General features: G+C 37.1%; 45 protein-coding genes. 31 read left to right on the top strand and 14 right to left on the bottom strand.

The annotated features are described in order from the left end of the window. The 6 genes from H4J50_RS06080 to H4J50_RS06055 form a co-directional block, all read left to right on the top strand. A partial coding sequence (locus H4J50_RS06080; protein WP_182255132.1) for a hypothetical protein occupies window positions 1-335 on the top strand: 335 nt, incomplete at its 5' end. 212 nt (window positions 336-547) lie between these two features. Next, complete coding sequence (locus H4J50_RS06075; protein ID WP_182255130.1) at window positions 548-1,891, top strand: hypothetical protein; 1,344 nt, start codon at window positions 548-550, stop codon at window positions 1,889-1,891. A 48-nt stretch (window positions 1,892-1,939) separates the two neighbouring features. Further along, complete coding sequence (locus tag H4J50_RS06070; RefSeq protein WP_182255128.1) at window positions 1,940-2,875, top strand: hypothetical protein; 936 nt, start codon at window positions 1,940-1,942, stop codon at window positions 2,873-2,875. An 89-nt stretch (window positions 2,876-2,964) separates the two neighbouring features. Continuing rightward, window positions 2,965-5,181 (top strand): McrB family protein, encoded by a 2,217-nt coding sequence (locus H4J50_RS06065; RefSeq protein WP_182255126.1) that lies wholly within the window; start codon window positions 2,965-2,967, stop codon window positions 5,179-5,181. Further along, on the top strand, window positions 5,165-6,457 hold the full coding sequence (locus H4J50_RS06060; RefSeq protein WP_182255124.1) for an McrC family protein: 1,293 nt from the start codon (window positions 5,165-5,167) through the stop codon (window positions 6,455-6,457). Before H4J50_RS06065 ends, H4J50_RS06060 begins: the two co-directional genes overlap by 17 nt. 105 nt (window positions 6,458-6,562) lie before the next feature. Continuing rightward, window positions 6,563-7,078, top strand: a complete 516-nt coding sequence (locus H4J50_RS06055) for a DUF6988 family protein (protein WP_182255122.1) — start codon at window positions 6,563-6,565, stop codon at window positions 7,076-7,078. A 22-nt stretch (window positions 7,079-7,100) separates the two neighbouring features. Here H4J50_RS06055 and H4J50_RS06050 read toward each other — a convergent pair whose 3' ends face one another. Further along, window positions 7,101-7,307 (bottom strand): hypothetical protein, encoded by a 207-nt coding sequence (locus tag H4J50_RS06050; RefSeq protein ID WP_182255120.1) that lies wholly within the window; start codon window positions 7,305-7,307, stop codon window positions 7,101-7,103. A 68-nt stretch (window positions 7,308-7,375) separates the two neighbouring features. Between H4J50_RS06050 and fic the strand changes: the two genes are divergently transcribed. The 14 genes from fic to H4J50_RS05980 all read left to right on the top strand — a co-directional run bounded on the left by fic (window position 7,376) and on the right by H4J50_RS05980 (window position 25,190). Next, the gene (fic, locus tag H4J50_RS06045; RefSeq protein ID WP_182255118.1) at window positions 7,376-8,482 is read left to right on the top strand and encodes a protein adenylyltransferase Fic; all 1,107 of its coding nucleotides are present in this window, start codon (window positions 7,376-7,378) and stop codon (window positions 8,480-8,482) included. Between the two features lie 31 nt (window positions 8,483-8,513). Beyond that, window positions 8,514-10,904, top strand: a complete 2,391-nt coding sequence (locus tag H4J50_RS06040; protein WP_182255116.1) for a class I SAM-dependent DNA methyltransferase — start codon at window positions 8,514-8,516, stop codon at window positions 10,902-10,904. After that, entirely contained in the window at window positions 10,904-12,292 is a 1,389-nt protein-coding gene (locus H4J50_RS06035; RefSeq protein WP_182255114.1) for a restriction endonuclease subunit S, read from the top strand. The genes H4J50_RS06040 and H4J50_RS06035 overlap by 1 nt, the downstream gene beginning before the upstream one ends. Next, window positions 12,285-13,118, top strand: coding sequence for a hypothetical protein (locus H4J50_RS06030; protein ID WP_182255112.1), 834 nt, complete (start codon window positions 12,285-12,287; stop codon window positions 13,116-13,118). The genes H4J50_RS06035 and H4J50_RS06030 overlap by 8 nt, the downstream gene beginning before the upstream one ends. Beyond that, window positions 13,115-13,996, top strand: a complete 882-nt coding sequence (locus H4J50_RS19845) for a DUF4145 domain-containing protein (protein ID WP_182255110.1) — start codon at window positions 13,115-13,117, stop codon at window positions 13,994-13,996. Before H4J50_RS06030 ends, H4J50_RS19845 begins: the two co-directional genes overlap by 4 nt. 11 nt (window positions 13,997-14,007) lie before the next feature. Next, complete coding sequence (locus H4J50_RS06020) at window positions 14,008-15,039, top strand: virulence RhuM family protein (protein ID WP_182255108.1); 1,032 nt, start codon at window positions 14,008-14,010, stop codon at window positions 15,037-15,039. A 99-nt stretch (window positions 15,040-15,138) separates the two neighbouring features. Beyond that, on the top strand, window positions 15,139-15,381 hold the full coding sequence (locus tag H4J50_RS06015) for a hypothetical protein (RefSeq protein ID WP_182255107.1): 243 nt from the start codon (window positions 15,139-15,141) through the stop codon (window positions 15,379-15,381). After that, the gene (locus H4J50_RS06010) at window positions 15,336-15,683 is read left to right on the top strand and encodes a hypothetical protein (protein ID WP_182255105.1); all 348 of its coding nucleotides are present in this window, start codon (window positions 15,336-15,338) and stop codon (window positions 15,681-15,683) included. Before H4J50_RS06015 ends, H4J50_RS06010 begins: the two co-directional genes overlap by 46 nt. After that, window positions 15,674-16,915: a hypothetical protein gene (locus tag H4J50_RS06005; protein WP_182255103.1), complete on the top strand. Its 1,242-nt coding sequence runs from the start codon at window positions 15,674-15,676 to the stop codon at window positions 16,913-16,915. The genes H4J50_RS06010 and H4J50_RS06005 overlap by 10 nt, the downstream gene beginning before the upstream one ends. Further along, complete coding sequence (locus tag H4J50_RS06000; protein WP_182255101.1) at window positions 16,912-17,274, top strand: hypothetical protein; 363 nt, start codon at window positions 16,912-16,914, stop codon at window positions 17,272-17,274. The genes H4J50_RS06005 and H4J50_RS06000 overlap by 4 nt, the downstream gene beginning before the upstream one ends. Window positions 17,275-17,427: 153 nt before the next feature. After that, window positions 17,428-20,679 (top strand): type I restriction endonuclease subunit R, encoded by a 3,252-nt coding sequence (locus H4J50_RS05995; RefSeq protein ID WP_182255099.1) that lies wholly within the window; start codon window positions 17,428-17,430, stop codon window positions 20,677-20,679. A 46-nt stretch (window positions 20,680-20,725) separates the two neighbouring features. Further along, a complete protein-coding gene (locus tag H4J50_RS05990) occupies window positions 20,726-21,910 on the top strand; it encodes a hypothetical protein (protein WP_182255097.1) in 1,185 nt (394 codons plus the stop codon). Beyond that, window positions 21,910-24,219 (top strand): hypothetical protein, encoded by a 2,310-nt coding sequence (locus H4J50_RS05985; protein ID WP_182255095.1) that lies wholly within the window; start codon window positions 21,910-21,912, stop codon window positions 24,217-24,219. Before H4J50_RS05990 ends, H4J50_RS05985 begins: the two co-directional genes overlap by 1 nt. Window positions 24,220-24,500: 281 nt before the next feature. Then, the gene (locus H4J50_RS05980; protein WP_182255093.1) at window positions 24,501-25,190 is read left to right on the top strand and encodes a YceH family protein; all 690 of its coding nucleotides are present in this window, start codon (window positions 24,501-24,503) and stop codon (window positions 25,188-25,190) included. Between the two features lie 67 nt (window positions 25,191-25,257). Here the strand turns inward: H4J50_RS05980 and H4J50_RS05975 are convergent, their stop codons facing one another. From H4J50_RS05975 to H4J50_RS05955, 5 genes are all read right to left on the bottom strand, one after another. After that, window positions 25,258-25,662: a hypothetical protein gene (locus tag H4J50_RS05975; protein WP_182255091.1), complete on the bottom strand. Its 405-nt coding sequence runs from the start codon at window positions 25,660-25,662 to the stop codon at window positions 25,258-25,260. Between the two features lie 32 nt (window positions 25,663-25,694). Then, complete coding sequence (locus tag H4J50_RS05970; protein WP_182255089.1) at window positions 25,695-26,687, bottom strand: alpha/beta fold hydrolase; 993 nt, start codon at window positions 26,685-26,687, stop codon at window positions 25,695-25,697. A 191-nt stretch (window positions 26,688-26,878) separates the two neighbouring features. Then, complete coding sequence (locus H4J50_RS05965; RefSeq protein WP_182255087.1) at window positions 26,879-27,958, bottom strand: metalloprotease; 1,080 nt, start codon at window positions 27,956-27,958, stop codon at window positions 26,879-26,881. 90 nt (window positions 27,959-28,048) lie between these two features. Then, window positions 28,049-29,242, bottom strand: a complete 1,194-nt coding sequence (locus H4J50_RS05960; RefSeq protein ID WP_182255085.1) for an aromatic amino acid transaminase — start codon at window positions 29,240-29,242, stop codon at window positions 28,049-28,051. A 136-nt stretch (window positions 29,243-29,378) separates the two neighbouring features. Continuing rightward, entirely contained in the window at window positions 29,379-30,701 is a 1,323-nt protein-coding gene (locus tag H4J50_RS05955) for a DEAD/DEAH box helicase (RefSeq protein ID WP_182255083.1), read from the bottom strand. A gap of 345 nt (window positions 30,702-31,046) precedes the next feature. Here H4J50_RS05955 and H4J50_RS05950 point away from each other — a divergent pair, with 345 nt between their 5' ends. Continuing rightward, on the top strand, window positions 31,047-34,346 hold the full coding sequence (locus H4J50_RS05950) for a DEAD/DEAH box helicase (protein ID WP_182255081.1): 3,300 nt from the start codon (window positions 31,047-31,049) through the stop codon (window positions 34,344-34,346). 103 nt (window positions 34,347-34,449) lie between these two features. On the opposite strand, the gene H4J50_RS05945 is transcribed toward H4J50_RS05950, so the two are convergent. Further along, on the bottom strand, window positions 34,450-35,055 hold the full coding sequence (locus H4J50_RS05945; protein ID WP_182255079.1) for a DUF1294 domain-containing protein: 606 nt from the start codon (window positions 35,053-35,055) through the stop codon (window positions 34,450-34,452). Between the two features lie 232 nt (window positions 35,056-35,287). Between H4J50_RS05945 and H4J50_RS05940 the strand changes: the two genes are divergently transcribed. Further along, window positions 35,288-36,436 carry an MltA domain-containing protein gene (locus H4J50_RS05940; RefSeq protein WP_310733256.1) on the top strand — a complete coding sequence of 383 codons (1,149 nt, stop codon included), beginning with the start codon at window positions 35,288-35,290 and terminating at the stop codon, window positions 36,434-36,436. 28 nt (window positions 36,437-36,464) lie between these two features. On the opposite strand, the gene H4J50_RS05935 is transcribed toward H4J50_RS05940, so the two are convergent. The 4 genes from H4J50_RS05935 to H4J50_RS05920 form a co-directional block, all read right to left on the bottom strand. Continuing rightward, window positions 36,465-38,369 carry a nucleoside-diphosphate sugar epimerase/dehydratase gene (locus H4J50_RS05935; protein WP_182255077.1) on the bottom strand — a complete coding sequence of 635 codons (1,905 nt, stop codon included), beginning with the start codon at window positions 38,367-38,369 and terminating at the stop codon, window positions 36,465-36,467. Between the two features lie 137 nt (window positions 38,370-38,506). Continuing rightward, window positions 38,507-39,688 carry a DegT/DnrJ/EryC1/StrS aminotransferase family protein gene (locus H4J50_RS05930; protein WP_182255075.1) on the bottom strand — a complete coding sequence of 394 codons (1,182 nt, stop codon included), beginning with the start codon at window positions 39,686-39,688 and terminating at the stop codon, window positions 38,507-38,509. Window positions 39,689-39,705: 17 nt separating this feature from the next. Beyond that, complete coding sequence (locus H4J50_RS05925) at window positions 39,706-40,344, bottom strand: acetyltransferase (RefSeq protein WP_182255073.1); 639 nt, start codon at window positions 40,342-40,344, stop codon at window positions 39,706-39,708. Next, window positions 40,341-40,943, bottom strand: a complete 603-nt coding sequence (locus H4J50_RS05920) for a sugar transferase (protein WP_182255071.1) — start codon at window positions 40,941-40,943, stop codon at window positions 40,341-40,343. The genes H4J50_RS05925 and H4J50_RS05920 overlap by 4 nt, the downstream gene beginning before the upstream one ends. Before the next feature lie 233 nt (window positions 40,944-41,176). Between H4J50_RS05920 and H4J50_RS05915 the strand changes: the two genes are divergently transcribed. The 6 genes from H4J50_RS05915 to H4J50_RS05890 all read left to right on the top strand — a co-directional run bounded on the left by H4J50_RS05915 (window position 41,177) and on the right by H4J50_RS05890 (window position 49,751). Further along, window positions 41,177-42,316 (top strand): glycosyltransferase, encoded by a 1,140-nt coding sequence (locus H4J50_RS05915; RefSeq protein ID WP_182255069.1) that lies wholly within the window; start codon window positions 41,177-41,179, stop codon window positions 42,314-42,316. Beyond that, entirely contained in the window at window positions 42,303-43,397 is a 1,095-nt protein-coding gene (locus tag H4J50_RS05910) for a glycosyltransferase (RefSeq protein WP_182255067.1), read from the top strand. The genes H4J50_RS05915 and H4J50_RS05910 overlap by 14 nt, the downstream gene beginning before the upstream one ends. Then, complete coding sequence (locus tag H4J50_RS05905; RefSeq protein ID WP_182255065.1) at window positions 43,394-44,719, top strand: O-antigen ligase; 1,326 nt, start codon at window positions 43,394-43,396, stop codon at window positions 44,717-44,719. Before H4J50_RS05910 ends, H4J50_RS05905 begins: the two co-directional genes overlap by 4 nt. After that, entirely contained in the window at window positions 44,720-46,234 is a 1,515-nt protein-coding gene (locus tag H4J50_RS05900) for an oligosaccharide flippase family protein (RefSeq protein WP_182255063.1), read from the top strand. A gap of 87 nt (window positions 46,235-46,321) precedes the next feature. Then, on the top strand, window positions 46,322-47,431 hold the full coding sequence (locus H4J50_RS05895; RefSeq protein WP_220466106.1) for a glycosyltransferase family 4 protein: 1,110 nt from the start codon (window positions 46,322-46,324) through the stop codon (window positions 47,429-47,431). A gap of 142 nt (window positions 47,432-47,573) precedes the next feature. Beyond that, on the top strand, window positions 47,574-49,751 hold the full coding sequence (locus tag H4J50_RS05890) for a TonB-dependent receptor domain-containing protein (RefSeq protein WP_182255061.1): 2,178 nt from the start codon (window positions 47,574-47,576) through the stop codon (window positions 49,749-49,751). Between the two features lie 152 nt (window positions 49,752-49,903). Here the strand turns inward: H4J50_RS05890 and H4J50_RS05885 are convergent, their stop codons facing one another. After that, complete coding sequence (locus H4J50_RS05885; protein WP_182255059.1) at window positions 49,904-50,356, bottom strand: TlpA disulfide reductase family protein; 453 nt, start codon at window positions 50,354-50,356, stop codon at window positions 49,904-49,906. A gap of 216 nt (window positions 50,357-50,572) precedes the next feature. Between H4J50_RS05885 and H4J50_RS05880 the strand changes: the two genes are divergently transcribed. Continuing rightward, complete coding sequence (locus tag H4J50_RS05880) at window positions 50,573-51,073, top strand: hypothetical protein (protein ID WP_182255057.1); 501 nt, start codon at window positions 50,573-50,575, stop codon at window positions 51,071-51,073. A 9-nt stretch (window positions 51,074-51,082) separates the two neighbouring features. On the opposite strand, the gene H4J50_RS05875 is transcribed toward H4J50_RS05880, so the two are convergent. Further along, on the bottom strand, window positions 51,083-51,448 hold the full coding sequence (locus H4J50_RS05875; RefSeq protein ID WP_108454639.1) for a hypothetical protein: 366 nt from the start codon (window positions 51,446-51,448) through the stop codon (window positions 51,083-51,085). Between the two features lie 171 nt (window positions 51,449-51,619). Between H4J50_RS05875 and ompR the strand changes: the two genes are divergently transcribed. Both ompR and envZ read left to right on the top strand, forming a co-directional pair. Further along, window positions 51,620-52,345, top strand: coding sequence for a two-component system response regulator OmpR (ompR, locus tag H4J50_RS05870; RefSeq protein ID WP_108454640.1), 726 nt, complete (start codon window positions 51,620-51,622; stop codon window positions 52,343-52,345). Window positions 52,346-52,496: 151 nt separating this feature from the next. Further along, the gene (gene envZ, locus H4J50_RS05865) at window positions 52,497-53,795 is read left to right on the top strand and encodes a two-component system sensor histidine kinase EnvZ (protein ID WP_108454641.1); all 1,299 of its coding nucleotides are present in this window, start codon (window positions 52,497-52,499) and stop codon (window positions 53,793-53,795) included. 115 nt (window positions 53,796-53,910) lie between these two features. On the opposite strand, the gene pckA is transcribed toward envZ, so the two are convergent. Beyond that, on the bottom strand, window positions 53,911-55,521 hold the full coding sequence (gene pckA / locus H4J50_RS05860) for a phosphoenolpyruvate carboxykinase (ATP) (RefSeq protein ID WP_182255055.1): 1,611 nt from the start codon (window positions 55,519-55,521) through the stop codon (window positions 53,911-53,913). Window positions 55,522-55,748: the final 227 nt, after the last annotated feature.

The raw sequence follows: 55,748 nt of genomic DNA, 5'->3' as shown, positions 1-55,748 counted from the left end.
ATTTACTTGAAATCCAAAAATACAACGTAGTTGAAGATTCAAAAAAAAATGGAGTAAAATTAAATGCAATAAGGGATTTATTGCTCAAAGACGAAATAACTTTCGAAGATGAAGTCATTTCAAAATACCTTGTGGTAAAAACGATAAAAGGTACTGTTAAACACTTTAAAGATTCGGGTATTACAACAACATCCGGATTAGCTATCACTCAACTTTATGTGAGTAAATTGATAAACGGCACCAGCAATAAAATAAACAAGGTATTGCTGCGGATGGCGAAAGAAACCATTAACACTAATAAATCTACCGCAAAGCAAAGAGGCCTTTACCTGTAATTTTAAAAGTATTACTTTAAATGACATAACTTGATAGATAATCATGTTTGAGTTAAATGTGATTTCTGTTATGTTTGATTTGATTAACAAAAGTGTTATTAGCGCGACATAGAAGCTGAATTAACTGCAATAAACACTAAAGCGAAAGCTAAGCCAAAAACTAAAAAGGAAGTCAAAGCTGTATAGCTTGATGAGCAAAGGAAGTTGTAATAATGAAGGATATATTAAATAGCTGGGCAAAGGATAATCAAGTAAGAATCACTAGCCCTGTGATAGGTGCTTTTATAAGTTCTTGGATTTTATTTAACTGGGATCGGTTTTTATTGCTTTTTTGGGGAAGTGGAACACTGTCCGAACGTTTGAAGCATTTTCAAGAGACCACTAATTTTTCAGATTATCAATTTTGGTTATGGCCGCTGATAATGGCACTGATTTACGTTTTTGTCTTACCGTATTTAAATGTTTGGACGCAAAAGACCAAAAGACATGCAGAGTTGCTTCGCTTCAATGAAGTGGTTGATACAGATATCACGAAAGAGATAAAGTTAGCTCTACTTAATGAAGAAAAATATAAATCAAACCCTGATAACGATTACCTTGGCCAGAAAATTAAATTTGAACAAGAGCTGAAGGAAGCAGAAGTTAAAAAATCTCAAGCAGAAGCTAACAAAGAACAAGCAGAAGCTAACAAAGAACAAGCTGAAGCTGAAATGAAGACAGCTGAGGCCAATGAAGCATTAGCTCGTGCAGAGCAAGAAGAAGTTAAAGTAAAAAGTGAGAATCTAGAGCTAGAGAAACATCAACGAAGTGCAGAAAAAGAAAAGCAAGCCCATGAAGTTACTAAAGCTAGACATCTGAATGAGATAGCAACATTACGCTTCCCTACGGCATATCAATATATCTTTAGATTATCAGAGGATCTTGCCGAACAAGGTTTTATCCTTAAAGTCGATACTATTGCCTTAATTATTGCAAAAGTATTTGGCTACTCAACAGCTAATGATCTAATTACAGATAGCAATTTCACACAATCAAACTTATCCAATTTATCATTTGTAGTTTACGAATCATCAGAGTTTATAGATGAATTGAAAAGTATTTTAGATAAAGATGGTACCGAAGTAATTGATGAAAGTGAGTTGTTTGATTTCGTAATTCAAGTATTTGAAGTGATAAAACATTGCAAGCTGATTCCTAGTGACTCATTAAGAGAAGAAGCTGTAAGTTACATTGAAGATAATGGTTTTGAAATATTAGAATTAGATCAAGTTAACAGCCAAATGGCAGATACAAATGCTATTTTTGATGAGATTAATGAATTTGTAGTTAATGATATGAATGTTGATACCAAAAAAAACACCTGTTCTTTTGAAATGTCAGGCTGTGTTTCAGGCACTAGCCAAGAAGATAAAATGTTTTGTGGAGATACCATTGATGTCCAATTTACACTTGCTTATAAGCAACTTATTGGGGCAAATGGTTTTGGTGAGCCTGAATATATTGAGGTAACAGCTGAAGCAGCTCATCCAGATGATCACAGTTATCGTACAGAGTAATAATTGTTGAGGTTATTGATAAAATATTTTTTAGGGATTTATTGAAATATGGATATTCTTAAAATTGTTGCTGTTATTTGTACCTGCATAGGGACATTACTTGCAGCATATAAATTCTTCTGGAAAGCCCCATCAGAAAAAGAAGCTAAACAACCTAAAGTTGTAGAACAAACTATCGCCACACGCTTAATCACATTATTTGAATCTCACGGTGTTCACCGTAATCAAATTGAAGAGTTTTTTGGCCATGGTTTAGATATTCCTTTTTGCGCTACCGATGAAAAGCTACTAGAAAAAATCACGTCTGAAATTATCAATGATGCCGCTGTATTATTTGGAGTAAATAAAGATTGGCTTGAAGGTAGTTCTACCGAAATTTACAATATTCCTGACTTTTACAAACACCCTGAAAGGTTTGATTCATACATAGCTGACTTAGTCGAAAAAACAGATGCAGACAAACTATCTGCTTATGCACTGATAGCCGATAAAAAACTAATGAATATTTATAACGACTCATTATTTGTGATCGCAGAGCCTATAGGTGAAATAAATCAACGTGAAATATACAAGTACCACTTTTTAGGGCGCTGGGGAATTCATTATTGGAAGTCTCGTGCATATTTTACCGCATGTTGCGCATTGTTATTCAAACATGATTTATTAGTGACAGGTCAAATAGTTAAACGTAATTGGATTAGTGAAATTTATGAGGGCCAAACATTACTTGAATATGATTACACCGAACGATATGGCGGTGTTAATTTTCCGACCGTAGGCTCATTCATTGTGTCAGACTTCGTTGAAATGCCAGATAATTATTTAAAAGGTATGAATACAGAACAAGGAAGAGCAATACCTTTAGCATTATCGAAATGGCTGTCACTGAGTGAAAATGGCTATATGCGCTGTTTCCCTGTAGATGAAGCCTTTCATGCTAGCGTTGAAAAGGACTTTAAGAAAAAATTGGAAGAAAAAGTATAAAGGTATTTATATATTGGAAGGTGCTTTCATATTCGAAAAATATGTGGCTATTCAATACTGGTTTATTCGATTAAGGATTAGTGGAAGTAATGGCTATATTTTGTGGTGATAGAAGTTCCAAAGCAGCTATAACTGCGGTAAGTGATTTCAAAAAAGAATGCCTTATCGATGGTGGTTCACTTTTCACCAGCGAGTCAGTTTGGACACCTGACTGTGTGAAAGAATTAGTTGTTTATTTTGTTGAAAACTTAGATGAAGGTGAAGGCGATTTTTTTAGCAAGTTAAAAGTTCAATTAGCTGAGGCTAGCCCACAAGCTAAAATACTTGCAAGTGAAATGATGTGGTTTATGTTGTTATGTCCAAGCAATATCGGCGCAGAAACTTCAAGAAAAAATATTAAACAAGTTCTTGAGTTTTCGGGGCAAAAATTTTCAGAGATAAGTACAGATATATACGATAAATACCTTAATAGTGATGTGCTTTCTGGTATCGGTAGCGCAGGCACTGCATATAATACTGGGCGCTGGCGTGAACTTTGTTACTTCATTAATATCACTAAAAAGCTATTATCATTACCTCAAAAAGAGCGCATTACTCTATTAGACGATTACCAAGAATTTTCATTATGGTTAGAGCAGGTGCCCGAAAATGAACAACGTCAATTAAGGCATATGTTGTTGTATCTGTTTTATCCAGAATTTCATGAGCGTATTTTTGGCAACACAGATAGGAAAGCAATATTGATTCAATGTACTGATATTACTAGTGCTCAGTTCAATAAAATGAAAACAAGAGAGGCCGATCAGCGCTTATATAAGCTTCGTCAGAAATTTGAAAAAGAATTTGAGACTAATGAACTCGATTATTATGATGTAGCACCGTTGAGGCGTTTATGGAAAGGGGATATCAACAAACCTCTTATAACAGAGCCTAAAGGAGATTACACCGTAATGACAAAGACAAGAGAACTATCAGCACCAAACTTAAATCAGATTCTTTATGGCCCTCCTGGAACAGGTAAAACTTATTCTACCATTATCAAAGCACTTGAGATAATAGCACCACAATTTTTAGCAGAAAATCATACCAACCGTACTGCACTTAAAGCACACTTTGATAGTCTATTAAAAGCTAACCGAATCAGCTTTGTTACTTTCCATCAAAGTTTCAGTTATGAAGATTTTGTTGAAGGAATTAAAGCTTCTACAGGTGAAAGCAATCAAGTCAGTTATGACGTTGAAGATGGTATATTTAAAGCTATTTGTGATCGCGCGTCGTCAAGCGTTGGTGGTGTGGTGGCTGCTGATTCATTCGATAAAGCGGTTAAGCAGTTACAAGAAAAATGTGAAGAAGCTGATAAGCGTATAGAGATGAAAACCGTACGTGGTAGAGCATTTGAAATTGAGTTTTCTGGTGGAGCAACATTCAAAGTTTTTCCACGCTCAACTGAAAGCACAGACCCTAAGTATGTAGCGTCAATTGCCAATGTAAGAAAGTTATATTTATCTGGCTCTAAAGACGGTATTTATAATTCTTCATATGTTGAAGGATTTTTACTGTATTTGAAACAACATTTAGGCGTAAAAGATCCAGAAAGCAATGCTGTAAAAAGTAGCGCTAAAGAGCAACCATTTGTTTTAATTATTGATGAAATTAATCGCGGTAATATTGCTAACATTTTTGGTGAATTAATAACATTGATAGAACCAAGCAAGCGTGCCGGCGGTGAAGAAACAATAACTGTAAAACTACCCTATTCAAAAACTCCATTCTCAGTACCTTCAAACCTATTCTTAATAGGAACTATGAATACTGCAGATAAGTCGTTAGCACAAGTTGATATAGCATTAAGGCGTCGTTTTGAGTTTATTGAAATGATGACTGATTATGATGTGTTGGAAGATATTCCAGACATTGATGGTATTAATATCAGGAGACTGGTTGAAACGATAAACAAGCGCATAGAGTTACTTTACGATAGGGAGCATACAATCGGTCATAGCTTCTTTTTATCATTAAAAGATCAGCCGGAAATTAAAAAGTTAACTAGTATTTTTGAGTTACAAATATTACCTCTACTTGAAGAATACTTTTTTGAAGATTGGGAGCGGGTTGGGCAAGTTTTAGGTGACCAATTGAAGTCAGACAATAATCTACGCTTTATTATCGAAAAATTTGAGTCGTCTGAAATTAGTAAATTAATGGGCGATGAGTGGGAGTTAACTGGTATTCAGCCCTACATTCGTAATAACGCTGCTTTAACAGACCCTCTAGCTTATATTGGTATTTATGAGCCAATTAACTAAAGAAATAACCATACGGGAGTATGGTCTCTTAGTTAAAGGCGGTAATAATTGCGATATTAGTTGTAGTTCAATACCGGCAAGTGCTTTTGAGTGGCTATTAGTGAATGGGCAAGGTGTCGGTGAAAGTAACCGAGAGCTTATTAGAGTTAAGCGCCAAGGTAAAAGCATTGCTTTACAAGTGGTTAACTTTGTTGGTGTGCTCGATACTCCCTGTGGTAGCCGCATTGAAATACTACCTAAAGTAACCGCTAATGATGAAAATCCAGAGTTAGCGAGAAAAACTTTATTAAAGATGTTGTCAGTTGTTGAAAAGTTAAAGTTAGAGCAGTTTCACCAGTCGAGCTTACAAACCCTAAAACAGCCATTGTTTGAGGTGCTGATAACCCAATTTCTACAAGCAACATCGAAGCTGATTAAAAGAGGGCTTCGAAGCCAATATAAGCGTATCGAAAAAGAAACTTCGTTTTTGAAAGGACAGCTGCTTACAGCTAAACAGATCAGGCAGCGTCCTGGTCGCCAGCACTATTTTCAAGTATCTCATGATGTTTTTACCACCGACAGGGCGGAAAATAGAATATTACATTCTGCGATAGCGCAAGTATTTAAGTGGGCAAAAAGTACAAATAATCAAAGGTTAGCTAGAGAATTATTATTTGTATTTCATGATATTGAAAAATCTACTGATTACAAAAGTGATTTTAGAAAGTGGTCGAAAGATCGCACCCTTGCGCACTATAGAGATATAAAGCCTTGGTGTGAATTGATACTTAGCCAACAGTCGCCGATAACGATGAGTGGAGTGAATAACGGCGTATCGTTTCTTTTTCCAATGGAAGTGTTATTTGAGCGATATGTAGCTGCAAAATTAAAACGCCAGATAAGTAAGCCGCTTCGAATAACAGAGCAAACCCAGAGTAAAGCATTAACAAAGCATAAGGAGCAAAACTGGTTCAAGCTGCGCCCTGATATTGTTGTTTATAACGACAAGACTATTGTTAGCGTAATGGATACTAAGTGGAAGCTGCTTAATCAAAACCTAAAGACGGGTAAGGATAAGTATAATCTTGCTCAATCAGATATGTATCAACTGTTTGCCTATGGCGAAAAGTATATGAACGGGGAAGGTGAGTTGTATCTTATTTATCCCAAACATGAAAATTTTGAAACACCACTTGAACACTTTTCTTTTAAACCAGGGTTACAACTTAATGTCGTACCTTATGACTTGGTTAATGATGAGTGTGATATACAACTTGTGATAGACAAGGTTAACTAAATGGAATCTTTGTTAGCAAAGTCTAATTTATTGATAAAAGAAATTAACCCAATAATTATTCTTGGTCCCGGTCAGAACATTAATCGCTGGTTTGGAAGTTGGATTATGTGCGATGTGGCCGTTGAGCATGCTCACTCACTTCAAAGTTTAATGGATGTAGGAAATTACACATCAGCAATGGCAGTTCTAAGGCTTCAGTTCGATGCGCTAACAAGATCAGTGTGGCTTCTTTGGGGAGCAACAGATAATAAAGTTGAGCGAATTATGCAGAAATTGTCGGCAGATACCGCGAACGCAGACAATGGTTTGCCATCTCATTCTGAGATGATCAAACAAATCGATGGAAAAGCTCCCGCAGAAGCGACACGTATGCTGAGTGAATTTAGACATTTGACGTGGAAAGCTTCAAGCTCCTTTGTTCATGGTGGGATTCACGCAATGCAACGTCATAAAGATGGTTATCCATTACAGTTACTTAAACAGATCATGATCAGCTCAAATGGTTTAGTGATGTTGTCAGCAGTTCACTTTGCATCAATGACAGATAATGTTTATGTAGTTAATGATATAGCTCGTATTAGAGATTCGTTTAGAGATGTCTTGCCGAAATTAAACTTGTAGTTACTTTACGCCTTAAGTAACGCTATGGGGGTGGGTAAAGTGGTTGGCTTGTGTATTCGTAAGCGTGCTGTGAAGTGTAATGTCTCGTTAATCGGGGCTTTTTGTTTCTTGTTGTTTTTTGTGTAAGTGCTAACCACTGAGTCCAATTAAAAATAGGCAACACACTCACTATGTCGATACCATCCACATGACAATTGAACATGACGATATATTGTGATTTATTCGACATAACACCTTTACGTGTCGATCCGATCAACATATACTATTTTCATGTCGAAATATTGAGAATATATAAACATGTCATGGCAAGCTGAAACTCCTTTTAATAATATGCCGTTATTACCACCCGCTATAGATAACATTGAATCTATCCCTATTCTCAAAGCCTGTATTCCTGCGCGTGCCGCACTTGCTGAACTAAAACAAGCAGGCGAATTATTACCGAATCAAGAATTATTAGTAAATCTTCTACCCTTATTAGAAGCAAAAGACAGTTCAGAAATAGAAAACATTGTTACCACTACCGATAAGTTATTTCAGTTTTCTCAGGAAGATAGCTTAGCTGATCCGGCAACCAAGGAAGCGCTACGATATAGAACCGCATTGTACGACGGTTATCTTCAATTAGCTAAACGCCCGCTTTGTACAAATACTACGGTAGATGTATGCAGTACCTTGAAAGGTACGGGTATGGATATTAGAAAAGTGCCTGGCACGGTAATTAGTAATCAAGATACTCAAGAAATAGTTTATACCCCACCCATTGGTGAAGCAGCTATAAGAGATTTATTAACTAATTGGGAAAACTTTCTACATGCTGAAGATGATATCGACCCACTAGTTAAAATGGCAGTTAGTCATTATCAGTTTGAAGCTATTCACCCATTTCACGATGGCAATGGCAGAACAGGCCGTATAATCAATATCCTCTATTTATTAGAGCAAGAGCTTTTAACCTTGCCAATTTTGTATTTAAGTCGCTATATCGTCCAACATAAAGCGGACTATTACCGACTATTAACAAGTGTAACCTCAAATGCTAATTGGGAAGAATGGATTGTTTTTATTCTTAATGGTGTCACTGAAACGGCGCAGTGGACAACCAAAAAAATAGCAGCAATAAGATCCCTTATTGAAAATACCAGTAACTATATACAAGTAGCTTTGCCTAAAATATATAGCCATGAACTTGTTCAAACTATTTTTGAGCAACCATATTGCCGTATTAATAACTTAGTTGAACGCGATATTGCTAAACGACAAACGGCTTCAGTTTATTTAAAACAACTGGCAGAAATTGGCGTGCTAGAAGAAATGCAACAGGGCAAAGAAAAACTATTTTATCACCCTAAATTAATGTGTTTAATGAGCCAAGACGATAATGGTTTTCAACCTTACGCATAAACTGGCGATTAAACTAACAAAGAGAAATTAAATGAACCAAACTCCTAATAATCTAGCAACCTTTTGTTGGTCTATTGCTGACCTTCTTCGTGGTGACTTTAAACAATCTCAATACGGTCGTATTATTCTCCCTTTTACCTTATTACGACGTCTTGAAGGCGTATTAGAAGAAAGCAAAGAACAAGTGTTAGCCGAAGTTGAAAAATTATCAAAAATGGCTTTGTCAGAAGAAGCTCAAGAACAAATGTTACTAAGGGCAACAAAATCTGTAAGTAACCCTGCAGGATTAAGCTTTTTTAATACCTCAAAAATGGATATGTCTAAGTTAGGTGAGTCTGGTATCAAAGCTAACCTTGAAAGTTATATTCAAGCTTTTTCTAAAGACGCTCGTGAAATATTCGAATACTTCAACTTTGCTGAATTTATTGGCCAGCTCAATGATGCTGACTTACTTTGGAAGGTGGTACAAAAAGTACGCGCTACTGATTTGAGTCCCAAAAGCCCTCAAAATCCCACTGGCATAACCAATCACGATATGGGACTAACCTTTGAAGAACTGATACGACGATTTGCTGAAGGGTCAAATGAAACCGCTGGTGAACATTTCACCCCACGCGATATTGTTAGACTTACCACTTCGTTAGTATTTATGGAAGATGATGATGCTCTAACTAAATCAGGCATTATCCGCACAATTTACGACCCTACAGCTGGTACGGGGGGCTTCCTTTCTTCAGGAATGGAATACGTACACGAATTAAATCCACAAGCAGTAATGCGTGCTTATGGGCAAGAACTTAATCCTGAAAGTTACGCTGTTTGTAAAGCCGACATGTTAATTAAAGGGCAAGACGTTACCAACATTAAGCTAGGTAATACGCTATCTTACGATCAACTTTACGCTGATAAGTTTGATTACATGTTATCTAATCCACCATTTGGCGTAGATTGGAAAAAGATTGAATCAACCATTAAAGATGAGAATACACTAAAAGGTTTTGATGGGCGCTTTGGTGCAGGACTACCTAGAGTGTCTGACGGCTCATTGTTATTTTTAATGCATCTGCTTAATAAGCTTAGAGGTGCAAGTGATGGTGGCGGTCGTATTGGTATTATTCTTAACGGCTCACCATTATTTACGGGTGGAGCAGGTTCAGGAGAATCTGAAATACGCCGTTATATTCTCGAAACTGATTTACTCGAAACCATAGTCGCATTGCCTACAGATATGTTTTACAACACAGGTATCGCTACTTATATATGGATACTCTCAAATAAAAAGTCTGATGAACGCAAAGGTAAAGTACAGCTTATTAACGGCGTAAACCTCTGTGGAAAAATGCGAAAATCGTTAGGTAGTAAACGTAATGAAATGAACTCTGATGACATTGCCTTAATCACTCGTACCTTTGGTGAATTTGATGTGGTTGATGCTACTACATTGAATGAATTAGGCTTAAACAAAGTAGCAGAAACAAAAAGTAATCGCGGCAGACAATCAGCTAACCCTAAAACCGAAGCACCAAAAACCTTCGCTAGTAAAATATTTGCTAGTTATGAGTTTGGTTATCGTCGAATAACCATCGAGCGCCCACTACGTGAAAGCTACCAATTCAGTGATGAACGTATTGCTGAGCTACGTTTTGCCGCCAAACCATTAAACGCACCGATGAAGTGGGTGTATGAAGAGTTTGGCGCCAACTGGTCAGATAATACTGACTGTGAGAAATATGGAATATTGGATAATGTCGCTATAGAAGTTCGCGCTTATGTAAAAAGCCACTTTAGTGACTTAAAAGAAAAACAAATTAATGACTTACTCGATAGTAAAACATGGCTGATGCAACAATCTATATTATTGAAAGCCAAGAAACTACAATACTTGATTGGTAATGCACAATGCGACGACATGAATACTTTCGATGCTGTAATTAGTCATGCTTGTAAAGACACAGATAGTAAACTCGAAGCTAAAGAGAAAAAACAAATTACTGCGGCAGTTAGTTGGAAAAACCCAGCAGCTGAAAAAGTTATTAAGAAGGTACACAAAGCCGCAGCTGACCCTTTTTATGGTTTGTTTGAAGAGAGCGGTGGTGCAGGTAACGGAAAGAGAGTCTTGGAATATAAAGCTGATGGTGATTTACGTGATCATGAAAATGTAGCTCTTGACCCTAGCCAAGCAGTAAATGACATCAACGAAGCTTACTTTAAAAAAGAAGTTCAACCGCATGTGCCTGATGCGTGGATAGATGCCAATAAAAAAGACGATAAAGATCAAAAAATAGGCATTGTAGGTTACGAAATTCCGTTTAATCGCCACTTTTATCAGTATCAACCGCCAAGAGATTTAGTCGAAATTGATGCAGATTTAGATGCTGTTTCTGCCGAGATAATGAACCTTCTGCAAGAGGTGCATTCGTAATGGCAGGCGAAAAAACCTTGAGCGGAAAGTATATGGCTTATCCTGAGTATAAAAACTCAGGAATAGAATGTTTGGGAATGTTACCCTCTCATTGGGTAGTGCAGTCACTATCAATTGCCACAAAAAGAATTTCAGTCGGATTAGCTACATCTGTTACTGGATATTACAGGGATAAAGGTGTTCCAATCATACGAAATATGAACATTAAAGAGGGATACTTTGATGGTTCAGATATGTTGTATTTGGATGAAAAATTTGCGGCTGCTAATTCTGGAAAAGTAGTGTATAAGGGAGATGTAATTGCTGTACATACAGGATCAAATCTTGGGTTGGCTTGTATCGTTCCTGAAGAATTTGATGATTGCCATACATTTACAACATTAATTGTGACAACCAGTGAAGGGTTGTTAAATAAGTATTTAACTTATTGTATTAATTCAGCATACGGTAAAGCTGAAGTTCACCGGCTAAAGTTTGGATTTGGTAAGGATAATCTTAATGTAAAAGAATTTAAGTGCTTCTATACACTTCTTCCTGAATATTCAGAACAAGAAAAAATAGCCTACTTCCTCGACCACGAAACCGACAAAATCGATACTCTGATAGAAAAACAACAACAGCTAATAAAACTACTAAAAGAAAAGCGGCAAGCCGTGATCAGTCATGCTGTCACCAAAGGTCTAAACCCAAGAGGCCCAATGCGCGATTCAGGTATTGAGTGGTTAGGTGAAGTGCCAGAAGGGTGGGTTGTAAGTAAAATTAAGTATGTTGCAGAGTTAACCCCCAAAAAATCACACGTTGAAAATGCCAGAACAAATAAATGCAGCTTCATTCCAATGGAGAAGTTAAAAACAGATATACTTGTTTTGGACGAAGTTCGCATCGTCGGCGAGGTTATTGATGGATATACATATTTTGAGAACGAAGATGTTTTGATGGCCAAAGTAACCCCATGTTTTGAAAATAAAAACATGGTTGTAGCTAGAGGATTAGAAAATGGCATAGGTTTCGGCTCTTCTGAGATATATGTATTAAGAGCAAATTCAAAAATACTAAATGACTATCTATATTATCGACTTCAAGAAGATATATTCATGGAAATTGCAACAGCATCAATGAGTGGCGCAGGGGGCTTAAAGCGTGTGCCTTCTGATATTATAAATAATTTTATTTTTGCACTTCCTCCAAAAAAAGAACAAGCTGCAATTTACCAGTACATCCGATCTTACACCTCTAAGTGCGATGATTTAATCAACAAAGCAGAGTATGCCGTTACGTTAATGCAAGAACGCCGTACAGCACTAATATCCGCAGCCGTTACGGGGAAAATAGATGTAAGAAGCTGGCAGGCTCCTAAATCCTCAGCCCAAGGGACTATTAATGACTGATAAAACAGTGCAAGTATCAATAGTTTCACCTATTCCAATAGCTGCTGTAGAGCCACCAAAGCAATTAACACTAACTCAGCGTATTGACGCTGATGAAGGGTTAAAAGCTAAGCGTAAATTGCTGACAGTAGTTTCACTCATTCTATTAGCTATCGCTTTCTCTGGCGCAAAAGTGGTAGAGGCAAATACCTTTATCATGAAGATTAGCTTCACTAATCAAGATGGTATTGCTTATTTATTACTACTATCCATCGCTTTCCTAATGATTCGCTACTACAACTATGCTCGCCCATATCATGATGAACTTTATAAAGTATGGACAGAACGAATGTTAGGCGATAGATATTTTCATTTGTATGATGAAGAAGCAGATATTAGTGAAGGGTTAATTGATGATTTAAAACCACAAAATTTAATACGAGATCAAAATAATCAAGATTGTGGCCCTTATAAAGCTAAATATCGTTGTTCACCTTTTTTCAGAAGGCATATTGAATATACTTGGTTTTCTGGCACGGGTTCTGGTCATGAGAATTTTGCTACAGTTGATTTAATGTGTATTAAAAGTGAGGAAGCTAAAAATAAAAATAAAAATAAAAATAAAGAAAAAGATACAGAACAAAAGCAAAAAACAGCTAAAGATGAAATTAACTTTAAGGCATATATTAGAATATTAAAATATGAATTTAGGTATCGTACAACCAGGTATTTAACCCATAGAGAAAACTTAGATATTATAGCTCCTTATTTATTAGGCACTTTTTCAATATTCAGTTTTATTTTCAGTAAAGAGATCATAGAAGTTTTAAAAGGATTTAGTTCGTGAATACTAGCAAATGGAAATCAATATTAGGCTTCGTCGCCTTAGATGAGTACCCCAACCTACCTTGCCCTTATTGCCATCAAGAATCATTGAACATAGATGAAAGTAGTATCATTAGTCGTGAAGTATCTAATAATTACAAAAAAATTGCTTCGCGCCACTTTAACTTAGAACTTACCAAGCAAAAAGAAAAAGCCGTAGTACAAGAAAAACTCATTGGGAAAATGCTGGGAAGTAATTCTGTATTAGGGTTATTTGGTGCGGCAGCAGTGATCTACCATGAAGTAGTAAAACCAAATTATCACTTTTGTAAGTTTACAGCCTTTATGACTTGCGCCAGCTGCAATGACAATATAACGGTTACAGGTTTGTCTCAAGAACAGGCTGAGCAGGATACGGAAAAAAAGCAATTACCTTCTCTATATAAAATAGATCACTTTTCAGTACCTGTGCCTATGTTTGAAATTAGTCCTACCGTTCCAGCATCAATACAGTTAGAACTATTAGGTGCGTTTAATTACTTTCATATTGATACCAACTCATCTGCTAGTAAGTTGAGGCGAGCAATAGAAAAGTTCTGTAGTGAGTTAGGTATGAAGCCAAATGCTCTTGCTCGACAAATAAAAGAGTTGGAAACCAAGTACCCAACAGAAGCAAGCTTTCTGAATACATTACGTTTAGTAGGTAATGAAGGCACTCATTCTGATAATGTAGATGAAGATGACTTATTGCTGGCGTTTGATATTGTTGAAGAGGTATTAGCAATATTCCCTCGGTTAGCTAAATTAGAAAGATTAAAAGCACCACAAGCGCAATTGGAAGACAAGTTTGATAAGAAAAAAGCACAAACAGAAGCTAAAACACTAGAACATGAAAAATAACGGAGTAATTAATGAGTAATAACTTAATGCCCGAAGCACCTAATGGTGAGTTTATTTTATTTAATAGTGCTGATGGTAGTACTAAAGTTGAATGTCGATTTGAATCTGATAGCTTATGGTTAACTCAAGCGCTAATTGCTGACTTATATCAGAAGGGTGTACCTACCATAAATGAGCATTTATCTAATATTTATAACGATGGTGAGGTTGATCAAAATGCAACCATTCGGAAATTCCGAATAGTTCGCCAAGAAGGTTCTAGACAGGTCACAAGAGAAATTGAACATTACAGCTTAGAAGCTATTTTAGCCGTAGGTTATCGCGTTCGTTCGAAAGAAGGGGTGCAATTCAGACAATGGGCTACCAAAACCTTACAAGAGTATTTAGTTAAAGGTTTTGTGATGGATGACGAGCGCTTAAAGCAACCTGAATCTAGTCCTTATTTTGAAGAATTACTTAATCGTATTCGCGATATTCGATCATCAGAAAAACTTTTTTGGCGTAAAGTGTGCGATATTTATGCAACAAGTATTGATTACGATGGTAAAGCTCAGCAAAGCGTGAATTTTTTTTCTCAAGTACAAAATAAAATGCATTGGGCGGCGCATGGTCACACGGCTGCAGAAATTGCTTACCAACGTATAGATGCTGATAAGGCGCACTTAGGTTTAACCAATTATGCTGGTAAAGGTAAAGGCAGAGAGCCAACTCGTAAAGAGGCGATAATAGGTAAGAACTTCTTGTCTGAGGTTGAGCTAGAAACCTTAAATCGTTTAGTAACGTCTTATCTTGAGTTTGCTGAGCTGCAGGCGCGAAATGGCAAGTTAATGAAAATGATTGATTGGTCTAAGAAGTTAGATGATTTTCTTAAGTTAAGTGATTTTGATGTATTAACCCATGCGGGAAAAATATCAGCAGAGCAAGTAAAACAAAAAGCTAAGCAAGAATACGACAAGTTTAGACGAGTTATTGATTTACAACCAACACAAGTTGATAAAGACTTAGCTGATGCAGTAAAAACGCTAACGAATACAAAAAAGTAAAAGGCTGAACGAAATAAGCTAATAAAGATAAGAATAAATATGTGATATCGTAAAGGTTATACAACTTTAAAACCGCTAAAATAATTGAAGGAGCAAGGAATGTTCAAAAACTTAATTATCTTAATGCTTTTCTCGTTTTATTGTCTTGGAAAAGAGTCAGTTAATACTATCGCTTTGACTGAAGAAAAAATCATTCTTAATATACCTACCCCACTAATAGGAATGACGGCTGTTGATGACTTCTCTTCTGCAATTGAAGAACCGAATGCCAGTGCTGGCGGTGCAATGGAGATGCAATGGAGATGCAACGATATTTTACCACTACCATATTGGCTAAATTGAAAAATTGCCAAGCTAAAACCCGAACAGCATTTCAGGAATGGTATGCGGGGCATGGTCTTATACCGTCACAGGAAAAAATAGCTGAATCATCTATGGTCATTAGAATTTGGGATAAAGAAAAAAACGGTATTTTTGAAGCGAAATATGAGTTGAACCAAACCGAATCTTATGTACGATCTTCCCTAGATTATTATCAAAAAAATGGTAAAAAATTACCAATAGAAACTATTACGGCGATGATTGAGCATTATCAGTTATCACTGTTATGGCAGGCGTTATCGGAGGCGATGTCATGCGATTAGCCTTTTTTATTTTCTTTACTCTTACTTTATTCAGTTCGTATACATTACAAGCGAAAGAATGGCGTTTAGCAGTATGCTACGGTAAAAACGCGACTGAAATTGATAAAAAGTACCGTAAAGTTATTAGTGATACGGCAGCAAGGGTTTTTGCAATAGTTGACGACGATGCTGAACTCGCATTTATGGCGAGAGGGTGTGAAAAAGAGCCGGATTTAGCCTGTTATGCAGACAGTAGTGCTATATATTGTCGAGAAGAACCATTAGCACTTATTACTAGAGCGTCTGCGTGGCTAGCCGCTGAAGCTGCTTTTATGTATTTATCTAATGATAAAAAAGTAACCGTGTTAAGTGAGGCACCTAAGTTGAGTTGGGTAGATGCACTGTTATTAGCTGATGCTGAAAAATACGATGATGATAAGATATTTACCCACAGGGGGAAATCAATTATCGCTCGTAGGAATTTAAGTGCAGATGATTTAAATGCTATTTACTCTTTAGTTGTTGATATATATTCACACGTAAATAATGTTATTAAGCCGGACACTAAAAACATTATATTATCAACGGCTATAGATATTTATAATGAAATAAATGGGTATGCATTTTCATTTATATTAGGGCATGAAGGTTATCATTTTAATGGCAATATTTGTCCTATAACGAGTAAATCCGTTGTTGAAACTAAAAATGTATGGGCTGAAATATATAAATTACAATTAAAACCAGGCTTGTTCGATAGTAAGGTCATGTTAGATAAGCATGAGCTAAATGCTGACTTGTGTGGCTTCAAATGGATGGGGGTGCAAGTAGAAAAGTCAGGGAGAGGAAATGAACACGTGCTATCAGCCTTAATTAAGCGAGTCGCGATTGATTTGTTAGCTACGCCAATATTGGCAGGTTCATTGAATAGTTTTGATGTAAATGAACTAGGTGAAGATGCTCCTAAAGTCAAACTAGTAGATGGCTACCTCTATCCTCAATCTAGGCTTGTATTAGCTTCTGCAACCTTGAACCTTTCTGAAAAAAAACATCCTGATGCAGTCAAGATATGCAATGACACAGCGAAAGCTGTCGTTACTATGATTCAACACTCGGTTCAAAATCATCCAAAAACATCTGGCTATATTCCAGATTCACTTTTAGCCCAACTCCCCTTAGGTGTAGAAAAAGCATGGAATGATGGTGCGTGGACTGATGAGAGTTATTTGTGCAATGTTGGAGATAGTAAATGAGTATTTTAGGCTTCTCTGCGAGCGATATTGTAAATATTTTACAGCTTGGAATATCTGGTGTTGCATTTGTTTTCTTAGCGATGAGCTACACCTTGTTACGTAAAGAGCAAGAAAGAGAACAAGAACCAAGAGATAAAATGTTAAGCTCAATCAGGCATTTTTCAATATTGAGCTTCGTTTTTGCAATACTTGTTGCGGGTATTGGTATTTATGATAATAAAACTCAAGTATCCGATTCGATACCTGTCTTATGTCAAGACGCCCTAGATAGAGCTGAAGTATTATCAGCGACTAAAAGTGACCATAATTTAGATACTCTTCATGAGTTATTAACAAATACTATATCGAGCTGTAAGTAATTAACATTAGTTATTAAGCTGTAATAGATAAAAGGATTTACATGACCCAAAAGACTTTAGAAGCACATGAATGTTCATTAAAAGATGTGTTTTGTGATGATTACTCCTTCGAGACACCAGGTTGTCAGCGTTCTTATTCATGGGAAGTGAACAATGGATAAGGGTAACGAGCATACATTCCAAAACGATATGATTCGTCAGTTCATATCTAATGGTTGGTTACTTGGAAACCCAGAGAGCTATAACCGTGAACTAGCTTTGTATGAAGAAGATGTTTTGGGTTTTGTTAAAGATACTCAAGACGTTCAATGGCAAAAATTCTGCGCTTTGTACCCCACTAATCCCGAACAGAAATTTTTAGAACGTGTTGCCTCACAATTAAACAAAGCTGACCCTAATGCCGCTAATAAAGAAATGCGTACTTTTGGTACGCTAGGCGTTTTACGACACGAAATACGTGATCGAGGAACGCGTTTTAGTTTATGTCAGTTTAAACCTGAACATGATTTAAACCCTGATACGCTGACGCGTTACCAAAAGAACCGTTTACGCGTAGTACCAGAACTTGTGTATTCACCTTGGGCAACTGATGAACATGAAGCAGAAAATGGCATTAGAGCAAAAAAATGGCGAATAGATTTAGTTTTATTTGTTAATGGTTTACCTGTAGTCACACTTGAGCTTAAATCAGAGTTTAAACAAGCAGTGCAAAATGCTATGAAACAATATAAAACCACGCGTTTTGCTATAGATCCAGCTACTAAGAAGCCCGAACCTCTATTAACCTTTAAACGTGGTGCTTTAGTACATTTTGCAGTAAGCCAATATGAAGTCTATATGGCTACACGATTGGAAGGTAACGACACTTATTTTTTACCTTTTAACAAAGGCACAAGTGAAGGTGGTGCTGGTAATGATGTACCAGAAAATATTAATCAATACGCTACTGATTATTTATGGAATGAAGTGTTACTGCCCGAGAACCTATTAAACATTCTATCGCGTTTTGTACATTTACAAATAGAAGAGAAAGAGGATTGGGAAGGCCGTAAATACAAAAAAGAAACATTAATATTTCCTCGTTATCATCAATGGGATGTTGTTAGTAAATTAGTTGATGCTGCTCGCACTGAGGGTCCTGGCCAGAAGTATTTAATACAACATAGTGCTGGTTCAGGTAAATCAAACTCTATTGCTTGGTCTGCACATCAATTATCTGCCATTCATACTGCTGAAGGTAATAAGCTATTTGACTCTGTCATTGTTGTCACTGATAGAACGGTACTTGATGATCAGCTACAAGAAACCATCTCACAATTTACTTCAGTAGAAGGCATGGTAGGTAGGATAAATCGCGATGAAGGAAATGGTTCTAAATCTGAGAAACTTGCTGGCGCTTTAGAATGCTCACAACCAATTATTATCGTTACCATTCAAACCTTTCCCTTTGTGCTTAAAGCTATTGAAAATAGCGTTAGTTTGAAAGAAAGAAATTTTGTTGTTATTGCCGATGAAGCACATAGTTCACAAACGGGTAGTACTGCTCGCCAGCTGAAAGAAGTATTAATGATTGATACTAAAGATGTTGACGAAGAGCTCACTACCGAAGATATTTTAGACGCTACGGTGGCTTCACGCCGCGCTTCTAGTAACTTAAGTTACTTGGCATTTACCGCAACACCTAAAACCAAAACGCTTGAACTGTTTGGGCGTTTACCTAAGCCTGATGAAGCTCCATCTAAGCAGAATAAGCCTGAAGCGTATCATGTGTATAGTATGCGCCAAGCTATTGAAGAAGGCTTTATCCTCGATGTATTAAAAAACTACACCAACTATAAAGTTGCTTATAACCTTGCGATGAAAATGGAAGGTAGTGACCAAGAGGTGGAAAGTAAAAAAGCTAAAGTAAAATTGAATCAGTGGGTACGCCTGCATGACTATAACATTAGCCAAAAAGTACAGGTGATTGTTGAACACTTTAAAAATAATGTGATGGGTTTATTGGGTGGTCAAGCTAAAGCTATGGTTGTTACCAGTTCACGCAAAGAAGCCGTTCGATATAAACAAGGCTTTGATAAATACATTGTAGAAAAGGGCTATCAGAAAATACATGCAATGGTCGCATTCTCTGGTGAAGTAGAGTTTTCTGATAAAGACCCTGGATGTGAAGCGTTAGTCGATTTTAAATTTACTGAAGCTAATATGAATGACAACCTCAAAGGTCGGGATATGCGTAAGGCTTTTGATAGTGATGATTATCAAGTGATGATAGTTGCCAATAAATTTCAAACCGGTTTTGATCAACCAAAACTCTGCGCTATGTACGTTGATAAAAAACTTGGTGGGGTAGAGTGTGTACAAACACTCTCTCGTTTAAACCGCACATTCCCTGGTAAAGCTGAAACTGGTACTTATGTCTTGGATTTTTTCAATGAACCTGAAGAAATTCTCACTTCATTCCAGCCCTACTTCCAAACTGCTGAACTAGCTGACGTATCAGACCCTGATCTTATTTTTGATTTGAGGGACAAGTTACGTTCGTCAGGTATTTTTCAATGGCAAGAAGTTGAACAATTCTGCAATGCATTTTTTGTTAAAAGTAAAAGTAACGCCGCCATTGCCAATATTTGTAAACCTGCTGTTGAACGTTGGCAAAAACGCTATAAGTCTGCAATTGATGCATACAAACAAGCCCGAGATATGTTCGAACGCACTAAAAAAACGGGCGATGCCGTATTAATGGCTAATGCTGAGAACAGTTTTAAAGATTGTAAGCAGGAAAAAGACGCTTTAGAGATATTTAAAAAGGATTTAGGCACATTCGTACGCTTCTATGAGTTTATGTCTCAGATTGTCGATTACGATGATAAAGAGCTAGAAAAATTATGCCTTTATGCTCGTAACCTTCGCCCTATGCTACGTGACATAGTTACTGAAGAAAGTGATGTCGACTTAAGCAATGTCGTGATGAGTCATTATCGATTATCAAAAATACGCCAGCAAGATATTCAATTAAAACAAGATTCTCCTGAATACGAATTAGTACCAGGTGACGCAGTGGGGACAGCCAAAGCTAAAGATCCGAAAGAAGAGTTTCTTTCTCAAATTATCTCTAAGCTAAATGAATTATTTATCACAGATATGCTGACCGATCAGGATATGGTTAATTATCTATATACGATTAAAGATAAAGTTAAAGAAAACATCTTAGTGATGAAGCAAATTGATAATAATACACCAGAACAAGCTATGTTAGGTGACTACCCCAAAGCGTTAATGGACGCGATTATGGGAAGCGGTGCAGCACATGAAAACCAAATGATGCAATTGTTATCGAATCCAGATAAGGCTAATGGGTTTTCTAGGCTGGTGTTTGATTTGTTGAAGTTAGCTGATAAGGAATAAATTAGTTTCATGTTAATTATAATTAAATATGTAATGGAGTATAGAAATGCCTGATAAATTGAAGGATTTGGCTCTAGGGAAAAGTGGATCTTTAAGCTCAATCGAAGACTTAATGCAAAAATTACAAAGTGAAGAAAAATTTAAATTAAGGCTACCTGCAAAACTTAATTCGCGTGGTGCTTTAGGTATTGAGGCTGCAGTTATACAACTATTGGGTACTTGGTTGAAGTCAGGGAATTATCAAAAAATATTTCATACTTACCAAGATGCTACCACCGAAGACTTTGCTAAATTATGTTCTTCAATTTATGGTATTGCTGCTCTGTCTCTGGTTGATGAAGTCTGGGATAAAATAAAAGTAAAGCAGCCACGCTCTATGGTTTTACATGAAGCAAAAACAATTGTTGAAAATATCAGGAGTAGAGACTTTAGTAAAAGCTTTAAAAGTCGTTACTTTGGAATTCCATGTATTACAAAGCCAGAATATGATCGTGAGTTTCATATGCCAGTTTACAATAATAATAATGTGATAGAAGGAGACGCTTTTTATAATTTAATGAAACAAATTATGTCCGATACTATCAACGGAGATACACGTTTTAATCGATTAGAGAATAAAATTGGGCTACAAGATTTATCGGATTTACTGTGGGAACTATTCAAAAACACACATGATCATGGACGGTGTGATGATGACGGTGACGAATTAGATTTAAATTTTAGAAGTTTAATTATTCAGCAACTAGATATAACTCCAAAATATTTGACTCAATGGTGTGGGGATAGCCCTACAACAGCTCAATTAAATTTTTGCCAACATTTGCCTAAATCACCTTATTCTGATGATGACACACCTGAAACTGATAAATATCATATATTAGATATTTCTATTACAGATTTTGGGGCTGGTTTTTTGAACTTAGCTAGTGATAAAGCTAATAAAGAGGATCCTAAGAAAGTATTATTAAAATGTTTAGAAAGTGGTTGGTCTAGATTACAAAGCAGATCACGAGGAGATGGCCTTACAAAGGTTCTAGAAAAAGTTAATCGATATAAAGGTTGGCTAAGAATAAGGACAGGGAATTTACTTTTAGAAAAGTCATTTACAAATGAAAATAATTATCAAATCAGTGAATCAGATATTACAGTTTTATCAAATTTTGTTGTTGGAACGACAGTACATATATCAATTCCATTGCAAATAGAACTTGCTACAGAAGGAAACTCTTAGTGTTTATTTTTGAATGTGAATATAACAGTGGAAGTCAAAGCACAAGAGATAAAAAAAATTGCTTAATAATGTTTTTAGGGCAATTCTCAAATGAAACCAGTTTCCCTGCTAGTCTAGATACTCAGATACAGAAGGCTTACAACAATAACCTTACACAAGATGTTGTTATTTTATTATTTCCTAAATACTTAAGCGATGAAATAAGTGATTTGATGGGTAATAACACGATTAAAATTGAGCTTAACCGATATAAATATATTGACGTCCAGCTATTTAGTTTTGATAAAGAGGGAAACTTTGAACCATTTTTAAATCTACTCAATAGCCGTTCGCTATATAGTACCTTACAGCCTGAAATCTTACAGAAGGATGTAAGTGAATTTGGCTATAAAGCATTAATGGACGATAGGGCTACTGATGTATTAGCTAAAGCCCCTGCGGGAACAAACTTTGTTAAACCTTCAGGTAAAGTTTTAGAAGAATTCATTTATGCTTCCCAGTTAGCAAGAAGCAGTTGTGAATATCAATTTTTAGCTATGTCTTTATTACCTTATAAGCCTAAAAATATTTCTATAGATTGTATTTATATTGACACGGCAAGTATATCTGCAGTAGCTGAGGCCTTAACTTATTATATATCCAAATTTTCTTCGACTATTTGTAAGCATGTAAAATACAAAAGCTTCAGCTCTTATACTGGATTAGAAGATAACAAACCTGATAATTCAGGATGTGCTTGGATCATAATTTCAGCTTCTGAAAGCACTAACTTGGGTAAACAAATTGTAAAAGATTGGATGGTGAAACCAGAGCAAGTAATTACAATTCTTTCTCATAAAGACATACTATCTCCCACTGCTGAGAATATTGGCAATGCAGTGGTTTATTGTATAAAAGATTATTCAAGTAAAGATGCAAGAAACTATTCACCGGTTAAAGTTCAGGTTCATGGAGAAAGTTTTGCTGTTGAAGCTTCTCCTCCAAATGAAGTCTTGTTATTGAAAGCACATAAACCTTTGTTTATTGACAACTCTGTTAATAAATATAGAGATAATGATGTGTTTTCAGTGAATAGAAAAAATAAAGACGTGGAAGGTGATAATCCGTTTGTAATTTATGTTGATTATTTAAAGTTGAGAGAAAATTATTTAAAATGCGTTTGGAAACAAGGAACGGAAATTGAAGAATCAGTATGTATAAGAAAAAAAACTGATGACTTGTGCCCTAAAAGTCTTTTATATAAATGGATAGAGCAAATTGTCCAGTGGTCTATCCCAAGAAACTTGAAAGGTGTAATTGTTGGGGATAGTCCACAAGACAAGGCCTTATTTAATGACTTTAAAGTTGTGTTATCTGTCAACGGGTTTGACTTGTCTAATATAGAAGAGATAAATCAGGAAGACCAAGATAAAATGTCCACACTTGGGGTAAATAGCGTTTTAATCCTATCGAGCGTAATTAGTTCTGGGAATTGTTTTGTGGATATTAACAGGTCATTAAGGTTGGCTAACCATAATGGAATGAGAATTTTTGCTACTACTTATACTACCGCTCCTTCTCGAAACAGATTTAAAAGCTTCAATGTTAGTGTAACTCAAGGAACTAATGGTTTTAAATATGCCTTTTTTAGCTATCAAACTATTTATGTGGGTGATAATAAAAATTCATCTTGGATTAGAGAAAAGGACTTTCTCACTGATTTGATTAACAAAAATTCTGGGATTGCAGGTATAGAATTTTGGGTTAAAAGAAGAGCTCAACTTAAAAAAATTAGTACCGGTTTGCAAGGTAAAGTCGGAGTTTCATATGAAAGTATTGATAAAAATTTAGAATTTGCTCCTGATTTTGTTTTTTGGCCTAGTAATTATTCAATAGAGTCAATCAATCTAGAAGCTGTTTATGTAACGGTAGCTTCAATATTACAGAATTTAAGAGATAACCCTATCAAGGGAGTTACTCTTCAATCTAGCATTTACCAGCATAGTGTTTTATCACCAGAAAATTTTATTCGCTTTAACGATGCTGCCCTGCAATCATCACTTTGGCGAGCTGCCACACAAGCAGAATTAGACTATAGAAGGTCTGAAATTTTGAGTAGTAGCTTTCAAGGTGTTATGACTAAAATAATGTCGTCTAATGGTGCAAGGAGCTACATATGTTTAGACTTACTTTTGGCTATAGGTATTCGATGGATTAAAATATCTAAAGAGTCTTTAGATAAAATATTAGATGATGCTGAAAAGCATTTAACAAGTCCATATGCTGAAGTACTAGTTCAATACCTTAAAAGTGAGTTTAATTCAGAATAGATGGTGGGCAGTTTGGTGGGTTATATGTTTTTACTCACCTTTGTTTTCTCTTAATTTGTTGTTTTATATTGGTTATTTAATTTTGCTCTATATTCAGATCCAGAACATAGAATAGTTTTTTAGTTTATTTTAATCACTGAAAGCCATAGTTAACACTTAAGTTGAGCTATGGCTTTTTTTATGCCGTATCCGTTATATTCAGATAGAAAAACCTTAGGTTGCTTGGTATAACTTATTCTCAGTTTACGTTAACTCGTTATTTTCAATTAGGATGCCTTCATATGATCACATTATCCCCAGAGCAATGCCGTGTTATTGGCGTAATGCTAGAGAAAGAAACCACCACACCTGAGCAATATCCACTTTCAGTCAATGCCATTACCTCCGGCTGTAATCAAAAAAGTAACCGCGAACCGGTAATGTCGCTGAGCGAAAATGATTGGCAAAATACGGTAGATGAACTGGTACAAATGAATCAGTTAATGATTGACCAAAAAGCATCAAGCCGTGTAAATAAGTATTTTCATCGCTTTTGTAATACAGAATTTGGCAACTTACAGTTTTCAGCACAACAACGGGCAATTATTTGCGTGTTATTTTTAAGGGGGCCACAAACACCTGGCGAATTAAGAACGCGAACCACACGATTAGCTGACTTTGCCGATGTTAATGAAGTTGAATCTGCTTTGAATCAATTACAAAACGTGAATAACCAAGCACTGGTTAAAAAACTCGAACGTGAACCCGGCAAGCGAGAGTGTCGTTATGTGCATTTATTTTGTGAAATTGATGAAAGTAGTGCAAGTGAACCTCATATTCCTCAAGTTGCGTGTGAAGCCAACTCTACAACACAGGTCATTCCATCAGGCGACAACAATCAACTTGCTCAGCGAGTTACCGTGTTAGAGCAACAAGTGGTTGAATTAACTGAGCAAGTTGCTTGTTTAATGGAGCTACTTGAAGATAAGTGACATTAATTTAATCGATGTGTAATTACGGCTTTGATAATATTTTTTAAATGTTCAATGCTTTAAAATATTATTGCAAATGCACTAACCCAGTATCATCTCGCTCAAAGCCATGACAAACATAACCAACTAACTGTCGTTTTTTCTTCGATATTTGATGGAAGTGTTCAAAACCCACTGAGAAAGCAAAGGGGTTGGCGTTGTAGTCGGCATAGGATTGATCACTACCATTTTTTGCTTCGCGAACGCCTGCGGCGAATGAGCTTAAAAAGTCGTCTCTGTTGTTGAGCAGAATAACCGTAGCACCGCTGTCATTTTCAACTAGTTCTAGTGCGCCTAGCTCAATATATTTGTCGACTACTGTGTTATTGAAAAATCCACTGTATTGTTCAGTTTCAATATCATAAGCAGTGGCTGAGTCATGGGTTGCTTCCATTAAAGAGACAAATAATTCACGTACTTTTTTTGAAATCACGCACTATTCCTTTTAAACTTAATTCAGCTTATTTACTTATCAATAGCTCGATGAAAAGCTTTTATGAAAACTTCATAATTTTCGAAGTGCGGCATATGTCCAAGTCCTTCTAATTCGATCAGCATAGAGCCTTTAATTCTATTTTTAGTATTAATACCTAGTTGTTTGAAATTGCCTAGTTCTCTAGTTTCACCTTTTTTTAACCAACCTCGGCCTGGGCCGGTTTGATCTCTGGTACCAATAATAAGGACAGTTTCAGTTTTTATTTGTGAAAACTTATCCACCATATTTTCAGAGAAGATAGGTCCATAAGTTAAGGCATTATTCCATGCAACTAGCTTCCAATCGTCACCTGCAAGCATACCTTTTAAAGGAACTAAAAGTTTTTCATATTCGCTTGACCATTGGCCATCATAATAATTTTTAATTTGATAATTTCTTGCTTTATCTAAGGTTTTAGCAAGCTCATTTTTATAGAAAAAATTAGTGTCTTTAAAATCAGTATATTTACCATAGTCTTCTAATCCAATAGGGTTAATTAAAATCAATTTATTAACCTTAGGTGCATAATTAGCGGCGAAAGTTGTTGCTAACATTCCGCCCATTGAATGTCCTACAAGCACAATTTCTTCAACCTGCAAGCTATCCAGTAATAGCTTAGTATTTAAGGCAAATTGGCCAAAACTATATTGATAATAATCAGGCTTTGAAGATTTACCAAAACCAATTTGATCAGGGATGATAACTCGGTAATTATTTTTGAGTAGATCGTTCGCAACCTTTTCCCAGTAGTAACCTGAAAAGTTTTTCCCGTGGAGTAATACAAAGGTTTTTTGCGCGTTTTTATCACCAATGTCCATATAGCGCATTTTAAAAGGCTGATTTTGAGAATTAAAATTAAACGTTTTCACGTCAAACGGATAAGAAAATCCGTCTAATTCTTTATTATATTTAACAGGAGAGTTAGCAAATGCATATGACATTAAGGCAATAAAAGAAAATAAAACATAACAAATTTTTTTCATATCAATCTCATTTAATAAGCAGCTTAATTAATAAAGTAGCTATTAAAATACTAAGTTAAAAATATAATGTTCATGTATGAAAACAGGACATTTGAGTATTTATGCACGATAGCATAAGGCGGTTAATCACTAATACTCACTGTCATTCAATATATCAGTTTATCAGTGCTTCAAACGCAAGTTTTAGTACTCTAACTACCCAATATTTTAAGGGGCAGCGATAAGGCGTCATTGCCAGTTTGGCCAACTAGCCAAATAATAGCGCTTAAACCACCCACCGTAAAAACATACCACAAGGCTGATACAATTTGTGCATAGCGATTAAGTGGTAATAACTGGCTAAGGTGTCGGCGTTTATATTCAAAAAATATTTCAATACTGCCAATAGCTAGTAAAAAGCCTAGCAGGGCTAAACCAAAATAATAACTGATATAAATGCCTAGTGCTGCACCCAATGCACAAGCGATTAAACCCACTTTAGAGTTGATTGAAAAAGCGATGCTTTTTAGTACGTGGCCACCATCTAATGGCAAAATAGGTAACAAATTAAATAAATTGAGGAGGGCGTTAAATACCGCTAAACCGGCCAGTATTTCTAGGTCAGTTATCCAATAGCCAATTAAGCAGGCAATAGAGAGTATTAAACCAAAGAATGGCCCCATAATCGAAATAACGATATCTTGCCAGCGGGTATTAATTTTGTCATCGCTCAGCGCTAATCCCCCAACAAAGGGAATGAGGTATATGCCTTTGGTTTTTAAGCCGAAGTATTTCATGGCTTTAATATGGCCATACTCATGAAAAACTAAACAAAGAATAAGTGCGATGGCAAATTCTATAGAAAATAACCAGCTATATGCCGCTAAGCTGCCTGCTGCAAATAACACTTTTATTACTTTGGCACTTTTGAGTAATTTTAAGCCCAAGCCTGCCATGCCAATAAAGCTAAACTTCATCGGCTGTTTTTCACCTGGGGTGATTTGGCGTTGTTCTATGTCTTTCTCAAGCAGGGTGTTGTCGTGCACTAGTTCGTTATTAACTAATAATTGAAATTGCAGTGCGAAAGGTTGCCATTGTAATGAACCGTTAAGTTCAATAGGTAATTCGCCTTGCTCACTTTGCAGCGTAAATTTATGTGAAAAGTTATCGCCGTCGGCATTAGCTTTAATTTGAGATACGCATTGGTCGTCCCAAAACAGCTCTTGCCACCCAGCCATTGAACCTTCTAAACGGAGTTTTTTACCTAAACAGTCTATTTCTAATAATTGCACTTCATTGGCTCTATGTTTAAAGCCTTAGCCTATAATATTTATATTAACTGGGCGAGAAGGCTAGTTGAAAAATTAAGTAAACTTTATGCGTTACTTCGTTCGATGCGTAACCGCTAAAATACTTTTTACTAGATATTCGATTTTATGCTCTGGAATTGACGCTAAATTAATACGGCCGTTGTTCAAGCCGTATATTGCATATTGCTCTCGAAGTTGCTCCATTTGCTCAGGTGATGCTGGCAACATTGCAAACATGCCTTCTTGAAAGAGAATATAGTCAAAATAATTATCTCCAGAGTGTTGGCGAAATGCTGCGCAAAGTTTTGTTCTTATACTTTTAATTTTAACATTTATTTGTGCCAACTCTTCAGACCAGATATTTTTTAAAGCTGGGTCTTTAATAATAGTTTTCACAATTTCAGCCCCGTTCGACGGTGGCACCCAATAAGTTGCTTTGCTCATGATGGCTAGTTGCGACTGTGCTTTATCGGCCTCTGCTTGTGTTGGACTGAGAATATAAGCAGCGCCAACTCTATCGCTGTATAAACCAAAGTTTTTCGAGCAACTAACACAAAGGGCTAAGCGTTCAACCGTATTGGCAATAGTCAGTAATCCGGCTGCATCTTCATTTAAACCATCAGCAAAGCCTTGATAGGCAGTGTCGATTAAGGGTAAAAAGTTGTTTGATTTTGCTAATTGAGCAAGTTGCTGCCAATGCTGCAATGTTAATCGTAAACCTGAAGGGTTATGGCAAGAGCCATGCAGTAGCACAACGTCATTTTCACCTAGCTTTTCGAGCGCATTAAACATAGCACTTTCATCAAGTGTCATGGTTTTATAGTCAATAAAGGGATATTCCTCATACGCCAAGCCTGCGGCTTTAATCGTAGGGATATGGTTGGCGTAAGTTGGGTCGCTTACCCAAATTTTAGCCTTAGGGTTTGCTAGCTTAATTAAATCTAAAATAGCACGTAAACCGCCACTGCCACCTGCTGTTTGTACGCCACTGACAAAACCTGTAACTGCTTGGTTTGCAAATACTAGCTCTTGTAGTAATTGCACATATTCAAGATCACCTTTTGAGCCCACATAGCTTTTATTGCGCCCGGCATTGGCAAGTTGCTGGTCAACGGCTTTCACCGCTTGCATTAACAGTACGTTGTTATTGGCATCTTTATAAACACCTACGCTTAAATCTACTTTAAAGGGTCTGTCATCTTTAGATGAACGTGCCATTAGTTCAACAATTTCGTCGGCGGCAGGTTGAGCAATATTAGCGAACATGAGATCTCTTTGATTAAATTATAAAGTAAGTTAGTGCTGTTAAATTTAGCTAATTATTATTGGCTTTCGGTCTGAATTATTTGAATCAATGTTGCGGACTTAGTTCATCCTCAAAAACCCAATTAATCTTTTTTAACTAATCAGATTCTGAATGACCGGCCCAAATATCAGCATTAATGCTTTTTTTCTTTTTACGTTTTTTCTTACCGCTTCCTTCTGGCGCTGCCATTGGCTTACTTTCAGCGAGCAATTGAGCTAACAGTTGATCATTAAGCGCTTCGTCGACTTCAAAACCCTCAACTTGTTCACGCTCTAAACGAATTTTATGCTTCTTTTCGATAACGCTAAAGTGATGATAATCTTCATAATCAATCAGCGATAATGCTAAGCCTACTTCACCAGCTCGGCCACTTCGGCCAATACGATGCATGTAATCTGACGGGCTTCTGGGTAAATCAAAATTGATCACGACCGGTAGTTTTTCAATGTCTAACCCACGGGCAGCAATATCGGTGGCAATTAATACATCAATCTCACCGGATTTAAATGCTTCAAGTACTCGACTACGCGCGCCTTGGCCTTTATCTCCATGAAATACTTCAACAGTAATGCCACGCTTAGACAATTTTGACGCTAAGTGCTCACAACTATTTTTCGCATTGACAAAAATAAGCGCTTGTCGCCATTGATGCTGCTGAATTAGGTGTGCTAAAAGGGCGGTTTTTTCGCCTTTATTTACGGTAAATACACGTTGAACTAAAGTACTGCTATCAGCACTTTGCACTTGTATTTCAATGGGATTGTTGAGCAATTTTTGGGTTAATTCTTTTACTTGCTCAGGAAATGTCGCTGAAAAAAGTAAAGTTTGTTTTTTATTGGGTAATAACGCTAACAGTGCAGACAGTTCTTCAGTAAAACCTAAACTTAACATTCTGTCGGCTTCATCGAGTACTAGAGTGTTTACCTTATCTAGTTTAATCGCGTTACTTGAAATTAAGTCGAGGAGACGGCCCGGCGTTGCCACTAAAATATCGGTACCACCACGTAATGCCAACATTTGTGTATTGGCCGACACACCACCGAAAACCGCGACTGTTTTAATTTTTCCGTTAAAGTGCGCAGCATAAGACTTAATGCTGTCAGCCACTTGTTTTGCCAGTTCACGCGTAGGTACTAAAATGAGTCCGGTAACATAATTACCCTTGTTAGTTTGACTATTTTTTTCAGTATTGGATGATTGTAACTGTTGTATTTGCTGCAACATTGGCAGTGCAAAGGTGGCGGTTTTTCCTGAGCCTGTATTTGCTCCTGCAATTAAATCACGTCTGGCTAATATACTAGGAATAGCTTGCGCTTGAATAGGTGTAGGTTGCAGATATTCAAGCTCAGATAAGCGAGCTAATATAGGTTCAATAAGGCCAAGTTGTGTAAAGTTGGCTGGTGTAGTCGCTGTGGTCATTAATCTCGAGGCTCAAAACAAGGGCAATAGCGTATTATTTTAGCGTATTTATGGCCTACAGAGTAAGTTAATTTCATTAAAGCCTGTTAGATAAAGTGCTTCTTGATAACATAAAATCAGAGTCTATATTGGACAAAGCATGAAATTAAATTTATTTTTAACGATATTGCTGACGCTGTACTTATGAATAAGCCGTGGTTATGGTATTATTCGAATGAAATATGAGTAATCCGTTGTTAGTTATAGTGCTTGAAAGTACTATTGCTACTTTTATCCTTTGAGAAGAGATAACGTCTTAACTTTTCAACTTACCAATAGACTTAAATGCTTAATAATTAAAACCCTATGGCAATAAATATCTTCACACCTGAACTACTTGAACGACACTTTAGTAAAAATGAATGGAAAAAAGGCACGAGAATTTTTCAGTCTCAAGGCGTAAAAACGTGTGCTCTTGACGGTGAAACTATTCGTGGTGTTGTGTCTAGTGAACGCGCAAATCAGTCAAGTTATTTAACGCGTTTAGTTTTTGAAGGAAAAAATGGTGATATTGCCAGTTTTTGTGATTGTTATATTGGACGTGATTGCAAACACGGAGCTGCACTAGCGCAGAGTTTTATTCATCAGCACTTTGACCCTAACAGCACGGCTTCGCCGGAAAAAGTGATTGAAAAGTGGCTAAATCGTTTTCAAGCTCAACCCACGAGATATCAGCCTAATAATCTGCAAAAGTCGTTATTATATTTTTTAAAGCCAAATAGCTATATTGATGATGACTATTTCACTTTATCGATTAAATCTGCACGATCTAAAGTTAATGGTGGTTGGAGCCAAACGTTGAGCACCGAGCACTCGGCAAGCTCCTTAATTAATAGTGCATACGCGAATAACGATGATGTGGCGATACTTACTGAACTTATGCGCACCAATCAATTTGGCGATAATATTAAGTATTTTGATTTATTTGAACAAATAATCAAAACCAATCGCTGCTTTTGGCAAACAAGTTACAACTTAGACGAAGCTATTACCTTAGGTGCTCCTTTAGAAGCACAATGGCAATGGCAAGCGCTGGGTAACCATTTACACACGCTGAAACTGGTTTTTAATCAGCCAACTACTAATATTCTTATCGTTAAAGCGCAACCGCTTTGTTATTACGACGAAGAACAAAACTGTTTTGGCAAAATTAATACCAACACCCAATGTGACTTTGAAGCTGACTTACTCAACTCTCCTATTTTTGAAGAAGATAAATTACCTTGGGTGATGAATAAGCTGTCGATGTCGTTGGGCGATGCGGTACAGCGTTTACCAAAACCTAAAACAGAGTTCTCACAAGAGTTAACTAAACCTGAGGTTTATTTACACTTTTCGACACCGTCAAAATCTAATCCAGAAACGGGTTATGTAAAAGTTAACTTTTCGTATCAAGGCAGCTTAGTAAATCCGCATGATAAAAATGTAACCGTATCGCCAGACAACATAAGTACTGGCAAGGTTAAGCTTTATAGGGATTTAGCCTTTGAGCAAAGCGTTGTTGATAAATTAACGAGTTTAAAATTTAGTGTACAACCTGAGCCAAAACGTTACACGTTTACTAACGAAGACTATTTAAATAAAAATAAAACCCCTAAGTTTTCAATGTTAATGCAAGGTCGATTTTTTTGGCAGGCGCTTGTGCATCAAGAAGTCCCTCTACTAAAAGACTTAGGTTGGCATATAAGTTTTGCGGATAATTTTTACTATAAAGCGCTTTCAACGGACAGCATATTTGATGCAGAAGTTATTGAAACCGACGATCATGATTTTTTCTCTTTAGGTTTGAACTTAACCGTTGATGGTAAAAAAATGCCGGCGTTCCCTATTTTGCTCGGCGCTATTGAGCAATTGCCAAAATCTGCTTTGCTTGATAAAGAAAAAGAACAATTGATTGCCCCTGAGTCACTCATTTATGTTGATTTAGACAATGGTGATTTTGTTGCTTTGCGCTATAAAAGTGTTCAGCCATTATTAAAACAGTTTATTGAATTGTTTATGCCAAATGCTTTAAACAGTGATGGTACGTTAAAGTTATCTCGTTTTCAGGGTCATCAAACATTATCGATGTTAGACGATCAAGGCATGATAGCAACAGGAACAAGTAAGTTAAGATCATTGGCCGACAAGCTCCGAGATTTTCAACAAGTCACTACCGTACCTGTACCAAAAGGTTTAAACGCTACATTACGTACTTACCAGCATCAAGGGCTTAACTGGCTGCAGTTTTTGCGCGAATACCAATTAAACGGTATTTTGGCTGATGACATGGGGTTAGGTAAAACCATTCAAGCTTTGGCGCATTTGTTAATTGAAAAACAGCAAGGTCGCTTAACGAAGCCGGTATTAATTGTAGCGCCAACCAGTGTTATTTTTAACTGGGCTAATGAAATAGAAAAATTTACCCCACAGCTTTCTTATCAGGTCTTGCATGGCAGTAAACGTCAACAGCACTTTAATTGTTTAGATCGCAACGACGGTGAAGAACCTGTTGATATTATTATTACCAGTTATGCGTTAATTATTAAAGATTTAGACCTTTATCGAGAACAACCATTTTATTACCTTATTCTTGATGAAGCACATTATATTAAAAATACTAAAACACAATTATATCAAGCATTTCTGTTGCTTAAAGCACAGCATAAGCTGTGCTTGACGGGTACACCGATGGAAAACCATCTGGGTGAGTTTTGGGCGCAATTTAACTTTTTACTGCCGGGGTTTTTAGGTGGGCAAAGACAATTTACCAAACTCTTTAGAACGCCGATTGAAAAGCATGCTGATCACGACCGTAAGCAGTTGCTAAATCAGCGAATTAAGCCATTTATTTTACGCAGAACCAAAGACAAAATTGCCACTGAATTACCGCCAAAAACCGAAATTATTCAAAAGCTTCGTATTGAGGGTAAACAGGCTGAGCTTTATGAGTCGGTAAGATTGGCGATGGATAGCCGCTTAAAAGATATTATTGCTGAGAAAGGGTTAAAGCGTAGCCAGATTGAAGTACTTGATGCGTTATTAAAATTAAGACAAGTGTGTAATCACCCTAAATTACTGGCACTTGAAGGCGCTAAAAAGGTAAATCAATCAGCAAAACTCGATTATTTAATGGAAACATTGCCTGAGCAAATTGATGAAGGACGTAGAATATTAATATTTTCGCAGTTCACCAGTATGCTGAGCTTAATAGAAGAAGCGTTAATAGATGCGGGTATTGGCCATGTTAAATTAACTGGTTCAACCACGAAAAGACAAGAAGTAGTGGATAAGTTTCAGCGTGGTGACGTACCGGTATTTTTAATCAGCTTACGCGCCGGTGGTGTGGGTTTAAACCTCACCGCTGCCGATACTGTTATTCACTTTGACCCATGGTGGAACCCGGCGGTAGAAAACCAAGCGACTGATCGTGCTCATCGTATAGGCCAAAACAAACCGGTATTTGTCTATAAATATATTATTGAAAACTCAATAGAAGAAAAAATTCAACGCATACAGCAAAACAAGGCCGAGTTAGCTAAAGCATTATTGTCGGAAGAGGTTAGTGATAATAAACTAAGCTTAACAGATGATATTTTAACGTCGTTATTAGCACCATTAGAGTAACGACATTTAGAGAGCTGGTAAAAATTATTTCAGTGATATAAATCTCATGAATTATTGATTTATATCACTGGCTTTATTGTCACAAATTCATTTCGCTAAAAGCTTAATTAAACATCGCTAAAAATTTAGTGCCCGTTGCTGTAAGTAACCAAATTAGCGCACCCATGTTAATGATCACGGTTAGCCAAAAAACATTTCTAAATTCACGTTTTGATGACTTATGTCGCAACAGTTGTTGAGCTAATGCTGCGCCTGGCCAACCACCAACTAATGCAAGTATGTGTAAAGTACCTTCAGATATTCGCCAAACTTTACGCTGAGCTTTTGATTTGTCGAAGGCGTAAGTTAGGAAGGTTATAACGCTTAGCACAACATAGAACAGCATGATTTTTTGCGGTAAATAAACTAAAAACGAAGCAATTATTATTACAGCAAGAAAACTGAGTGATAAAAAAATTGAGAATAGATTGATTTTTTTTGGCTGTTTTATTTTTAATTTCTCACCTGAAAATGTTGCTTCACTAGCACAGTATCTATTGTCTGAATCTTTGGTGATTGAAAAGGTAATCACGTCTTTAATTTGTGGTTCTCTTTGTCGATTTTCAAAAGCCGACTTATGAATAAAAACATGGCTACCACCGCCATTTGGCGCAATAAAGCCATAAGCCTTATCTGTATGCCATTTAATTAACTTCCCTTTTAAACGCATTGTGTCTGTCCTTTTTCACTGCATCATCCATGATGAATTTATAACAAGTGAGCTGCGCAAGCTGATTGAATTTGTTATCAAATATCACTATCCCATAATGGAAAATAAAAGGCTATGACTGATAATTGAATTTAGTAACAAAAAATATCAAGGTGCATTTAATCCTTATTTATATCCGTCTACGCTAGCGTAGTTTTTGAGATTGTCATACCATGGGGCTAGGTTTCATTGAGTGATTTTTCTTATGCGTTTTTGTTTTTCTTTATTGCTTGTTATAGCGATATCTTTTCATACTTTTGCCCAAGCTCCAGCTGGATTTTTTAATCTTGATAAAGCTCCTAAGCTTGGAAAAATGGCAAGTTTCAAAGCCAGCGAGTTATGCGATGTAGCAGATAAAACCCAGTCTTATTTAAACCAGTTCACTGAAGATAACTTTGCTGTTCATGCGGGTAAAGTTTTTGATGAAAGCGTGACGCTTGTCAAAGTAGAGCAAACGCTTGAATTTATTTGCCAAACGTATCGAGAAGATGTGCGGGCAAAGCGCCAAAGTCGTTTACATGATCAAGAGTTTTTAACGACTCATTTTGATTTTTACCGTTGGACTCCTGATATTGCAACGGCGCTTAAAATAGCGTTAAAAAGCACGAATGCTAGAAAAAGTAGCATGTTAAATGCGATCCCTACAGACAAGATATTTTTAACCAAGTATTACACCAAATTATTGATCGCCAGTGATGTTAAAACCGCTGTGTATAATCAGGCGTTGTATTCGCTACCTTATGATGAAACAGGCTTAACGTTAGCTGAGGCGAACAATGACCTCACTATTACGCGCAATAAATTTACTCGCCAAGAAGTGATTGCTGGCGTGTTAGAAGAAAAAAAATTAGCTAAAGCATTAATTTGGCTAACTGAGGAAGCGCTACATGATGTGTTGTTGCAGGGCACAGGTGTTGTAGAAGTTAATGGTCAACGACGCTATTTTAATGTGCATCGTAATAACGGCATTGCTTACGACTATGCAATAGGGAAGCGTGACCAAGCACGTTATTGGTATTTTTCAGAAGTCCCCAGCATCATGGGTTATGGAGAAACACTTGAGAGTAAAATTGCGATCAGGCCACAAGTTTCTTTTGCCGGTAATGTTGATCAGCTAGGCTTAGGCAAATTGTTTATGGTGAGTTATAAACAAGCAGGTGAAGAAATATCGCGTTTAGGCGTACTTTCAGATCAAGGTGGTGCATTTGATAATAATTTATTTCAGCTCGACTTATTAGTCGATAGTTATTTTGGCTGGGAAGATTACCATCAAGCCAATAAAGATTTACCTGATTACGCTAGCGCATGGTTAATGTTGATGAAACCACCACAAAAACAATAGGCATGCTGCGTAAACTCAGTGAATAAATTTACGCGACATGAGTACAAACACGCAGTTGTGCTTTTTCTTTCGTTATAGTTTCAACTGTTGGCTTATAGTCGAGTGGAGCTGCGATCAGGATTTGACGAATTTTAGCTTCGTCTTCCTCACACATCGCATCTTTTAGTTGATCGATTATTTTTGCGACATCACTATGATGCAATGATCGCTCGTTGGCGGTTAAAATACGTTGATGTTGGGTTTTGCTAGCCTGATCACCAATAAGTAATTCTTCAAAAAGCTTTTCACCAGGGCGTAAACCTTTGAACTCTATTGCAATATCTCCAAGGGGATTTGTTTCATCTTTAACGGTTAAACCCATTAAATGCGTCATTTTATACGCTAGGTCGACTATTTTTACCGGTTTACCCATGTCTAATACAAAAACATCTCCGCCAGTGCCCATTGCTCCAGCTTGAATAACTAACTGTGCTGCTTCAGGAATAGTCATAAAATAACGAATAATATCGGGGTGAGTAATTGTTATAGGACCGCCACGTTTGATCTGCTTTTTAAATAGCGGTACTACCGAACCCGATGAGCCTAATACATTGCCAAAGCGCACCATAATAAAGCGCGTGTTATGGTCTTTTTTAGCAAAACCTTGCAGAACTAACTCTGCTAGTCGTTTAGTTGCTCCCATGACATTGGTGGGTCTTACCGCTTTGTCAGTAGAAATAAGTACGAAGGTTTCTACTTCGCAATAAATGGCTGCTTGGGCTATTTCGTAAGTTCCTAAAACGTTATTAGTTACACCCGCAATAACATTGTTCTCAACCATAGGTACATGTTTGTATGCAGCGGCATGGTAAATAGTTTGTACTTTGTACTTATTAAAAATATGGCTCATTAACATGCCGTTTTGCACGTTGCCTATTAATGGCTCAACATGCAGGGAATTTTGCTTCTCGGCTAATGTTTCGCTTAATTCTTGATGAATTTCGTACAATAAGGCTTCGCTAACATCGAGTAATATCAATGCTTTAGGTTTATTTAGTACTATTTGCCTACACAGTTCTTTACCAATTGAACCACCCGCCCCAGAAACCATAACGACTTTGTCGGTAATATTTGCGCTCAGTAATTTAGCAATAGGTTTTACAGGTTTACGACCCAGTAATTCATCAACTGAAACTTCTCTTAGTTCATCGATATTACGTTTACCTGATACGATATCTGACATGTCAGGCACAATTAATAACTCGAGTGCATATGGCTCTAGGTGAGCAACTATTTGTTTCAAGCGAGCGGGGTCAACGGTGGGTATTGCAATTAATACTTTGAACTGACCATGCTTTTTGATCAGCTTTGCTATATTTTGATGAGAATGAATTTTTAGCCCTAACACTCTGCGGCCCACATAGCGTTTTTTTTCATCTAAAAATGCTAATGGCTGATATTTATTACCTTGAGATAATGCATGCACCAGTTGTCTGCCAGCACTGCTCGCGCCATAAATGACGACACCTTCACGTTCATCAAATAGATGTTTTCTAGAAATTAAACTCACTAAAGCTCTCGCTCCAGCAATTTGTATGCTTGCAAGCACAAAAAAAACAATAGGGACTGATCGTGGGATAAAGGTGTCGAATACAAAGTCACTTAAATAGAAAATAGCACAGGCGATAATCAATAATATTTGAACTTTAAGAAAGGCTTTTGCATTAAAAAACCGTACAAAAGAGCTGTACACATCGAAGGTATAAAATAGCGCCAGTGTTGATGTTGCCACCGCAATAAATGCAATGTTTTCATTGCGGGAGAAATCAATATTTTCGATGCCTAATCGAATGATATAAGCAAAATAAAATGCTACTGCCAATGAAAATAAATCGTATATTAATGCCAATAACAACTTAATTGAACTTGGAATTAAGTCAATTCTTCTAACCATGAAAATATACCCTACAACACGCCGTTTTTAATGCAAACTGCATCAACGATCTTTGGTAGGTATTCTTGCAACATATAGTTACATTGTCATTACTTAATTTAACAAATGATGTAAATACTAACTATCGACACAGCGCCCTATGTATTGTTATCAATATTATCAAGTGCTTGGGTCAGAGCTTGGCAAACGTTATTCATTTCGATATTGGTCAATGTTGGATGAACTAGAAACATTAAACTTGATTCACCGAGGAGTTGTGCATGTTTTAACGCCACTTTAGGTTGTAAATCGGTGTTATCGAATGCTTTTTCTTTATAAACTTCTGAACAGCTACCTGAATAACAAGGCACATTGAACTCGTTAATGGTGGTGATGATGTTGTCACGAGAATTACCCTTAGGTAGCTTGTTTTTATCAACAAATACATAACATTTGTAATAAGCATGTACGATATTGTCGGGTACTCTTGGTACAATTAACCAAGGATATTGTCGACATACTTGAAATATTTTTTCAGCATTGTCATTACGTAGCTTAGTCCAAGTGGGCATACGTGTAAGCTGAATGCGGCCAATAGCTGATTGCATTTCAGTGAGTCGCCAGTTGGTGCCAAAACTTTCATGTAACCAACGATAACCAGGAGGGTGCTGTTTTTCATAAACGGCGGCATAAGACTTTCCGTGATCTTTAAAAGCCCATGCTTTGCGCCAGAGTTCTTCGTCATTGGTGGTGAGCATGCCTCCTTCTCCACCTGTGGTCATTATTTTATCTTGGCAAAATGACCAAGCACCGATATGCCCGATGCTACCAACGGACTTACCTTTATATTTTGTGCCATGTGCTTGTGCACAATCTTCTATAACATAAAGACTATTTTGCTTTGAAAGTGCCATTATATCGTCCATTTCACAAGGCCAACCGGCTAAGTGAACACAAATAATAGCTTTGGTTTTTTGAGTGAGAACCGCTTTGATTGTGGCGGCACTGATATTTTGGCTATCAAGTTCTACATCGGCAAAAATGGGTGTGGCACCCGCGTTGATAATGCTACTGATTGAAGCGATAAAAGTTCTTGAAGTCACAATAACTTCATCACCTTTACTAACGCCTAATGCATGTAAAGCTAAGTCTAATGCTAAAGTGCCATTGGCGACGGCAACGGCATATTTACTATCGGTGTATGCGGCGAATTCTTTTTCAAATTTTCGCCCTTGTTCGCCAGTCCAGTAGTTAACTTTATTTGATCGTAATACCTGGCTCACAGCTGCAATTTCTTCTTCGCTAAAGCTAGGCCATGGAGATAGTTGGGTATTGAGCACGGGTGATCCTATAAAATTTAAATAAGTGAACGAACAGCTAGGGCAGGAACCCCGACATAAAGTTGATTACTTTGGGTAGACTTGGTTAGCACCGCCCCTGCGCCAGATTGGGTGTTTTCAGCAATCGTAATATACTCGACAACACAACTTCCAATTCCTAACCAAGAGCCTTTGCCAACATTAACCCCACCAGCGATATTAACCCCTGGAGAAATATGGCAACAAGCTTGAATATGGCAATCATGATCGATAGTAGCGGCGGTATTAATAATACAGCCTTCGTCGATACGAGCACCAATATTTACCACGGCATTGGCAAAAACAACCACGCCTTGTCCGATAGTACTGTGTTGACTAACAAAGGCCGTAGGATGAATTAATGTTGCTATGCAACAATGCTTAGCAGACAGCTGTTGTAATAAACTCGCGCGCATTGTGTTATTGCCAATAGCAACGATAAAATCAGCGTTTTCGCTATAATTAGGCCAACTCGCTATCGGCCCAGATACTTGCCATGGGCTTTTATCGTCAAGTTTTTCTAAACAATCGTCGAGAAATATAAGGTCACTATAGTGACCGATACTTAAAGCGCAGTCGGCAACAACAAGACCATGGCCACCAGCACCAATAATAACTAAGATTTTATTTTTTTTCATAATTGGCCTGTAAACTTACTCATTGTTACTTCCCCTTCGGCGCTAATGTCCGCTTGTGAAAATACTTTTTTAACGGTGAGGAATATAATTTTAATATCTACCCATAAAGATTGATTTTCGACATACCAAATATCGAGCTCGAACTTTTCTTGCCAACTGATAGCATTGCGGCCGTTGACCTGCGCCCAACCTGTAATACCGGGCTTCACGTCATGCCTTCTGGCTTGTTTTGTGGAATATAAGGGCAAGTATTCAACTAATAAGGGTCTTGGTCCAACTAGGCTCATATCGCCTTTTAATACTGACCAAAGTCCAGGCAGTTCATCGAGACTAGAATTTCTTAGTTTTATGCCAAAGGGCGTTAAACGCTCTTCGTCAGGTAAAACATGACCGTTTTTGTCTTGCGCATCGCGCATGGAACGGAACTTTTTCATGATAAATATCTGGCCATTCAACCCTGGCCTTTGTTGACTGAATAGCACAGGTTTACCCAAGTTTTTAGCGACTTTGCGAGCAACAATGAAATATAGGGGTGAGAGTAGAATTAGCGTTATTGAGCTCGCTAATATATCGATAGTTCGTTTGATTATTTTATACATAATAAGTAGTCAGCACTCAGGAAATTGAAAGCTGCAATGTTCCGTTTTTGCTTTTTGACTTTATTTTCCAATATAACAGGAGTAAATTGAACAGTACAATAATAACAAATTGATTTTCATATCTAAGTCTCCTTATGCACGCTGTTGTTCGTTTATATCATTTATTACGTTGCTGCTCACCTCATGTTAGTTTTATCTCCAGCCAAGTTCGTTTATAAAGGCTGAATAATATTATGTTGAATAAAACTGCGCAAAAGCGTGTTTTGCATGTTTTTATGAATTTAAATCTTGGCGGAGCAGAAAGCCGCATTATGGATTTATTTCGTAGCCAAGATGCCGATGTATTGTTGAATGACTTTGTTATTATGACTGATGAGCATTGTTACTTTGCTGATGAAGTTATTGCCAAAGGAGGTACCATTCATGTTATTGATAGCCCGCGCGATGGTATCGTAAAAAATCTTTGGCAATTGTATCAATTATTAAAAACTAAACCTCAGTACACCGCGCTGCATGCTCATACCTCTTACTATTCTGGCTTGTGTGTTTTTATTGCTTTTTTGGCAGGTATTTCAGCGAGAATAACCCATGCTCGTAATACTAGCACCGGTGCGAATAACTTATCCTCTAGGGTTATGTTGTCAGTAGGACGTTTATTAAGTGCTATGTTTGCCACCACTCGTTTTGCTATTTCAACTGATGCAGGATTTTTTCTGTACGGTAAAAATCCCAAAAAAGCGCAGTTCGATGTTGTACCCAATGCTTTTGATTTTCGTAAAATAAGACATAAACACGATAGTGGCACAGAAGAAAAGGTGCAATTTGGACTTGATCCAAATCTGCTTAATATTGTTTGTGTTGGACGTTTTTATGCAGTAAAAAATCATGATTTTTTGTTAGTTATGATCAGTGAATTAGTGCAAGAGCGGCAGGATATTTGTTTGCACTTAATTGGAGATGGCGAGTTACTTGAAAGCTTACAAGCAAGCGTTATACGTTTGAAAATTGAAAAACACGTTAGGTTTTGGGGTAAAAGAGCCGATGTTGCACAATTGTTGTCTCTATTTGATGTTATGGTGATGACCTCAAAAAGTGAAGGTCTTGGTGTAGCAGCGCTTGAAGCACAAGCCGCGGGATTACCTTGTGTGTTATCGGCGGCTATTCCTCAAGAAGCGGATATTGGTTTGGGGCTATGTCACTTTGTTGATTTGAGTGAGCCGCTTGCACAATGGTCTAAAGCTATTCAAGCACAAGCCTTATTAGCTCCGGTCAGTAAAGCTGTTATCGACCAACAATTCGATCATCGTGGCTACAGTTTGTCAGCCACGCGTCAGCGTTATTTGGATGCATATTTACGCCATGAAAAAAATTAGAATACTGCAGGTTATTCCTGCATTAACCTTAGGTGGAATATCGTCTGTGGTGATGAATTGGTTTCGCCACTTAGATGCTAATAAATACCAATTTGATTTTATCAGTTTTAATGATGGTCCATTAAGAGGAGAAATCTTAGCGCTTGGGGGTAATATTCATATTATTCCTACCATTAAGCAAAAGCCTTTTCAGCATTTAAAAGCGGTGAACCAAATCCTGTCAGATACACAAAGTTATGATGTTGTGCATGTGCATAATAGCTTTAAAAATGGCGTACTACTTTGGCTTGCTAAGCAAAAGGGTGTAAAAGTGCGGGTTTGTCATTCTCATACTAGCGGTGTTGAAAATAAGTTTTTGTTGCCATTTATGGCACTTTTTAAAGCCTTAGTTACTCGTGCAAGTAATGTACATTTAGCGTGTGGTAAACAAGCTGGGGAGTTTTTATATGGTAACAAACCCTTTACGGTGATTAACAATGCTATTTCTGTGCAACGTTATTTAGCACAAGCTAGCGATCATCAAGCAATAAAAAAACAGTTTTCATTACCGAACAATAAAAAACTAGTGCTACATGTTGGTCGCTTTTCAATCGTTAAAAATCATCAGTTCTTATTACAACTAGCGCAAGATAAAAGCCTCGATCCATCAGTACATTTTGTTTGTGTAGGTGAAGGGCCATTAAAAATAGATTTTTTGGAAAAAATACAGCAAAAAAACTTACAATCTCGTTTTACTTTATTACCTGCAACACCTGAAATACCAAACCTATTACAAGTTTCCGACAGCTTTATTATGCCGTCATTATTCGAAGGTATATCGGTGGCGTTATTAGAAGCTCAAGCTGCCGCTTTACCGTGTTTAATTTCCAATACCATCGTGAAAGCGTCTGATATGGGGCTCGAATTAATTTCATTTAACTCACTTGATGATCTTTCTCCTTGGCTTACGCAGTTAAATAAATTGCCTTCTGTTGACTTACCTCCTGAAAAAATTACTGATGCTTTTTTTGTTAGAGGCTTCTCTACTGAAAGTGTACTCGCGCAGTTAACCAATATTTACAACGCGCGTGCCCTTGAATGATAGTTCATAAATTAGCACGATTACTGAATGTTGAAATTGTGCTATGTGGCTTATTGGTCGCATTGTATGGCATTACGAATAGTGCGCCATTGTTATTATGTGTTGTTGTGATTGGTGTAGCCTGTGCTTTTTTATTGCCGTTTGGGCGTAGTATTCAACTTGCCTTTTTTTTACTGCCTTGTACTGAGGTCTTTACCCAATCACCATATATTTCAATTTCGTTACTCACGTGTATTTTTTTGGCGATGTTCGGTCGATATTTGCTGACTCATGTTGCTCAAACTCAGTATTCACAGCCTGGTTTGTTATTGATGTTGTTGGTACTCGTTTATGAGTTTATGCATATTTTATATAACCCCGCAATGGCCTCTTTTGTTACGTTGCGTTGGTCAGTTTTCTTTATTTTTACGTCTTTGCTATTGTTCGATAAAAATAAGTATTGTTCATTTTCACAATTACGTTTTGCATTATTATGTGGTGTTATAACGTCAACTTTTTTTGGTTTAATGCAGCAGTATTTTGTGCCTTTAGGAGCACAGTCATTAAGTACTATTTCCCGTTTTTCAGGTGGGGCGGGTGATCCTAATAACTTCGGGTTGTTCTGTTTATTGCTGATTTATTTCTATTTACCTATAGTGCCTCGAGCAAATATACCTAGATCTACCTTTGTCATTATTTTTCTAATGCTAGCATTTGGCGCACTGACTGTATCTCGCAGTTTTTTTATTGTGGCGACGTTAAGTTTACTGACCTATTTTATTTTTTATTTTCGTTCAGCGATCGGCGATATGTTTGTTCGTCTGCTTTTGTTATTAAATTGTTTGTTGATTTTGTTTTGTTTGTATTGGATAAGCGGAGCATCGTTTATCGGAGACTTAGATATATTTGTTAGGTTCAGTGGTAATAATTTATCCGACTTAACAGGCTCTCGTAGTGATATATTGCAAGCTTACCTGCAACTATTTCTTGATTTACCTTATAACTTTGTGTTGTTTGGTGCCGGTATTAATGGTTACTTAACATATTATAACCATTACTTTTTACAGGCCGGTTTATTTGATGAAGTCGTTGGGCCGCACAACACCTTGCTTGAAATAATAATAAGTTTTGGTGTAATAGGTTTCACTTTGTTTGCGACTTATATCTACTTCGGCTTTAGGGCGGAAAGAAACCGTGTAGCCAGTAACCATATTTTTCGTTTAGCTTGGCTGCCTATTCTAGTATTTTTGTTGTACTGCTTTAGCCTGCAAAATTTAGGAAAATATAGTAGCTACTTTATTTTAATGTTGATCGTTTACAACACATACAGAAAAGAATCTTAAATGACAAACTTGAGCCGTGAAAGGCGTAATGGCATTTTATTAAGTTATGGTTCAATAGCCATTAGAAATGTCGCTGCTTTGCTTTTAATCCCCTTTATTATAAATCACTTAGGAGTGAGTGATTATGGTATTTACAGCTTGGTTTCCGCGTTAGCAGGCTACTTAATTGTCTTAGAGTTTGGTTTAGCAAATACCACCATTCGTTTTTTGTCTGTATATCAAGCTAATAACGAAAAAGCTAAAGAATCAGAATTTATCAGCAGTATTGTCGTTATATATGGTGCCTTGGCATTATGTGTTGTCGCTATTGGTTTAATTATTTGGTTTAAATTGCCAACGATATTTCAGCAGTCAATGTTGTTAGCTGAAATTCAATTATTGCAGTCGGCATTTTTAGTGTTGTTAATTAATGTCGTGATTACCTTAATGAGTAATTCACTGACGGGTATTATCAGTACCTATCAACGTTTTCGTTTTCAAAAAAGCACTGAAATATTGGTATTTGTTGCGCGCTGTATAATTGTTGTTGGCTGTTTAGAAGCCGGCTTTGGTGTGTTGGCAATCGTTGTTGTAGATACTGTAACCAACTTACTCCATAGCCTCATTCGTTTTTTGTATATCAAACGCAATATTGATATTGAATTTAAGGCAAAACTACCTGACCAAGCCACCTTGAAAGAGATATTTGTTTATTCATCTTTTATTGCGCTTAATGTCATTGTTAACCAAATTAATTGGCGCGTAGACAACTTGATTATTGGTACGCTTACGAACAGTAAAACTTTGGGTATCTTTAATATAGGAAGCCAATTGCTTTTCAGCTTTATTGCTTTTGCTAGCGCTATTTCTAATATATTTACGCCAAAAATAGTGCAAATGGTTAAACAAGAAGTATCGAAAACTGTGCTAATGGCTCAACTTTGTATTATCGGTCGCTATCAAATGATAGTGCTAGGCTATGTTTTTGTAGTTTTTGCTGCTTTTGGTGAGTTATTTATTCAATTATTTGTTGGCGCTGAGTTTTCACAAGCCTATTGGGTTGCATTAATTTCAATGGTGCCGCTGATGTTTGTGCTAGCTCAAACATCTACTAACGCGGTATTACAAGGGCTTAATAAACATAAGATTCGCAGTTTGTTATTACTGGTAACTGCAATGGCGAATATTATTATCTCGATTATATTGGTGAAAAAAATAGGTATGGTTGGTGCGTCAATGGGAACAGCATTTGCCCTATTTGTAGGAGAGCTATTAATGGTGAATGTTTATTTATACCGCGTTATTGGGCTAAACATGTGGCATTTATATCGAGAGTTTTTACGCTATTCTATACCCGCAATATTACTGACCTTAATGACAGCATTCTTGGTCTCAGATTATGTATCAGCAAGTTGGTTTGGACTGTTTATCGCCTGTGGGTTGACCGGTTTTATTTATGCAGTGTTTAGTTATTTTATTAGCTTAGTCCCAAGTGAACGCCAAAAATTAAATCGTTTTGTCTTTAGAAGGTCATAAGCAAAGTGTTTCAGCTGGTGACCTTGGTAAAACGTTAATACCAGCTGGCGTAAACTTTTATTCGTTTAACTCCCTTAAGGTAGTATTTTGAAAATAGTAATTATTGGCGCGTATCCCAACTCAATTATCGGATTTCGTGGACCTTTGATCCGTAAATTTGTTAACGCAGGGCATCAGGTTACGGTGATGACTGCACAGGCTTCGATAGATGTAATCGCCGAAATTAAAGCGCTTGGAGCTACTTTTCAACCTTATTCAGTTGAGCGCAATGGCGTAAACCCGATTGCTGACCTGAAAACGCTCTTCGAGATTAAAAAAGCCTTAAAAACTTTACAGCCAGATCACGTGCTTGCTTATACTATAAAACCGATTATTTGGGGAGGGATTGCGGCTCGTTTAATCGGCTTCAAAAACTTTAACGCTATGATCACAGGTCTTGGCTACGCTTTTGAAAGTGGTGGTTTTGCTCGTAATGCCGTTAACGTTATTGTTAAACGCTTATATAAATACTCATTAGCGAATGCAAAAAGTATTATTTTTCAAAACCTAGATAATCGACAGCTATTTGTTGAATTAGAATTAGCGGATGAAAAAAAGTGCCATCGTGTATTTGGCTCTGGTGTTGATATTACGGCGTATCAGCAGCAACCTTTCCCTGAGCAAGAAACTACTTTTTTACTGATTGCTCGTTTGTTAGGTGATAAAGGCATAAGAGAATTTGCTGGCGCAGCTGAAATAGTTAAAAAAAGTTACCCTAACGTTAAGTTTCAAGTGTTAGGCCCTTACGATAGTTCGCCAGATAAAATCAGCGCTAGCGAAGTCGCTCAGTGGCAAGCCCAAGGAAATATAGATTACTTAGGAGAAACAGATAACGTTAAACCTTATATAAAAGCCTGCCATATATACACATTACCTTCTTATCATGAAGGTTTACCCAGAACGGTATTAGAAGCGATGAGTATAGGACGACCCATATTGACTACCGATGCTGTTGGTTGCAGAGATACGGTAGTTAATGGCGAAAATGGCTGGTTAGTGCCAACTCGAAATGTAGATGAATTGGCCAAGCGAATGATTTGGTTTATAGAAAACCCGCAACTATGGCAGCGAATGGCGAATGCTAGTCGCGCAATGGTTGAAGAGAAGTTTAATGTAACGCAGGTAAACGAAGCCATTCGCCATATTATGGGACTTTAAAATACAGAACGACTACCGCACTTATTGAAATTATATATATCAAAAAATATAACAATAAATAATGCAAATGATATTGATTCCTATTTAGTTTCGTGATTAAATGCGGGCAATTAAAATAATTGTCTCTTTTATAGGTTTATTTATGCGAATTTCACCTCTTTTTCAGCCTGCTTTGATTGCTTTATCTGTTGTTAGTGCTATTGCGAATACTGCTGTAGCAGCTGATGAAATCGAGCATTTAGCTATTTTTGGTAATGCCCAAGCGGTAAATGATGTACCGGGCAGTGCCCACATGATTTCTCAAGCTGAATTAGAGAAATTCGACTTTACCGATATTATGCGGACATTAACGTCAGTCCCTGGCGTTTATGTACTAGAAGAAGATGGTTACGGTTTGCGACCAAATATTGGTATGCGTGGTACTGGTCAAAACCGAAGTGAAAAAATTACTATTATGGAAGATGGCGTATTGGCGGCTCCAGCGCCTTATTCAGCACCATCTGCTTACTACTTCCCAACTGCTGGTCGTATGCAGCAAATTGAAGTGCTTAAAGGTACATCAAGTGCTATGTATGGTCCACGCACAACTGGTGGTGTAGTTAATATGATTTCTCGTAGTATTCCAAACGAGGACCTTGCAGGACAAGTAAACTTAAGTGCTGGCGAAGACGGGTTTGCTAAAGCCCATGCTTATGTTGGTGGTGCTGGCAAAAATGTATCGTCATTGTTCGAAGTGTTTCGCTATCAAGCTGATGGTTTTAAAGATGTAAATCATACCGGTGATGACACGGGCTTTGTTAAAAATGACATCATGGCGAAAGTGCTTATTAATAGCGATGCCGATGCAAAATATTACCAAGAGTTAGAGTTTAAATTAAAGTATTCAGATGAAAACTCTGATGAAACTTATATGGGCTTAACTGAGAGTGATTTTAAAACCAATCCATACTCTCGCTACTCAGCGTCTCAACTTGATAACATGGATACTAGTCATAAACAATTCCAAGTAAATCACCACATTAAATTATCTGATCGCTTTGTTTTAGGTACTTCAGCTTACTACAATGAATTCAGCCGCAACTGGTATAAAACCAATAAGATTAATGATAAAAGTTTAAGTGACGGTGGCATTGATGACGCGTCTGCATTTGATAATGGTACATTCGGAAGTGATGAGATCAGTGTTGAAGTTAAAGCTAATAGCCGTGTTTACGAATCTCAAGGTATACAAACCGTTTTAGATGCAGATTTTGGGGCACATCAAGTTAAATTTGGTGCTCGTTATCATGAAGACAGTATGGATCGCTTTCAGTGGGTTGATACTTATAGTTTAGATAACACTGATTATGAAATGACCTTAACTGATGCCGGTATTCAAGGTACTGACTCAAATCGTATCGATTCAGCTAAAGCTATTGCATTATTTATTCATGATGAGTACACGATAGGTGACTTCATTATAAATGCGGGCTTACGTTACGAAGATATGACCATATCGCGTAAAGATTGGGCAAAAGGCGTTATTGATAGAAATGAACCACTGTCAAAAGATGTTAGCAACGATGTTGATGTTTTATTGCCGTCACTTGCTGTTACTTACCGTGTAAATACTGATTTAGTTATTATTGGTGGCGTACAAAAAGGTTTCGCTCCACCAGCACCGGGTAACGATAAATCTGAAAATGAAGAAAGTGTTAACTATGAACTAGGCATGCGCTTTAACCAAGGCGCGTTAAGTGCAGAAGCCTTATATTTCTATTCTGATTACGAAAACATGCATGGCAACTGTACGGCAAGCCAAGGCTGTGACGAAGAGCTTATTGGTAATCAATACAATGCGGGTGAAGTTAAAGTTTCAGGCCTAGAAGCTAAAGCAGGTTATGAATTTAACGCAGGTGAATTCACAATTCCTGTCGACTTAACATATACATTTACCGACACAGAGTTTCAAAACGCCTTTGACTCAGGTTTAGACACTTGGGGTAATGTTGCTGTTGGTGATGAATTACCTTACGTACCAGCAAACCAATTACAATTTAGTGTTGGTCTATTAGGTGAAAATTGGCGTAGTGATATTTTATTACGTTACATGGATGAAATGCGCACAACAGCTGGCCAAGGTGCAACCATACCGAGTGAAACCATAAAGAGCCGAACAGTGGTCGACTTAGCTGCACATTATAATATTGCAGACAATCAAGAAATTACTTTTAATGTAGATAACTTACTTGATAAAGAATATATGGCAACACGTGCACATGGTTCAATTATGGCCGGTAAGCCACGTAGCGTAACTTTAGGTTATAAATATAGCTTCTAAGTTTATGATTAACGATTAAAAAAGCGAGCCTTGAGCTCGCTTTTTGTTTTTAAAAGATCATAAATTTGGTTCACAGCATCTATTGAGTTTAGAGCATTGGAGTAGATAGCTGAGGTTAGAAAATTTAGTTTGCTATGATTATATAACGCCTTTTATTGCGCATTTAAAAGCGTTTTGATCTCACTTTCGTAGGCTTCTTGCTTAATTTGATTAAAACCGACATGTGCACTGACAATTTGCCCTTGTCGGTTAACAATAAAGCTACTGGGCATACCTTTCAGTTGATATTTTCTCGCTATTAAGCCTTTAGGATCATAAATAACCGGGAAATTTGCTGGTAATTCCTTTAGAAATTCATCGGCTAATGCTCGGCTATGATCCAAGTTAATGCTGATGATGGTTAACCCTTGCGCCTGATACTGCGCTTTTATGCTATTCATCCACGGAAATGACTTACGGCATGGAATACACCAAGAGGCCCAAAAATCTACGTACACAACGTTACCTAATTCGTTTTTTAAGTGCTGGTCTAATAACTCAATTGTATTAGTGGCAGTACTTGCGTTAACATTATCAGTAGCCAACAACTGACTTGAAAAAGTCATGACAGTTATAAGAAAACAGCATATTTTAAATTTTTTTATCACGATATAATCAACAATGGTTAAGCTTTATTTGCCATTATTTAACCACGTTAATGCGTATTAACAAAATTTGACCGTTTATGTTTAACCATCAGAGACTAAATTCACTAAGATTATCGCATTGAGTTACTGTTCATTTTAAGAGATTTAATTCATTCAATACGCTAGGGTTTGTATATGTTCAAGAAAATATTTAGTCAAAAAGACAGTGATTTTAACTACTTGCTACTCAGCATCGTTTTGCTCGTTTTTAGTGCACCTTCGCATGCAACACAAAGCCAAACACTTGATAGAAACCAATGGTTAAAAGCACGATTCGGTGCTCAGCATGAAGCCCTTATTCCTGTTGTTGCAGTGGCTGATATGCTATTTAGCTGTCAGCAACAAAAGCAAATAAATGAAAATCAAACGATTAAAATGTTAATTACACAAATGGATAAAAACACTTTAGCTGAAAAGTTAATGACCTGTTTAGCTGGGGAGTCACCTAAATCAGACACCGCGTTAAATTATGGTTTGAAAGGGTGTTTTCATGAGCAATTGGCGAACTTACCTGCTGAGGAAAAGCAGCAAAAAATGCGCTTAGTCACGCAAAGTATCAACGAACTATCAAGAAGTGAGCGAAAAAAAAGTTTTACTCAGTGTGTTACTGACCAAGCCATTAATTATTTACAATAATGTTTAAAGTTAAAGTTTAGGTGGTTTTTTGTCATCGACAAATGCACTAGGCAAAATTTCAACGCCAACCAAGCGACCAATTTTTATCATTAACGGAATAGTGATAGGGGCAAAGGGTAAAATAGCGAAAATTCCAATGCCGAGACCTTTTAAAATATCAACAAATTGTTGATTAGCAATACGCATTTCTTCAGCACTTGCATCACGCTTTGTGTAGCGTTTGTAAATATTAAGCATTGCTCTTGTTTCGACTTTTTCTTGCGCTAAGGCTATTTTAACTTTAACCATACTGCGTTTTAGTCGGATGATATTACGCCTTTTACTAATGCGTAAAACTCTCAGGGGGACTTTGTGAAAATGGTTCCAAATTCTCATGCGCGTATTCTCCCACAATAATTAACCAAAGTAAGTAATTCAATTAGCGAAACCAATGTGAAACATAATTTGTAACAAATGCTAGCCGGTTGGCACTGCACAGTTTTTTATATTTGAAGTAATATGACTTATAGTTAACATAAGTTTAAAAATAAAAGTGGAACGAATATTATGGGACATGAAACACCGAAGGTTTTGGTAGTAGACGATGATATGCGTTTGCGCGCTTTACTGGAGAGGTATTTAGTTGAGCAAGGCTTTGTTGTGCGTAGTGCTGCAAACTCAGAGCAAATGGATAGACTACTAGAGCGCGAAAATTTTCATGTATTAGTACTCGACTTAATGTTACCAGGCGAAGATGGGTTATCAATATGTCGTCGCTTACGCCAAAATTCCAATGATATTCCTATTGTTATGCTAACAGCGAAAGGCGATGAAGTTGACCGTATTATTGGCTTAGAGCTTGGCGCTGATGATTATATGCCTAAACCTTTTAATCCGCGTGAATTACTGGCGCGAATAAAAGCTGTACTACGTCGAAGAGTGCAAGAAGCTCCAGGCGCACCCTCTCAAGAAGAAAATGTTATCTCTTTTGGAGATTATAAGCTCAATCTTGCTACTCGAGAAATGGTGAAGGGAGATGTAAATATGCCTTTAACTAGTGGTGAGTTTGCGGTGTTAAAAGCGCTGATCACCCATCCACGTGAGCCATTATCGCGTGATAAACTAATGAACTTGGCTCGTGGTAGAGACTACTCTGCATTAGAGCGTAGTATCGACGTACAAGTTTCACGCTTACGACGTATGCTGGAAATAGATCCTGCAAAACCTCGTTATATACAAACCGTTTGGGGTTTAGGGTATGTATTTGTGCCAGAAGGAAAATCTGTTGCTTAATTTTTGAAATACCCACGTTATCAGCTTACCCATGAACCTTACTGTGTAAGGTTTTGCTGCTTTAAATAATTTTCACCAGAACGAATGTTCAAAAACATCAGTGGTATGACTTTAAAATGCATGGAAAAAACTCTCACCGTAGTAGTGGTTTATGAAAATATTACCCCGCAGTGCCTTTGGTCAAACAGTACTCTTAATTGGAGTTTTGTTATTAATTAACCAAGTTGTGTCGTTCATCTCAATGTCGATATATATCATTCAACCGAATGCTCAACAAGTAAACCAACTATTAGCAAAGCAAGTTCGGGTGGTTTTTATTGATATTGAGGATGAAGCGATAAGCCCTGCCATGGGAGAAGCGTTTCAACGAGAAACTGGTATCGGTGTTTATCGTGAAGCCGCTGCAATGAAGCTAGGTCTGCAAGATGCGGTATATTATGCCTTTCGTTCTAATGAAATGTCTGATCTATTAGGGGGACCAGCAGAAGTTAGGATCTCCCAGGGAGATGAATATTTATTTTGGATACGCCCGCCTCAAGCACCTAAATATTGGGTTAAAATACCTATCAATGGCTTAGAAGAAGAAAACTTTTCACCGCTTATTTTTGTGCTAATGATATTAGGTATTTTAAGTGTCGTTGGAGGCTGGGTTTTTGTTCGACAACTTAATCGCCCACTCAGTGCCTTACAACATGCTGCGCTTGATGTTGGACGTGGTGATTTTCCAGAGCCACTAACTGAACGAGGCACTACTGAAATTGTCGCGGTAACTCGTGCTTTTAACCGTATGTCGAAAGGTATAAAACAACTTGAAGACGACCGAAATTTATTGATGGCTGGTATATCGCATGATTTACGAACACCATTAACCCGTATTCGCTTAGCCACTGAAATGATTTCTCAACAAGATGAATTTTTGAAAGAGGGCATTGAAGGCGATATTGAAGACATGAATAACATCATCGATCAGTTTATTGATTATATTCGTCATGACAGCAAAGACAAAGCTGAGTTAGATGATATCAACATTTTAATTGACGAGGTGGTTCAGTCAGAAAGCGTAGTAGATCGTGAAATAATTTTTAATGCTGAATCTTTACCTAAAGTGCCTTTACGTTACGTTGCGATGAAGCGTGCCTTAGCTAACTTAATTCAAAATGCTTTACGTTATTCTAACGGTAAAGTGACAGTGACAACTTCTTATGACAAAGATAAACAGGAAGTTTGCTTTTGTGTTTGCGATGAAGGACCGGGTATCCCTGACGTTGATATTGAGCGATTGTTTCAGCCCTTTACTCAAGGTGATGAAGCACGAGGTGGTGAAGGTAGTGGTTTAGGTTTAGCTATTATCAAGCGTATAGTCGACACCCATAGTGGTCGAGTTGAATTGTCGAATCGAAAAGAAGGCGGTTTAAAAGCACAAGTTTGCTTACCCATTAGCCATGGCTAATAATTAGGAAAAATCATAGCTTATATATACTGTGATCATATCAATATTGAAGATATAAAAAAGCCGTCGAATATTCGACGGCTTTTTAGTTTACGCTATTGCGCAATAGGTTTGGTTATACTTTTGGACCAGCGGCAACAAGTGACTTACCATTATCTGTATCAGTAAACTTATTAAAGTTATTTACAAAGCGAGTGGCTAAGTCAACAGCTTTACCTTGCCATTGTTCTGCTTCTGCATAGGTATTACGAGGGTCTAAAATACTATCGTCAACGCCTTCAATGCTTGTAGGAATGTCTAAATTGAATAAAGGTAAAACTTGCGTTTGAGCATCATCAATTGAACCATCTAAAATAGCATCAATAATTGCACGGGTATCTTTTATTGAAATACGTTTACCTGTGCCATTCCAACCGGTATTAACCAAGTAAGCTTCAGCGCCAACAGCTTGCATACGGTTACGTAAAACTTCAGCATACTGTGTAGGGTGCAAACTTAAAAAAGCAGCACCAAAACAACTTGAGAATGTTGGTGTTGGTTCTGTTATGCCACGCTCAGTACCTGCAAGTTTAGCGGTGAAGCCTGACAAGAAGTAGTATTCTGTTTGTGCTGGAGTTAATTTAGCAACAGGTGGTAATACACCAAAAGCATCAGCAGTTAAGAAAATAACTTTTTTTGCATGACCAGCTCTAGAAACAGGTTTAACGATATTATCAATATGGTAAATTGGGTAAGAAACACGAGTGTTTTCAGTTTTTGAATTATCGTCAAAATCTATTTGACCTTTTTCATCAACTGTAACGTTTTCTAACAATGCATCACGACGGATAGCGTTATAGATATCAGGTTCGTTTTCTTTACTTAAGTTGATTGTTTTTGCGTAACAACCGCCTTCAAAGTTAAATACACCGTTTTCATCCCAGCCATGTTCATCATCACCAATAAGCTGGCGCTTAGGGTCAGTTGATAAGGTTGTTTTACCAGTACCTGAAAGACCAAAGAAAACTGCGGTATCGCCATCTTCGCCAACGTTTGCACTACAGTGCATTGATGCAATGCCTTTTAGTGGCAATAAGTAGTTCATCATTGAGAACATACCTTTTTTCATCTCGCCGCCATACCAAGTACCACCAATTAACTGAACACGTTCAGTTAGGTTAAAGGCCACGAAATTTTCAGAATTTAAACCTTGCTCTTGCCAGTTAGAGTTAACTGCTTTTGCGCCATTCATTACGATGAAATCTGGTTCGTAAGTTTCCAACTCTACATCGGTTGGGCGAATGAACATGTTTTTAACAAAATGAGCTTGCCAAGCGACTTCGGTAATAAAGCGCACTTTTAATCTGGTAGCTTCATCTGCACCACAATAAGTATCAACAACAAATAAGCGCTTACCTGACAATTGCTCAGTTACTAAACCTTTAAGATTAGCCCAAGTTTCTTGTGTCATTGGTTTGTTGTCATTTTTACCTTGATCTGACCACCAAACCGTATCACGGGTGGTATCGTCACGAACAATATATTTATCTTTTGGAGAGCGGCCGGTAAAAATTCCAGTGTCTACTGAAACTGCGCCAAGTTCGGTAACAGTGCCTTTATCACAACCTGTGAGGTCGGATCTAGTTTCCTCAGCAAAGAGTAACTCATAAGAAGGGTTGTAAACTATCTCTGCAACGTTATTGATGCCGTATGAAGATAAATCGATTGAGTTTTCTAAAGCTGCCATTGCGAATTCGCTCCTAAAATTATGACGATTTTTAAATGTTTAGTTTCGGTGTTCCGAGTTTGGAAGTCGATTTTATGCGATCACTCGGCAAAACGAAAGTTTTTTTTCTTTCGTTTTGAAAGTTTTCATACTGACTTTCATAATTTAGGGGGGCAAGTAGTTTAATAATAGAATATAGAAAGGTTTAAGGTACTATTCTACAAATAGATAGATGAGTTTATATATAT

This window comes from Colwellia sp. 6M3 (assembly GCF_014077595.1).
Classification (GTDB): Bacteria; Pseudomonadota; Gammaproteobacteria; order Enterobacterales; family Alteromonadaceae; genus Cognaticolwellia.
Note: the sequence above shows the minus strand (reverse complement) of the source record. Positions and strands in the feature narration are given on the sequence as shown.

Coding starts and splice junctions, on each gene's coding strand:
- H4J50_RS06075 (WP_182255130.1), top strand. CDS start 548: ATGAAGGATATATTAAATAGCTGGGCAAAGGATAATCAAGTAAGAATC.
- H4J50_RS06070 (WP_182255128.1), top strand. CDS start 1,940: ATGGATATTCTTAAAATTGTTGCTGTTATTTGTACCTGCATAGGGACA.
- H4J50_RS06065 (WP_182255126.1), top strand. CDS start 2,965: ATGGCTATATTTTGTGGTGATAGAAGTTCCAAAGCAGCTATAACTGCG.
- H4J50_RS06060 (WP_182255124.1), top strand. CDS start 5,165: ATGAGCCAATTAACTAAAGAAATAACCATACGGGAGTATGGTCTCTTA.
- H4J50_RS06055 (WP_182255122.1), top strand. CDS start 6,563: ATGTGCGATGTGGCCGTTGAGCATGCTCACTCACTTCAAAGTTTAATG.
- H4J50_RS06050 (WP_182255120.1), bottom strand. CDS start 7,307: ATGTCGAATAAATCACAATATATCGTCATGTTCAATTGTCATGTGGAT.
- fic (WP_182255118.1), top strand. CDS start 7,376: ATGTCATGGCAAGCTGAAACTCCTTTTAATAATATGCCGTTATTACCA.
- H4J50_RS06040 (WP_182255116.1), top strand. CDS start 8,514: ATGAACCAAACTCCTAATAATCTAGCAACCTTTTGTTGGTCTATTGCT.
- H4J50_RS06035 (WP_182255114.1), top strand. CDS start 10,904: ATGGCAGGCGAAAAAACCTTGAGCGGAAAGTATATGGCTTATCCTGAG.
- H4J50_RS06030 (WP_182255112.1), top strand. CDS start 12,285: ATGACTGATAAAACAGTGCAAGTATCAATAGTTTCACCTATTCCAATA.
- H4J50_RS06020 (WP_182255108.1), top strand. CDS start 14,008: ATGAGTAATAACTTAATGCCCGAAGCACCTAATGGTGAGTTTATTTTA.
- H4J50_RS06015 (WP_182255107.1), top strand. CDS start 15,139: ATGTTCAAAAACTTAATTATCTTAATGCTTTTCTCGTTTTATTGTCTT.
- H4J50_RS06010 (WP_182255105.1), top strand. CDS start 15,336: ATGGAGATGCAACGATATTTTACCACTACCATATTGGCTAAATTGAAA.
- H4J50_RS06005 (WP_182255103.1), top strand. CDS start 15,674: ATGCGATTAGCCTTTTTTATTTTCTTTACTCTTACTTTATTCAGTTCG.
- H4J50_RS06000 (WP_182255101.1), top strand. CDS start 16,912: ATGAGTATTTTAGGCTTCTCTGCGAGCGATATTGTAAATATTTTACAG.
- H4J50_RS05995 (WP_182255099.1), top strand. CDS start 17,428: ATGGATAAGGGTAACGAGCATACATTCCAAAACGATATGATTCGTCAG.
- H4J50_RS05990 (WP_182255097.1), top strand. CDS start 20,726: ATGCCTGATAAATTGAAGGATTTGGCTCTAGGGAAAAGTGGATCTTTA.
- H4J50_RS05980 (WP_182255093.1), top strand. CDS start 24,501: ATGATCACATTATCCCCAGAGCAATGCCGTGTTATTGGCGTAATGCTA.
- H4J50_RS05970 (WP_182255089.1), bottom strand. CDS start 26,687: ATGAAAAAAATTTGTTATGTTTTATTTTCTTTTATTGCCTTAATGTCA.
- H4J50_RS05960 (WP_182255085.1), bottom strand. CDS start 29,242: ATGTTCGCTAATATTGCTCAACCTGCCGCCGACGAAATTGTTGAACTA.
- H4J50_RS05955 (WP_182255083.1), bottom strand. CDS start 30,701: ATGACCACAGCGACTACACCAGCCAACTTTACACAACTTGGCCTTATT.
- H4J50_RS05950 (WP_182255081.1), top strand. CDS start 31,047: ATGGCAATAAATATCTTCACACCTGAACTACTTGAACGACACTTTAGT.
- H4J50_RS05945 (WP_182255079.1), bottom strand. CDS start 35,055: ATGCGTTTAAAAGGGAAGTTAATTAAATGGCATACAGATAAGGCTTAT.
- H4J50_RS05935 (WP_182255077.1), bottom strand. CDS start 38,369: ATGGTTAGAAGAATTGACTTAATTCCAAGTTCAATTAAGTTGTTATTG.
- H4J50_RS05925 (WP_182255073.1), bottom strand. CDS start 40,344: ATGAAAAAAAATAAAATCTTAGTTATTATTGGTGCTGGTGGCCATGGT.
- H4J50_RS05920 (WP_182255071.1), bottom strand. CDS start 40,943: ATGTATAAAATAATCAAACGAACTATCGATATATTAGCGAGCTCAATA.
- H4J50_RS05915 (WP_182255069.1), top strand. CDS start 41,177: ATGTTGAATAAAACTGCGCAAAAGCGTGTTTTGCATGTTTTTATGAAT.
- H4J50_RS05910 (WP_182255067.1), top strand. CDS start 42,303: ATGAAAAAAATTAGAATACTGCAGGTTATTCCTGCATTAACCTTAGGT.
- H4J50_RS05905 (WP_182255065.1), top strand. CDS start 43,394: ATGATAGTTCATAAATTAGCACGATTACTGAATGTTGAAATTGTGCTA.
- H4J50_RS05900 (WP_182255063.1), top strand. CDS start 44,720: ATGACAAACTTGAGCCGTGAAAGGCGTAATGGCATTTTATTAAGTTAT.
- H4J50_RS05890 (WP_182255061.1), top strand. CDS start 47,574: ATGCGAATTTCACCTCTTTTTCAGCCTGCTTTGATTGCTTTATCTGTT.
- H4J50_RS05885 (WP_182255059.1), bottom strand. CDS start 50,356: ATGACTTTTTCAAGTCAGTTGTTGGCTACTGATAATGTTAACGCAAGT.
- H4J50_RS05880 (WP_182255057.1), top strand. CDS start 50,573: ATGTTCAAGAAAATATTTAGTCAAAAAGACAGTGATTTTAACTACTTG.
- H4J50_RS05875 (WP_108454639.1), bottom strand. CDS start 51,448: ATGAGAATTTGGAACCATTTTCACAAAGTCCCCCTGAGAGTTTTACGC.
- ompR (WP_108454640.1), top strand. CDS start 51,620: ATGGGACATGAAACACCGAAGGTTTTGGTAGTAGACGATGATATGCGT.
- envZ (WP_108454641.1), top strand. CDS start 52,497: ATGAAAATATTACCCCGCAGTGCCTTTGGTCAAACAGTACTCTTAATT.
- pckA (WP_182255055.1), bottom strand. CDS start 55,521: ATGGCAGCTTTAGAAAACTCAATCGATTTATCTTCATACGGCATCAAT.